Origin of the sequence: Methylopila sp. Yamaguchi, assembly GCF_002897035.1 — a bacterium.
Classification (GTDB): Bacteria; Pseudomonadota; Alphaproteobacteria; order Rhizobiales; family Methylopilaceae; genus Methylopila.
Window position 1 is genome coordinate 1 of sequence record NZ_BAUX01000001.1, and the last position, 57,671, is coordinate 57,671.

At 68.7% G+C, this 57,671-nt stretch carries 51 protein-coding genes and 2 pseudogenes (1 of these 53 running past the window's edge); 33 read left to right on the forward strand and 20 right to left on the reverse strand.

From position 1 onward, the window contains the following. The 3 genes from METY_RS00005 to METY_RS00010 form a co-directional block, all read right to left on the reverse strand. On the reverse strand, positions 1-2,892 hold a 2,892-nt coding region (locus tag METY_RS00005), incomplete at its 3' end, for a M10 family metallopeptidase C-terminal domain-containing protein (RefSeq protein ID WP_103119363.1). Positions 2,893-3,545: 653 nt separating this feature from the next. Then, positions 3,546-3,899: a TetR/AcrR family transcriptional regulator C-terminal domain-containing protein gene (locus METY_RS21705; RefSeq protein WP_160147293.1), complete on the reverse strand. Its 354-nt coding sequence runs from the start codon at positions 3,897-3,899 to the stop codon at positions 3,546-3,548. Continuing rightward, complete coding sequence (locus METY_RS00010; protein ID WP_160147271.1) at positions 3,836-4,135, reverse strand: helix-turn-helix domain-containing protein; 300 nt, start codon at positions 4,133-4,135, stop codon at positions 3,836-3,838. The genes METY_RS21705 and METY_RS00010 overlap by 64 nt, the downstream gene beginning before the upstream one ends. On the opposite strand from METY_RS00010, the gene METY_RS00015 reads away from it, so the two are divergent. Beyond that, positions 4,104-5,042 carry an efflux transporter outer membrane subunit gene (locus tag METY_RS00015; RefSeq protein ID WP_103119364.1) on the forward strand — a complete coding sequence of 313 codons (939 nt, stop codon included), beginning with the start codon at positions 4,104-4,106 and terminating at the stop codon, positions 5,040-5,042. The genes METY_RS00010 and METY_RS00015 overlap by 32 nt on opposite strands. Before the next feature lie 263 nt (positions 5,043-5,305). On the opposite strand, the gene METY_RS00020 is transcribed toward METY_RS00015, so the two are convergent. Continuing rightward, a complete protein-coding gene (locus METY_RS00020; RefSeq protein ID WP_103119365.1) occupies positions 5,306-6,214 on the reverse strand; it encodes a LysR family transcriptional regulator in 909 nt (302 codons plus the stop codon). Positions 6,215-6,371: 157 nt separating this feature from the next. Between METY_RS00020 and METY_RS00025 the strand changes: the two genes are divergently transcribed. From METY_RS00025 to METY_RS00060, 8 genes and pseudogenes are all read left to right on the forward strand, one after another. After that, positions 6,372-7,034: a hydrolase gene (locus METY_RS00025; RefSeq protein ID WP_103119732.1), complete on the forward strand. Its 663-nt coding sequence runs from the start codon at positions 6,372-6,374 to the stop codon at positions 7,032-7,034. A 320-nt stretch (positions 7,035-7,354) separates the two neighbouring features. Beyond that, on the forward strand, positions 7,355-8,221 hold the full coding sequence (locus tag METY_RS00030; RefSeq protein WP_160147272.1) for an SDR family NAD(P)-dependent oxidoreductase: 867 nt from the start codon (positions 7,355-7,357) through the stop codon (positions 8,219-8,221). Positions 8,222-8,506: 285 nt separating this feature from the next. Beyond that, positions 8,507-9,247, forward strand: coding sequence for an SDR family NAD(P)-dependent oxidoreductase (locus METY_RS00035; RefSeq protein WP_103119367.1), 741 nt, complete (start codon positions 8,507-8,509; stop codon positions 9,245-9,247). A 183-nt stretch (positions 9,248-9,430) separates the two neighbouring features. Further along, positions 9,431-9,829 (forward strand): RidA family protein, encoded by a 399-nt coding sequence (locus METY_RS00040; protein ID WP_103119368.1) that lies wholly within the window; start codon positions 9,431-9,433, stop codon positions 9,827-9,829. A gap of 17 nt (positions 9,830-9,846) precedes the next feature. Beyond that, a pseudogene (locus METY_RS21325) lies at positions 9,847-10,061 on the forward strand (ISL3 family transposase); the annotation flags it as partial. A gap of 230 nt (positions 10,062-10,291) precedes the next feature. Further along, positions 10,292-11,227 (forward strand): pirin family protein, encoded by a 936-nt coding sequence (locus METY_RS00050; RefSeq protein ID WP_103119369.1) that lies wholly within the window; start codon positions 10,292-10,294, stop codon positions 11,225-11,227. Between the two features lie 90 nt (positions 11,228-11,317). Next, entirely contained in the window at positions 11,318-11,944 is a 627-nt protein-coding gene (locus METY_RS00055; protein WP_103119733.1) for a LysE family translocator, read from the forward strand. A gap of 192 nt (positions 11,945-12,136) precedes the next feature. Continuing rightward, positions 12,137-12,904, forward strand: coding sequence for an alpha/beta fold hydrolase (locus METY_RS00060; protein ID WP_103119370.1), 768 nt, complete (start codon positions 12,137-12,139; stop codon positions 12,902-12,904). Between the two features lie 669 nt (positions 12,905-13,573). Here METY_RS00060 and METY_RS00065 read toward each other — a convergent pair. Then, positions 13,574-14,155, reverse strand: coding sequence for a nuclear transport factor 2 family protein (locus METY_RS00065; protein WP_244593458.1), 582 nt, complete (start codon positions 14,153-14,155; stop codon positions 13,574-13,576). 251 nt (positions 14,156-14,406) lie between these two features. On the opposite strand from METY_RS00065, the pseudogene METY_RS21330 reads away from it, so the two are divergent. Continuing rightward, positions 14,407-14,592, forward strand: a pseudogene (locus METY_RS21330) (IS6 family transposase); the annotation flags it as partial. A gap of 292 nt (positions 14,593-14,884) precedes the next feature. Here METY_RS21330 and METY_RS00075 read toward each other — a convergent pair. Next, positions 14,885-15,751 (reverse strand): nitroreductase family protein, encoded by an 867-nt coding sequence (locus tag METY_RS00075; protein WP_103119371.1) that lies wholly within the window; start codon positions 15,749-15,751, stop codon positions 14,885-14,887. Positions 15,752-16,158: 407 nt separating this feature from the next. Here METY_RS00075 and METY_RS00080 point away from each other — a divergent pair, with 407 nt between their 5' ends. The 11 genes from METY_RS00080 (at position 16,159) to gcvA (ending at position 29,369) form a co-directional block, all read left to right on the forward strand. After that, positions 16,159-16,896 (forward strand): SDR family NAD(P)-dependent oxidoreductase, encoded by a 738-nt coding sequence (locus METY_RS00080; protein ID WP_103119372.1) that lies wholly within the window; start codon positions 16,159-16,161, stop codon positions 16,894-16,896. Between the two features lie 168 nt (positions 16,897-17,064). Continuing rightward, entirely contained in the window at positions 17,065-18,423 is a 1,359-nt protein-coding gene (locus METY_RS00085; protein ID WP_103119373.1) for an LLM class flavin-dependent oxidoreductase, read from the forward strand. Further along, the gene (locus METY_RS00090; RefSeq protein WP_103119374.1) at positions 18,420-19,640 is read left to right on the forward strand and encodes an acyl-CoA dehydrogenase family protein; all 1,221 of its coding nucleotides are present in this window, start codon (positions 18,420-18,422) and stop codon (positions 19,638-19,640) included. The genes METY_RS00085 and METY_RS00090 overlap by 4 nt, the downstream gene beginning before the upstream one ends. Before the next feature lie 28 nt (positions 19,641-19,668). Then, positions 19,669-21,300: a rhodanese-like domain-containing protein gene (locus METY_RS00095; RefSeq protein WP_103119375.1), complete on the forward strand. Its 1,632-nt coding sequence runs from the start codon at positions 19,669-19,671 to the stop codon at positions 21,298-21,300. A 23-nt stretch (positions 21,301-21,323) separates the two neighbouring features. Next, a complete protein-coding gene (locus METY_RS00100) occupies positions 21,324-22,184 on the forward strand; it encodes an ABC transporter permease (RefSeq protein ID WP_103119376.1) in 861 nt (286 codons plus the stop codon). After that, a complete protein-coding gene (locus METY_RS00105; RefSeq protein ID WP_103119377.1) occupies positions 22,171-22,971 on the forward strand; it encodes an ABC transporter ATP-binding protein in 801 nt (266 codons plus the stop codon). Before METY_RS00100 ends, METY_RS00105 begins: the two co-directional genes overlap by 14 nt. Before the next feature lie 38 nt (positions 22,972-23,009). Further along, positions 23,010-24,029 (forward strand): PhnD/SsuA/transferrin family substrate-binding protein, encoded by a 1,020-nt coding sequence (locus METY_RS00110; protein ID WP_103119378.1) that lies wholly within the window; start codon positions 23,010-23,012, stop codon positions 24,027-24,029. Positions 24,030-24,054: 25 nt separating this feature from the next. Continuing rightward, a complete protein-coding gene (locus METY_RS00115; protein ID WP_103119379.1) occupies positions 24,055-25,470 on the forward strand; it encodes an LLM class flavin-dependent oxidoreductase in 1,416 nt (471 codons plus the stop codon). 45 nt (positions 25,471-25,515) lie between these two features. Continuing rightward, on the forward strand, positions 25,516-26,871 hold the full coding sequence (locus METY_RS00120) for an LLM class flavin-dependent oxidoreductase (protein ID WP_103119735.1): 1,356 nt from the start codon (positions 25,516-25,518) through the stop codon (positions 26,869-26,871). Positions 26,872-26,908: 37 nt separating this feature from the next. Beyond that, on the forward strand, positions 26,909-28,162 hold the full coding sequence (locus tag METY_RS00125) for an acyl-CoA dehydrogenase family protein (RefSeq protein WP_103119380.1): 1,254 nt from the start codon (positions 26,909-26,911) through the stop codon (positions 28,160-28,162). 214 nt (positions 28,163-28,376) lie between these two features. Beyond that, positions 28,377-29,369, forward strand: coding sequence for a transcriptional regulator GcvA (gene gcvA / locus METY_RS00130; protein WP_103119381.1), 993 nt, complete (start codon positions 28,377-28,379; stop codon positions 29,367-29,369). 214 nt (positions 29,370-29,583) lie between these two features. On the opposite strand, the gene METY_RS00135 is transcribed toward gcvA, so the two are convergent. Further along, entirely contained in the window at positions 29,584-30,762 is a 1,179-nt protein-coding gene (locus METY_RS00135; protein ID WP_103119382.1) for an LLM class flavin-dependent oxidoreductase, read from the reverse strand. A 122-nt stretch (positions 30,763-30,884) separates the two neighbouring features. Between METY_RS00135 and METY_RS00140 the strand changes: the two genes are divergently transcribed. The 11 genes from METY_RS00140 to METY_RS00190 all read left to right on the forward strand — a co-directional run bounded on the left by METY_RS00140 (position 30,885) and on the right by METY_RS00190 (position 42,327). After that, the gene (locus METY_RS00140) at positions 30,885-31,874 is read left to right on the forward strand and encodes an ABC transporter permease (RefSeq protein WP_103119383.1); all 990 of its coding nucleotides are present in this window, start codon (positions 30,885-30,887) and stop codon (positions 31,872-31,874) included. Between the two features lie 56 nt (positions 31,875-31,930). After that, positions 31,931-32,869: an ABC transporter permease gene (locus METY_RS00145; RefSeq protein ID WP_244593479.1), complete on the forward strand. Its 939-nt coding sequence runs from the start codon at positions 31,931-31,933 to the stop codon at positions 32,867-32,869. Position 32,870: 1 nt separating this feature from the next. Beyond that, positions 32,871-33,920, forward strand: a complete 1,050-nt coding sequence (locus METY_RS00150) for an ABC transporter ATP-binding protein (protein ID WP_103119385.1) — start codon at positions 32,871-32,873, stop codon at positions 33,918-33,920. Then, positions 33,917-34,903 (forward strand): ABC transporter ATP-binding protein, encoded by a 987-nt coding sequence (locus tag METY_RS00155; RefSeq protein WP_103119386.1) that lies wholly within the window; start codon positions 33,917-33,919, stop codon positions 34,901-34,903. Before METY_RS00150 ends, METY_RS00155 begins: the two co-directional genes overlap by 4 nt. A gap of 38 nt (positions 34,904-34,941) precedes the next feature. Then, complete coding sequence (locus tag METY_RS00160) at positions 34,942-35,997, forward strand: aldo/keto reductase (RefSeq protein ID WP_103119736.1); 1,056 nt, start codon at positions 34,942-34,944, stop codon at positions 35,995-35,997. Positions 35,998-36,161: 164 nt separating this feature from the next. Then, entirely contained in the window at positions 36,162-37,769 is a 1,608-nt protein-coding gene (locus tag METY_RS00165; RefSeq protein ID WP_200819560.1) for an ABC transporter substrate-binding protein, read from the forward strand. 129 nt (positions 37,770-37,898) lie between these two features. Next, positions 37,899-38,471, forward strand: coding sequence for a carboxymuconolactone decarboxylase family protein (locus tag METY_RS00170; RefSeq protein WP_103119387.1), 573 nt, complete (start codon positions 37,899-37,901; stop codon positions 38,469-38,471). A gap of 19 nt (positions 38,472-38,490) precedes the next feature. Beyond that, positions 38,491-39,564, forward strand: coding sequence for an acyl-CoA dehydrogenase family protein (locus tag METY_RS00175; protein WP_103119388.1), 1,074 nt, complete (start codon positions 38,491-38,493; stop codon positions 39,562-39,564). Continuing rightward, complete coding sequence (locus METY_RS00180; protein WP_103119389.1) at positions 39,561-40,325, forward strand: ABC transporter ATP-binding protein; 765 nt, start codon at positions 39,561-39,563, stop codon at positions 40,323-40,325. Before METY_RS00175 ends, METY_RS00180 begins: the two co-directional genes overlap by 4 nt. A 14-nt stretch (positions 40,326-40,339) precedes the next feature. Further along, positions 40,340-41,533, forward strand: coding sequence for an ABC transporter substrate-binding protein (locus METY_RS00185; RefSeq protein ID WP_103119390.1), 1,194 nt, complete (start codon positions 40,340-40,342; stop codon positions 41,531-41,533). Further along, positions 41,530-42,327, forward strand: coding sequence for an ABC transporter permease (locus METY_RS00190; RefSeq protein ID WP_244593459.1), 798 nt, complete (start codon positions 41,530-41,532; stop codon positions 42,325-42,327). Before METY_RS00185 ends, METY_RS00190 begins: the two co-directional genes overlap by 4 nt. A gap of 22 nt (positions 42,328-42,349) precedes the next feature. Here METY_RS00190 and METY_RS00195 read toward each other — a convergent pair whose 3' ends face one another. The 11 genes from METY_RS00195 to METY_RS00245 all read right to left on the reverse strand — a co-directional run bounded on the left by METY_RS00195 (position 42,350) and on the right by METY_RS00245 (position 54,309). Continuing rightward, positions 42,350-42,898, reverse strand: a complete 549-nt coding sequence (locus tag METY_RS00195) for a carboxymuconolactone decarboxylase family protein (RefSeq protein ID WP_103119391.1) — start codon at positions 42,896-42,898, stop codon at positions 42,350-42,352. A gap of 12 nt (positions 42,899-42,910) precedes the next feature. Next, on the reverse strand, positions 42,911-43,867 hold the full coding sequence (locus METY_RS00200) for an ABC transporter ATP-binding protein (RefSeq protein ID WP_103119392.1): 957 nt from the start codon (positions 43,865-43,867) through the stop codon (positions 42,911-42,913). After that, entirely contained in the window at positions 43,860-44,876 is a 1,017-nt protein-coding gene (locus METY_RS00205; RefSeq protein WP_103119393.1) for an ABC transporter ATP-binding protein, read from the reverse strand. Before METY_RS00205 ends, METY_RS00200 begins: the two co-directional genes overlap by 8 nt. After that, positions 44,873-45,760, reverse strand: a complete 888-nt coding sequence (locus METY_RS00210; protein ID WP_103119394.1) for an ABC transporter permease — start codon at positions 45,758-45,760, stop codon at positions 44,873-44,875. Before METY_RS00210 ends, METY_RS00205 begins: the two co-directional genes overlap by 4 nt. Further along, on the reverse strand, positions 45,760-46,740 hold the full coding sequence (locus METY_RS00215; protein ID WP_255400774.1) for an ABC transporter permease: 981 nt from the start codon (positions 46,738-46,740) through the stop codon (positions 45,760-45,762). The genes METY_RS00210 and METY_RS00215 overlap by 1 nt, the downstream gene beginning before the upstream one ends. 61 nt (positions 46,741-46,801) lie before the next feature. Beyond that, positions 46,802-48,511 carry an ABC transporter substrate-binding protein gene (locus tag METY_RS00220; RefSeq protein WP_103119396.1) on the reverse strand — a complete coding sequence of 570 codons (1,710 nt, stop codon included), beginning with the start codon at positions 48,509-48,511 and terminating at the stop codon, positions 46,802-46,804. 160 nt (positions 48,512-48,671) lie between these two features. Then, positions 48,672-50,114, reverse strand: a complete 1,443-nt coding sequence (locus tag METY_RS00225; RefSeq protein WP_103119397.1) for a SidA/IucD/PvdA family monooxygenase — start codon at positions 50,112-50,114, stop codon at positions 48,672-48,674. Between the two features lie 22 nt (positions 50,115-50,136). Continuing rightward, on the reverse strand, positions 50,137-51,360 hold the full coding sequence (locus METY_RS00230; RefSeq protein ID WP_103119739.1) for an acyl-CoA dehydrogenase: 1,224 nt from the start codon (positions 51,358-51,360) through the stop codon (positions 50,137-50,139). A gap of 61 nt (positions 51,361-51,421) precedes the next feature. Beyond that, positions 51,422-52,204, reverse strand: coding sequence for an ABC transporter ATP-binding protein (locus METY_RS00235; RefSeq protein ID WP_103119398.1), 783 nt, complete (start codon positions 52,202-52,204; stop codon positions 51,422-51,424). After that, positions 52,198-53,205, reverse strand: coding sequence for an ABC transporter permease (locus METY_RS00240; RefSeq protein ID WP_103119399.1), 1,008 nt, complete (start codon positions 53,203-53,205; stop codon positions 52,198-52,200). The genes METY_RS00235 and METY_RS00240 overlap by 7 nt, the downstream gene beginning before the upstream one ends. Before the next feature lie 12 nt (positions 53,206-53,217). Continuing rightward, a complete protein-coding gene (locus METY_RS00245; RefSeq protein WP_103119400.1) occupies positions 53,218-54,309 on the reverse strand; it encodes an ABC transporter substrate-binding protein in 1,092 nt (363 codons plus the stop codon). Positions 54,310-54,797: 488 nt separating this feature from the next. Between METY_RS00245 and cysE the strand changes: the two genes are divergently transcribed. Beyond that, complete coding sequence (gene cysE, locus METY_RS00255) at positions 54,798-55,631, forward strand: serine O-acetyltransferase (protein ID WP_103119402.1); 834 nt, start codon at positions 54,798-54,800, stop codon at positions 55,629-55,631. 117 nt (positions 55,632-55,748) lie between these two features. On the opposite strand, the gene METY_RS00260 is transcribed toward cysE, so the two are convergent. Both METY_RS00260 and METY_RS00265 read right to left on the reverse strand, forming a co-directional pair. Then, positions 55,749-56,945, reverse strand: coding sequence for a YeeE/YedE family protein (locus tag METY_RS00260; RefSeq protein WP_103119740.1), 1,197 nt, complete (start codon positions 56,943-56,945; stop codon positions 55,749-55,751). A gap of 78 nt (positions 56,946-57,023) precedes the next feature. After that, positions 57,024-57,671, reverse strand: the 3' portion of a protein-coding gene (locus METY_RS00265) for a sulfurtransferase (RefSeq protein WP_244593460.1). Its footprint extends 273 nt past the window's final position; the window shows 648 of its 921 coding nt (coding positions 274-921); its start codon lies off the right edge, out of view; it ends in the stop codon at positions 57,024-57,026.

The following is a 57,671-nucleotide window of genomic DNA, read 5'->3' on the forward strand; positions in this document are numbered from 1 at the left end:
ATCGAGCGTCGACCAGTTCAGAACCAGCGTGTCGAGACCCGCTCCAAAGGACAGAGCGTCGTTCCCCGTCCCGCCGTTCAGCAGGTCGCTTCCGGCTGCGCCGAACAGGCTGTCATCACCCCTGCCGCCCGTCAGTTCAAAGCGTTCGACGTTGACGAAGGACGCCGTAAAGAACAGCTGGATCGAGCTGTGGTTTTCCGTGGTCGCGGTGTACCAGAACGACTTGTAGCTGCCGTCGTTGTCTCGGAAGATGTTGTTGACGGCCGCCGACCAGTCCATGATCAGCAGGTCGCCGCTGCCCGCGCCGCCGTCGAAATGTGCGCCGGGAGTCGCGAAGGTCCCGCCGCCGCCCGACGTGGCGAGGTCGACCGCCAGCGTGTCGTTTCCGCCGAGCCCCGAGAACTCCGTGTAGGCCGTCGGATAGGCCGGATCGTTCGGCGCTCGATTGTCCGGATTGGCGACCGTGCCCCGCACGTCGAGGAAGTCTGCACCATCGCCCGCCTCGAGGTCGATCGCCTCGATGGAGGTGAGCTTGGTGCCGTCCGACAGCGTAACAGTTCCGCCGTTCTGCAGGTTCTTGAGGACGATTGTATTCGCGCCGTTGCCGGACAGCTTGACCACCGCCCGGTCGAAGCCGCCGCCGCCGTTGATGTCGTCGCCGCCGCCTCCACCGTACAGCGTGTCGTTCCCGCCGTTGCCCACGAGCTTATCGGCGAGCGCGCCTCCGTTCAGCCGATCGCCGCCTTCGCCGCCGGTCAGCTCGAAGCGCTCGACTTCCTTGAAAAACAGACGCTTGCCGCCGGCGATGTAGCTTTCAGCGACCCCAATGCTCGCGGAGTTCGTGGTGTAGAGGCCGCTGTAGGAGATGCCCGTGGTCGCGCCCGACCAGTTCATGACCAGCGTGTCGACCCCCGCGCCGCCGTCGAAGTGGTCGTCGCCCGGGCCGACCTCCTCGAAGATCGCGCGGTCATTTCCGCCGTGGCCGTACACGGTGTCGGCGCCGGCTCCCGGCTCGAAGACGTCGTCGCCGTCCCGCAGGGGATCGTTGGTGTTTGCCGGCAGGCCGTTGCCCGGATCGCGGTAGAGGCGGACATTGTCGAGCAGCGTTCCGTGCGCGTCGCCGCCGCCGATTTCGGTGAAGGTCAGCCGGTCCTTGTCCCCGGCCTCGCCGGCGCCGCCCGTGACGTGGACCCAGTAGGTGTACCATTCCGTGCCAGGTTCGGCGAAAGCCGCGTCCCCCGGGAAGCTCAGCTTTTCGCCCCCCCAGTAGACCTCGAGCTTGGCGTTCGCGGCGGCGCTGACCTTGCGGACGTCGAAGCCGAGCCAATAGCCGGCGCCCTCCTCCAGGCCTTGGACGGCCTGCGTGATCGATGCGTTGGTGTTCGCCTGGTTGCTCTCGAGGTCGACGCCGTACGCGCCGGACGAGCTCGACCCCGCGGCTCCTCCACTGACGAAGAGCTCGATGCCGCCCGGCCTGAAGTTGCCCCAGCCTTCGATCGGGCTGTGGACGGCGTAGCCGTTGGCGTCGGGGACCACGCCGGAAACCACCTCAAAACCGCCGTTGCGGATGAAGTTGGAATCCTGTCCGTGCAGGACGTCGTCGCCGCCGTTGCCGACGAGCCGGTCAGCGCCCGCTCCCCCACGCAGGACGTCGCGGTCCTCGCCGCCGAACAGCGTGTCGTCGCCGTCGAGCCCGTCCAGACGGGAGCCGCCGACTCCAGTCAGGCCCACGAGACGGTCATTGTGGTTGCTCCCGATCAGGTTCTCGATCGAGATCAGGGTGTCGCCCTGCGCGTCTCCGCCGGACGGCGGCCGCGTGCCCTGCCGGCCCAGATCCACGTCGACCCCGAACTGAGAAGACCGGTAGCTCGCCGTGTCCGACCCGGCCCCGCCGTCGATGACGTCGGCCTGCGCCCCGCCCTCGAGCACGTTGTCGGCCGCGTTGCCGGTCAGCTTGTCCGCGCCGGCGCCGCCGATCGCGTTCTCGATCACGGCCTTGTTGGCGATGGTGAAGCCGCCCAGAATGCCCGTCACGTAGGAGACGAGCCCGCCGGCATTCGCGCCCGTCAGTGGCGCGGCGGTGAGATCGATCGTGCAGGATGCTGCGACGCCGGCGCTGCTGATCGTGTCGATCCCGCCGCCATCCCAGATGCAGGTCCAGCCGACGCCGTCGCCGTTGGCGCTCGCGAGCGTGTAGAGGTCATCGCCGGACCGTGTTGACCAGTTGATCCCGTAAAGCGTCTGGATCGCGGCGATGTCGAACGCCATGAGGCCGGTGGCGTGGCCCATCCGGTCGGTCAATGCAGGCGTGGTCGCGGCGTCTGGACGCGTCGTCCAACCGCGATTGTAGGACATGACCGAGAAGATCGCCTGGTTCAGGTTGTTGTCGCCGAGATCGCCGAAGGCGGCGCCGCGGCTGACACCGGGGAACAGTTCCGCGCCGTCGTGCGGGTGATCGAGCCCCATCGCGTGCCCGAGTTCGTGCACGATGGTGGAGAAGCCCATGCCCCCGGGGGTGAGATAGCTCCACGAGGAATGGGTCGTGTTGTACCGCCCGACCGTGACGTCGTCGCCAGGACCTTGGCCGACTGGGTTGTGATCGGCGAGCGTCGTGCGGCCGGGAGGGTCGTTCCAGGTCGCCCCGGTGGTCTCGAACTCGTTGATGTTGACGACGGTGTTGGTCGTGTCCTCGGCGAAGGTCAGGCCGGACACGTCCGAAAACTGCTTGAAGGCCGCGACGAAAGCGTCGTGCTCGGCGTCGGACCAGGTTTGTCCAGAGCTTGACTGCAAGCTCCAGTTGACCGTTCCGACCCACTTGTTCCCGATGATCAAGGAGTCGAGATACGCATTGCCGTAGCCGCTCTCGGCCGGCGAAGTGTCGTCAGTGGCCATGCGATATTCCCTGCGTATTGACCAGTCCAGGCGCGGCCATTCACGCCGCCCTGCACCGACGTACCTGCAAATTATGGAAAGCGCTTCTTCTGCTGACGAAGCGTTAGGACGCATTAATCAGGCGGAATGAATCTTCCGCCAAGACGAATCTGCAGATTAACCAGCGTGAGAATTAGTCAATTCTTAGCTGACTAATCTGCACAATTATCTCAGAACCAGTCACAAATGGCGCGCCGCCAACGCAAAGCTTGCGGCGCTCGAATTGGAACAGTTTTAATGAGACTAGATACGATTTCTCAATCCTGCAAGTTGCTTAACATGCATAATACCACCTACGTAAAAGTACTGATCAAATGCTAAGAAGGGGCGCCCTATTAAGTTCCGTCGCTGCCGAAACCCTCTTCGGCGCCACTAGCTTTGATGCGCGCCGCCAAAGAGCACGCCCGAAGTATCAATGTCTTATCTAGATAAAATGAAGTCCCTGCGCGTTCTGCGAAGCTCAGCTGAGAAACCTCTCCGTGCTGTTAATCGCGCGCGCTTGAGAAGCGGCGGGTTATCTGAGCGCTGTCGAACAGTTCGGCCTCACCTGGAGCGGCGCCACCACCAAAATCGGGTTGTTCCGTTCGGGCCTATAGCTGTCGTCGGCGTGCGGATTACGAGATTTCGAGCCCCCGAAGCACGATCCGGATGCACCACCTCACGTGATCCCTCCGCATGTCCTGGCTGGGCCAGTCTTCGGTGGATCCGGGTTGAAACCGCGACGATGCGAACACGAGGTCCATGAGCAGGCGCGCGAGACGCTCGGGATCCTCGTCGACGATCCGGCCGGCGTCGATCTGGCGTCTGAGCCACCGGGTCAGCCTGCGACGCGCCGGGTCGATGCCGTTCTCGACGATCGCCGCGCGCGATTGCGGAAAACGGCTCTGGTCCTGTATCGCGGCGTTCAGGAAGGCAAAACGGTAGCGATCGCTCTCCTCGTTGATGTCGAGATTGCAGATGAAAGCGATGGCGTCTCGAGCGGCATCGCGTCATCGTCCGGCGGCTCGCGGAGCATCTCCATCGAATGCTCGGCGACAACCGCGGCGAACAAAGCGTCGATGCTTTCGAAGGCTTCATAGAGGGAGCGTTTCGACGCCTTCGCGCGGGCGGCCACGGCGTTCGTGGTCAGCGCCGCATATCCGCCTTCGACGAACAGGGCTCGCGCGGCCGCGATGAATGCCGCGCAACGATCGTCCTCGCTCACCCGCGGGCGGCCGGGCGATCGCCTCGCGTCGTCAACGCTGACCAAGCAGAAGCTCGACGCAGGCTCCGCCTCCTCGGTCGACGCTTCGAACGCCGCCGGCCTTGCGGCTTCGACGGCCGCCGAAATCCCTTCGCTCGAATCCTCGCTCGCCCAGTCGATCCACCGTCTTAGCGTGCTGACGGGACGCCCCCCGGCGGCGCTTTCGGCGCGCATGGCGGCTGCGAAGCCGATCCCAAACCCGCGGCGCCTGCCCTCCGCTGGCGTCCCGGCGGACGTGCTGCGCAACCGCCCGGACGTGCGCCTCGCCGAGCGCCGGCTCGCCCAGTACACGGCGAAGATCGGGCAAGCGGAGGCCGCGCTCCATCCCAGCGTCAGCCTGACGGGGTCGACTTCGACCACGAGCTCCAGGATCGGCGACCTCGCCAAGCGGTCGACGATCGGGTGGTCCTACGGGCCGTCCGTCAACCTGCCGCTGTTCCAGGGCGGCTCGCTGCGCGCCGCGGTCGACGTCGCACGGGCCCAGCGCGATCAGTACTTCGTGGCGTTCATGTCTTCGGTGCTGACCGCGCTCGAAGACGTCGAGAACGCGCTGGTGTCGCTCGTCAAGGAGCGCCAGCGGAGCGGTCAGCTTGCGACGGCCGCCTCGAGCTATCGCGAGGCCGCGCGGCTCTCCCGGGGACTTTACCGTGCAGGCGCGGCCGACTTCCTCGACGTCCTCGACGCCGAACGCTCGGCGTTCGAGGCGGAGGATGCGTTGCTTCAGAGTAGAGCCTCGGCCGCAACCGACTACGTCGCGCTCAACAAAGCGCTCGGCGGCGGCTGGGAGAAGCCGGTCGCCGCCTTGAAGCCTGAAGTGGTTGACGTCGCGACAGGCCCAAGGTGGCGGCGCGGCGATGACTTGCGCTGACCGCGACGTGGCCTTAGATCCGGCGTCGAGAGTGACGGCCAAGGTCCGATTTAGGCTGCGCCGTTAAGTACGGCTATTGGCGCCGAACCGCCGTTGAACGCCAGCCGGAGGTGACCCGTTTCGCGCGGCTTCTCGATCTGACCTCCCCGCATGCATCTCTAGGTGCGATGCGACGGTGCCTTGTCCGGCTATGGACCCGATAGTGCTATTTGCTGCCGATTTATGTTGCAGTTTGTGCAACATCAAACCGGTGTTTCTGGTTGCTAACTCGCCCGTTGGGCGTCGCGCAGCATGATACCCCTGCACAGGCCCTCGCAGCATTCGACCATCATTTCAGTCAACACACGCACCTTTCTAGCGGGATGATTGCCGGGTGGCCGCACAACGTAGATGCCCAAGGTCGGCGGCGGATATTGCTTCATCACCGGCACCAGCGCGCCGGTATCGAGATGCTCGATGATCAGTTCCTTGGGAATACCCGCAAGCCCGATGCCTGCAAGGGCGCCGGCGACGAGCGCGACGGCGTTGTCCGCTTTGAAGCGCCCCCTCGGCTTAAGCGTGATCAACTTGTCGCCGTCGAGTGCCAGCCAGCTTTCCGTCCCTTGCATGACGACGTCATGAGTTTGGAATTCGTCCGGTGTTTCCGGAGCGCCATGACGTTCAATGTATTCAGGCGTGGCCACGTATACGGCGGGCGTGTATCCGACTTTTCTGGCGAGCAGGTTTGAGTCAGTGAGATGACCGATCCTGATGGCGCAATCGAACCCTTCAGCGATCAGGTCAACGAACCTGTCCGTATAACAAGCGCGAACCTGCAGCTCAGGATTAAGCCGCGCCAGTTCCGCGATCACAGGCGCAAAGTGTGTTGGACCGAACGTCAGCGGGGCGGCAATCCGCAAGGTCCCGCGTAGTGCGCCCGCTGGCAGTATTGTTTCGCGGGCGATGTCGATCTCTGCGCAGATCTTTCCGGCATGTTCCCGGAACGTTATCCCAGCTTCTGTGAGGCCGGCGCCGCGAGTCGTCCGGGCAAGCAACTGGATACCTAGGTCGTCCTCCAGCCTGGCGAGACGCCGGCTGACAATCGACTTCGAAACGCCAAGACGAAGCGCAGCTGCCGTGACGCTTCCTGCATCGGCGACCTCCACAAACGTACGCAGTTCCTCGATATCCACGCTTGTTCCCCGATCTGCAACACAGCACGGCACGATCTGAAGCTACCCGCACGAGAAGTGCAATGGCATTGGAACATGCGCTGGGCTAACCGCCGGGCGCCCCACCGCCGCTGTGCCTCGCCCGTCACGAGCGCTTGTGCAGGAAAGGAAAATGACCATGAGCTTCCGCCAAGGTGTCGACTCCCTCCTTCGACCGGAGGACTCGGTGTTGGTCCTGATCGACCATCAGCCCTACCAGCTCGCCAACCTGAACAGTCATGATCCGCAGGCAGTGGTGAACAATACGACTGCTCTGGCCAAAACCGCCAAGGCCTTCGGCGTTCCGACGATCTTGACGAGCGTCATCGCGGCGCGGGGCGGCTTGATCTTCAGGCATGTCACCGACGTTTTTCCCGATCAGGAGGTGATCGATCGCACCTTCATCAATACTTGGGAGGACAAGGCAGTCGTCGACGCCGTGAAAGCGACCGGACGCAAGCAACTGATCATCGCCGGTCTCTGGACAGAGGTCTGCGTCGCGATGCCGGCGATCCAGGCCGCAGGCGAAGGTTGGGACGTGACCGTGATTACGGACGCATCCGGGGGCACATCGGTTGAGGCCCACGCGGTCGCCATTCAGCGCATGATCGGGGCCGGCATCAACATGATGACCTGGCTGGCCCTCGCGGCCGAATGGCAGCGCGATTGGGCCCGCGTCGAAACGGCCGGTCCGCTGACGCAGGTCATGATCGATCATGTCGGCGGCAGCGGCGTCGCCTACATGTGGGAGCAGCAATTGCTCAACACGCCGGTTCCGAAGGAACAGTCGGTAGGCGCCTGATCGGAATGGAGGGCGGGAAACGGGATGCGCACCTGGTGCAACCTGTACCCGGTCCTCCCCAGATCACCGACAGTCTAAGGCGCAGCTCGCTGGAGAGAAGTGTGAAGCTATCGACTGATGGTTTCTCCGGGGGCAAGTGGATGGACGTCATCCATCCCGAGTTTCGGAGAAACCTCAGGGTCTAACCAGGACCCTGTCGATCGAGATCAATTAAGGTTTTTTCGCCCCGGCGAGGGTTGAGAGGGAAGCTTTCCTGGCAAGAAGTCGCCTCGGTCGCCAGGACCGTTATGAAGCTGACGCTAAAATCCAGGAGAGTCGCTATGGCGCTTCGCTCTCGACGCCGCTGGTGTTCAGTTGTGATTACCGGAGCCGGTGCCGGACTTGGTCGCGAGCTCGCCCTGGGCTATGCGGCGCAAGGCTGTATCGTCTTCGGAACTGCAGCGTCCTCTGCTGAAGTGCAGGAACTCAGAACCGCCTCGGGCGGGCGCGTCAGCCTCGCGGTGAGCGACGTCACCAAATTTACCAAGGGAAGAATTTGGGCGGAGGGCGTGTCGGAGGCGCTCGACGGGGCCGGTCTCGACCTTCTGATCAACAGGTCTCATGTCATCCCGCCGAGCCCGCTCGAAGCGGTCCCCATCGACACCGCACGATATGTCTTTGAGCAGAATGTCCTCGGCGCGATGAGCATCATCAATGCCTTCTTGCCGGCGCTTCGCCGATCACGGGGCCGAATCCTCCAGATCGTCGACGCGATGGCCAGCACACCAGTCCCCTTCAGCGGCCTCGCGGGAGCGACGAATGCGGCGCTCGACGCGCTCCTATCCGCTTACCGGGCCGACCTTAAGCCGCATAGCGTGCACATCACGACGGCCTTGATGGGTCGAGTCCAAGGCAGTGACGCATCGAAGACTTCTGCCCTGATCAGCGCCGCCGAGGACATGACGCCTGAGCAGCGAGAGCTGTATGGCAGGCAGCTTGCGACGTACGCTAAGCGTATAGGCGTACCGGCTGCCGACCTTCTGGACGCTCGGGGCGCCGCTGCCCTCCTGATCGAGATACTCGAGCGAGATCCTGCTCCAAGCCGGGTCGCCGTCGGCGCCGATGCGGAAGCGGTACTTAAAGCAATTCAGCATCTCTCCGACGACGAACTGGATGACATGCGTCTGGAGCCCACTGCCACGAGCTAACGAGGATTCGCGAGATCGCGGTCACGGAAACTCGAACCCGCCCTGCATGCCGACGTCCGCAATGCGCTGCCGCAATTAGACCGGAAGCGTCGAAAACGGCAGGCGCCGCGTCGGCGAAAATCCTCCGCCTCCGCGTTCCGATCCCTGCAACACTGCTCGGCAGCTTCCGACACTAAGCACGCCGAGATGCAAACGCCATTATACCGCCGGTGCAATGTTGGGATGCCATTGCGGTGCACATCTGCTTTGGAGTGCTTGATTTCCTGTAATAAGGAGCACTATGGAATGATCGATCTAACTGGAAAGCGCGCGCTCGTCTCCGGCGGATCGCGCGGCATCGGCGCCGCAATCGCGCTGGTGCTGGCGGAAAACGGCGCGGATGTCGCATTCACTTATCTGAGCTCGGCCGAGAAGGGCCAAGCGGTGACGAATTCGATCGAATCGACGGGACGACGCGCTGTTGCCATTCAGGCCGACAGCGGCGATCCCGAGGCGATCGCCCGGGCCGTCAGCGAGGCCGTGGCAGCGCTTGGCGGCCTCGATATCCTCATCAATAGTGCTGCGGTCGGTTACTACGGTCCTATCGCCGAGCTGGACCTTGACCGATATCAGAAGCTGATGGACGTGAACGTGCGAGCGCCCATGCTGTTCGCAAAGGCGGCCATCCCGCACCTCCCCTCGGGCGGGCGCATCGTCACCATCGGTTCGGGGTTGGGCGAGCGCGTTCCGTTCCCGGGCGTGACGGCATATGCCGTCTCGAAGGCAGCACTGACGTCGTTCACCCGCGGCTTGTCGCGTGAGCTCGGTCCGAACGGCATCACCGTCAACCTGGTGCAGCCTGGGTCGACCGATACCGATGCAAACCCCGCGAACGGCGATGCCGCCGACTTCCAGCGGGGCATGACGTCCCTTGGGCGCTACGCCGAGCCACGCGAGATCGCCAACGCAGTGGTGTTCCTGGCGAGTCCTGCCGCCAGCGTGATCACCGGCGCCGTCCTCAACGCTGACGCGGGCGCGCTCGCGTAACACAAGCGGCACGTCGGCGGGTTCAACACGCAACCCGGCGGCGCGGTTAACTGGCTGAGAAGCGGATCACATGACTTTGCGCTGGAAACACATCACTGCGAGATCGCCAGGCTTATTCGAGACTTTCTCGCACGTTCCTTGAGCAATGAAAGAAATAGCCGACCGCAGACCTTGGAGGTACCGATGACAGGACGTGAAGCGATCTTCCCCGCCGATCGGCATGCCCTTTATGCCGAGCATCGCTATTCAGCCGCGATCAAATCCGGCGATCTGCTATTTGTCTCCGGACAAGTGGGGAGCAGAGAAGACGGCTCGCCCGAACCGATATTTGAGGAGCAGGTTCGGCGTGCCTTCGCCAATCTGAAGTCTGTTTTGGCAGCGGCCGGTTGCACGTTTGATGACGTGGTCGATGTGACCACCTTCCACACCGATCCCGAGGCGCAGTTCGACACGATCATGAAGGTCCGATCTGCGGAGATTGGGGATCCGCCTTTCCCGAACTGGACGGCGGTCGGCGTGACGTGGCTGGCCGGCTTCGATTTCGAAATCAAGGCGATCGCCCGTATTCCAGTTCAGCCTTGAGCGGCCATCGACGGTTCCGACGTCCTGCCGCCCTGCTGCCGGATGGTGAGATCGCAACCGGGGCTGGATGGCTCAGCCGAGATCCGGGCATTGCCGTCGTCGCCCGCGATCGTGGCGGAGGCTACGGGAGGCGGCAAACGCGCGTTTTGCCTCACGCGTTCAGGTCGCGGATCGCTGGCATCTAATGGAGAATGCGGGCGCCGCCTTCCGCGACGCCGTTCGCGGCGCCATGTAGCCAATCCGCGATGCGTTCGGCGAGACCCGGATCGATCCAAAGCTTCCGCTCGTGTTCCACTTTTCAGGACACAGTTTGTCGAATCACGGACCTAGCCGCGGACGCGCTCGCACGTCAGACAGTGTTCTGAACCACCGAGGGTCCCCACCTGCGCGATGCAGACGGATCCCTTCAAATCTGTATTTCGGATGGCGAGCTCCGCCGTTAGCCCGAGTAGGACGACGCGCATGAGTTGGAACCCCGCCATAGAGCCGGGCTGTCCCGACGAGGTGGGAATCGAAGCGATCGAAACCCTCATCGTTCCCCGAGCCCGAGACCTGGGTGGCTTCGAGGTTCGGCGCGCGCTGCCGGCTCCGAAGCGGCAGATGGTCGGCCCCTTCATCTTCTTCGACCAAGCCGGTCCGGCCGAGTTCCTCACCGGCCAGGGCGTCGATGTACGGCCGCACCCGCATATAGGAATTGGCACCGTCACCTACCTGTATCGCGGCGACTTCCATCATCGAGACAGCATCGGCTCCGACCGGATCATCCGTCCCGGCGCGCTGAACTGGATGGTCGCCGGGCGTGGCGTCTCCCATTCGGAACGCACCTCGGCAGAAAGCCGCAAGGGGCCCAACAGCCTGTTCGGCATTCAGACCTGGGTCGCCCTGCCCGAAAGCCATGAGGACATGGCGCCCGTTTTCGAGCATCACGGCAAGGAGATGCTGCCGGTGATCGAGGACCAGGGTGTTTCGGTTCGACTCATCCTGGGAAGCGCTTATGGCAAAATGGCCCCGGCCACGATGTTCTCCGAGACGTTCTACGCGGATGTCAGCCTCGAGGCAGGTCGCCGACTGCCGATGCCCGACGATCACGAGGACCGGGGCATTTACATCGTCGAAGGATCGATCTCGATCGCCGGCCAGGATTACGAGGCCCCCCAGATGATGGTCTTTCGCCCTGGCGACAGGATCACGGTCGCGGCTGGCGCGCGAGGCGCGCGGCTGATGATCCTGGGTGGCGCGACGCTCGCAGGACCACGTTACATCTGGTGGAACTTCGTCGCCTCGTCATTGGAGCGCATCGAGGAGGCCAAAGCCGAATGGCGCGCGCAAGACTGGGGCAAGGGACGCTTTGATCTTCCGGCCGATGACCGGGACGAGCACATCCCCCTCCCCGACTAACCTGCGGACAGAAATCGCCGAAATCCCACCTGTTATCGCGCACGCCGTGAGCGATACGCGTTAATCCATTTGATGCCCGGGGTGAGGCAGATGATCTTCGCGACCTTCGTAGCCTTCGTACTGATCAGTGCGGCCCAAGTCGCCACGCCCGGTCCCTCGACGGTGTTCTTGCTCAACAATGCCATAATGTACGGCCCGCGGCGCGCCATCCTGGCGCTCAGTGGCGATCTGGCGGCCATCGTCATCCTCGCATCGCTGTCGGCCGTTGGGGTCGGCGCGTTGCTGGCGACCAACGCCGCGCTGTTCACCGCCCTTCGCCTCGGCGGTGCGCTGTATCTCTTCTGGCTTGGCGCTCAATACTTTCGTGCACCGACGGTCGCGGCGGACCGCGACGATATTCGGCCGTCGCCCGAGGGCGGTGGTCTAGGCCTCTGGCTGCAGTCCTTCGGGATCGGGATCAGCAACCCGAAGGCCGTACTGTTCTTCGCCGCGCTGTTCCCGCAGTTTATCCCAGCGGATGGTGGGTACGGCCTGCTGGTTGCGCTTGTAGTGGCATTCGTAGCGACGAAGCTCGTCGTGCTCTCTTGCTACGCGCTCGCCGCCCGGCAGCTCCGCGGTCTGTTTTCCGGCAAGGCAAACGTCGAACTTGGACGCCGACTGACCGGAACCGTTTTCGTCCTGTTTGGCTGCCTGATGGTGTGGCCCATCCTGACCTGATTACCGGATGTTCTCGCGCCAATCGCAAGCTGCGTCACGGGCCGGGATCTCAGCAAACCAATCTTAAAGTCTGCAAAAGCGCGCGGCCCAGCCCCTTAAGACCTACAGATCCAAACCAGACGACATGCCACCACCTGGATGACTCCGCTCGATATTCCGACATCGTGAAAGAGGCAGAGAAAGAAGATAACAATGTCCAAGCTTGCAGCTACGGTCGCTGTCACGACCGCCCTTCTCTCCGGCTCGGCCGATGCCGAGCCGGCCAGGCCGACCATCGTCCTCGTCCACGGCGCCTTCGCCGATTCGTCGAGTTGGAATGGCGTCATTACCAATCTCCAGAAGCTCAGCTACAAGGTCGTGGCCGTCGCAAACCCTCTGCGCAGCGTCTCGAACGACGCGCGATACGTTTCCGAAGTTGTTGGAAGCATCGCAGGCCCGGTAGTCCTCGTCGGCCATTCCTATGGCGGCCAGGTCATCGCAAACGCGGCCAAGGGACAGGGCCACGTCAAGTCGCTGGTCTTCGTTGCCGCCTTCGCGCCCGACGCTGGCGAGGCCGCTGCCGAGCTGGCAGGCAAATTCCCCGGCGGTACGCTTGGCTCGGCACTAGCGCCGCCGGTCAAGCTCGCGGGCGGCGGCGTCGACCTTTATATCGACCAAGCGAAGTTTCGCGAGCAGTTCGCCCATGACCTCCCCGCCGAGGCCACCGCGTTGATGGCGGCCGGCCAGCGACCCATCACCGAGGCGGCCCTGACGGAGAAGTCGGGCGAACCGGCCTGGAAGTCCCTGCCCTCGTATTTCATCTACGGCGACGGCGACAAGAACATCCCGGCTAAGGCGCTGGGATACATGGCGGAGCGGGCAGGCTCGAAGCGGACGATCGTGGTCCCAGGCGGATCGCACGTCGTCATGGTCTCGCAGCCGCAGGTCGTGGCGGACCTTATCGTGGAAGCTGCTCGTTAGGCGCCATTGGCGGAATCGCGCCACGACGGTCGGCGTCGTGGCCGTCGGCGCCCTGGCTTTGCTTGCCTTCCGCCACTCAAGTCCGTCGGCCTCTCACCGGCAAGCGGGATCGAACGGGAGGCCGCACGACTTTGCAGCCACTGTCTCGAACGTGGCGATGAAATCGGGGATTGTGAGTGTTGTTGCGGCAACGCGGCCTCAACGGAGTTGTCATGCACGCCGGAGCGCCATTGCCTCACCGAACGGCGAGTTCGACCATTGCGGCCCTTCCAGGGAGCGGAAAATGCGCAGGCGAAAGACCGCGAGTTTTGAAAGGCGCGGCCAACGAGATGTTGACGCGCACCGGCGGTGGTGATCGCCATCGGAGCTGTCGTCTTACTGCCATTGATCGGCCGAATGATACGCTTGATCGTGCGCTGATAGCAGGCCGATCGCCTCAGGGAACGCCCTTCAAAAAAACCGGCCGACGATCCAGCCCGCTCATCAGGCTACGTTTGCTCGGCAAGACCCGACTTGCCGCACGATACTAGCTCGTGCTTGTCTTATCGCCGTACCGAGACGCCCACCGCTTGCGTCAAGGACCACGACAGCCACGAGGGCTGTCCGGCACCTAGTCTAGTCCCTCGACGCGAACGATCCTGCGTTAGTTCGGCGGACCAAATATTGTCTTCAGACCCTGGTTTCCCACCCGTCCGGCCTTGCCTTGATGAGATACTCACCACTTTCTCTAAAACTGCGGACGGTTGCAAAAGTATCTTCCATAAACTGCACGTAGGACAGCTTGCCGTGTTCCCCGCGCGCCAGAACCGCGAATGGTGATGTCACCGTTTTACCCAAAAGACTTGACGTGTAGGTAAACGAGCCAAAAATCGCTGCGCCATCCTTGTTTTCAAAAGTGTCATGAATCTCGAAGTTGTCCACTTTCCAATAACGGCTGACGTCGATAAATGTCTTCACGAGTGCTTCTGTACCATCGTTCGTTCCGGCCCAAGGCATGATCTTCTTTAGTTCCGCGTTTTGAAAGTTGAGCGATACGTATGTGAATTTATCAGTCGTAAATTGTTTGACGAAATCGATATCGGTCGGGTTGGACAAGATCGACTTCAATACAGCCAAAGGTGATGCCATCGATGCAGGTTCGGCTGTGGAAGACTGCTGCGCAAGAGCGTGTGCACTAATGGACACGATGAAATCATCCTCTGCGGTAATCCCGGAAACGGGGTGCCCAATAGTCAGACCTTCATCAGTCACCAGCAAGCGGTGTGAGGAGGCCGGGACACCATTGGCTTATCCCGTTAACCGCTTTGGAGCACAATTGCTCCTTAGGACACGATAGCGCTCAGAACCGGCCACTGTTAGTCTCACGCGGTGTCAAGCTGTGTTGCGCTAGCTGGAACGTTGCACCTAGGCGTGCGCGTTTGACATCCACACCAAGTAGAGCATTTCAGATGGCGCGCGCTCGGCATTGTCACGTTAGGGGCTGCCCGGCGCATGGTGGCGGAATGACCTCGACCTCCTACGCTCGTCACCGTTTCGCGCCGGCCATCATCAAACATGCCGTGTGGCTCTATCTCCGCTTTACGCTAAGCTTCAGAGACGTCGAGGACCTGCTCGCAGATCGAGGCGTCGACGTCTCCTACGAGACGGTCAGACGATGGGTGACGAAATTCGGCCCGGCCTTCGCAAAGTCCTATGTGAAGACGCAGCAGCTGCGCGAGAGCGAGGCCCTGTTCGCGGCGAAGAGCGGCGCCCTTACGCTGATCCCGGTCAACGAGGGCGGCGAAGGCTTCAAGGCGGAGCTCGTCGTGACCGAGAAGCTGTCCAAGATCGGGTTCTACCCGCGCCCCGTCGATTTCCGGACGGTGATCGACGACCGCTACACCGCCCAGATCGAGGCCGGCGACGCTTGGCGCGAGGCGGCCAAGGCCAACTGAACATGTGGGCTGAACCGGCCGCCGGAGCGATCCGGCGGCCGGTTCGTCACGTGTTGCGGAAGCCGAGCGCCTCGAGCGCCTGCCGCAGCACATGACGGCCCTTGAGCGCGGCGACGGTGCGGAGGCGGTCCACCGCCAGCACCGTCCACGGCGTCGGATCGAGCCGCTGTTCGGCGCGGAAGTCGAGGCTGTGGGCGTCGTGGCGGCCGATCGCCGGATGCTGGGCGTCCAGCGCATACCGGTTCCGATGCAGCACCGCTGCCTGCGGCAGTCGGGGCTTCACGGCTGCAGGCGTCTCCGGATCCTCGTAGCCGACCGTGAGGCCGAACACGACGGCCGCCCGGGGAGGCAGGCCCACTTCGCGGGCGACCTCGACGGGATGGTTGCGGAGCGCGCCGATGTAGCACGTTCCGAGTCCGAGCGACTCCGCCGCGACCAGCGCGTTCTGGGCCGCAAGCGCCGCATCGAACGCCGCGATCAGGAAGCCTTCCAGATAATCGCCGCCCTCGAGGCCGGTGCCCTGCTCGTCGGCGAGCGCGGCGGCCCGGGCGAGATCCGCGACCCAGACCAGGAGCAGCGGCGCCTCGCGGATGTGCTTCTGGTCGCCCGCGAGCCGGGACAGCCGCGCCTTCTGCTCGGGGTCGTCGACCGCCACGACGCTCCAGGCCTGCGCGTTCGACGACGTAGGGGCGGATTGCGCCGCGGCTACGAGGATCTCGACGACGCCGTCGGGAAGCGGCGTCGGGCGATAGCTCCGCACGCTGCGATGGCCGAGCAGCACGCCGAGGGTCTCGTTCCAGTGCGCGCTCGCCCCCGCCACGAGCTCGCGGTAGCGCGCGTGAAGCGCCGCCTCCGCATCGGCGCGTGCGTCGGCGAAGGCCGGTTCGGCCGGCAGATCGGCGGTCAACGTCATGAGTATCTCCAACTGAAAGGGCCCTGGCGCGGCGTCCGGAACGATGGGCCGCAGAGTTCGCCGACCGAACCGGCGTTCCAGTCCGCCAACGTCCGGCGCGACCGAGGATCGTTCGCATCCTGCGCGACAAATCACCTTCTGAACGAAGGACGACCAACGGACGACGTCAAGTGCGTGGAATCAACCGATCATCCCGAAACATCGCTGGCGAAGGCGATTATTTTCTTCTCGTCCCGAAAACGTATCGTTGCTTTGCGACTTGCGCGGATCACCTATGATCCCGGCGCACGGGGCGGTTCGTCGTCCGTTGCCTCGGCTCAGCCCGGCCCCTCCGCCCTGTCCCCGCCAGTCCCTGTCGCCAAGCGCCGCCCTCACCCCTTTTGCCGCTTTCTGGAGACGCCACCGCCATGCCGCTTCCGTTCGACGACAAGGTCTTCTGGGTCACCGGCGCGTCGGGCGCGCTCGGGCGCGCCACCGCCCTCCTGCTCGCCGAGCGCGGCGCGACCGTGGTCGCCTCGGGCCGCTCGGTCGCGGAGACCGACTTCGGCGACGCTCCGCGCATCGACCGCCTTCCTGTCGACGTGACCGACGACGCCAGCGTCCGCGCGGGCTTCGCCGCCCTGCTGGAGCGCCATGGCCGCATCGACGGTCTTGTCGCCAGCACCAACGTCGGCGCCTTCGCGGACTTTCTCGAGCTGACCGACGACGACTGGCTGCGTGTGATCCAAGCCAAGCTGCTCGGGAGCGTCCGTCCCGTCCGCGCGGCGCTCCCGACGCTGATCGATCAGGCCAAGGGCGCCATCGTGCTGATCTCGGGCCGCGGCGGCATCGATCCGCCCCCGCAGCACTTCCCGGGCGCGAGCGTCAACGCCGCGCTCGATCTGCTGGCGCAGAGCCTCGGCCGGCGCTACGGGCCGGACGGCGTGCGCGTCAACGCGGTCGCGCCGGGTCCCATCCAGTCGCCACGCTCGGCCCGGCTTGCCGGCGCCACCGAGGAGCGGAAGCGCTTCAGCCGCACCGCGACGCCAGGGCCGGGCCTCCCCGCAGACGTTGCGGAGGCCGTCGCGTTCCTGCTGTCCGACGCCGCGAAGTTCGTGAACGGGTCGCGGCTTTACGTGGACGGCGGCGGGCAGCCCTACGCGTGAGCACACCCCGCGCGACGAGGGCCTCCCTATCGCCCGGCCGCTCAACGCTTTCGTCGGCGCACGCCCGCCGACGAAAGAAATTCTTTCTCTCGGAAAAACAAATGATAATTTCTATCGAAATTGTGAATTGAGTTAGCCCTGTCCCTCCTGACACGGGACACCGCAGACGTGGCCGCAACGCGAGAGCTCCACCTCAACCTGAACTTCCTCCACGCCGGCACCTTCGCCTCCGCGTGGCGTTGGCCGGCGTCGCAGCCGGGCGACTTCGCCGACGTGGAGTTCTACGTCCGCATCGCGCAGCTCGCGGAGAAGGCGACCTTCGACGCGATCTTCCTCGCGGACGTGCCCTCGCTGTCGGACCAGCCGGGCCACCGCACCTTCAACGCGCTCGAGCCCACGATCACGCTCGCCACCATCGCGGCGCGCACCACGCGCATCGGCCTGATCGCCACCGCCTCGTCGAGCTTCAACGAGCCCTACAACATCGCCCGCCGCTTCGCCTCCCTCGACCATGCGAGCGGCGGCCGCGCCGGCCTCAACGTGGTCACAACGGCCGATCCGTCGACGGCCGCGAACTTCAGCGCGACCCAGCTGTCCCATGGCGCCCGCTACGACCGCGCGGCCGAGTTCGCGGAGGTGGTGAAGACGCTCTGGGACAGCTGGGAGGACGGCGCGCTGGTGGGCCACAAGGCCTCCGGTAGGCTCGTCGACACCGCGAAAGTGCATCCCGCCCGGCATGAGGGCGCGCATTTCTCCGTCGCCGGCGCCCTCAACGTGCCGCGCCCTCCCCAGGGCCGGCCGATCGTGGTGCAGGCCGGAGGCTCCGACGACGGCAAGCGGCTGGCCGCGGAGCACGCCGACGCGGTCTTCACCGTCGCCTACACGCTCGACGACGCAGAGCTTTACGCGAACGATCTCCGCGCCCGGCTGGTCCAAGCGGGCCGGTCCCCGTCCGACGTCCTGATCTTCCCGGGCCTCGTCACCGTGATTGGCGGCACCGAGACTGAGGCGAAGCGGCGCGAACAGGAGCTCTGGGAGCTGACGCCGATCGAGTACGGGATCGGCCGGCTCGCGAGCATCCTCCAGGTCGATCCCGCCCGCCTGAAGCTCGACGAGCCCCTGCCCTCTGACCTGACGCTGCCGGCGAACGGCATGCAGACCTTCTTCCGCGGGGCGGTCGCGCTCGCCGCGCGCGGCGGCTTCACCGTGCGCCAGCTCATCCGCGCCCAGGGCGGCGGCACCGGGCACCGCATCATCGTCGGGACGCCCGAGCAGATCGCCGACGACATCGAGCGCTGGTTCCGCGCCGGCGCCGTCGACGGCTTCAACGTGATGCCGGATGTGATCGCCGACGGCTTCCCCGCCTTCGCGGAGCAGGTCGTCCCGCTGCTGCGCGCGAAAGGCCTGTTCCGCGCCGCCTATGAGGGCCGGACCCTGCGCGACCACTTCGGGCTTGCCCGCCCTCCCCGGCGCGCGGCTGCGCAACCCGTCGAGGCCGGCCGCCTGCTTCAGGAGAGCTACGCATGAACGCTCCGAACCCGTCCCCCCGCCCCGTCGATGCGCCGGTCGCCTCCGGTTCGCCGGAGCTCGCCGGGCTGATCGCCGTCATCGCGGCCGGGGCCGAGGCGCGGGATCGGGGCGAGGCCGACGCGCGCGAGGCGATCGGCCTGGTCAAGGGCGCACGCCTCGGCGTCCTGCGGCTGCCGAGGGACGCCGGCGGCGCCGGCGCCCGCCTGACCGAGCTGTTCGAGGTCGTGCTGGCGCTTGGCGAGGCCGACTCCAACATTCCCCATATTCTGCGCAACCACTTCGCCTTCGTGGAGCGCGCTTTACGGGTCCCCGGCAGCGCCAAGCATCGCCGCTGGCTCGACGAGGCGCGCGCCGGCCGCATCTTCGGCCTCGGCGCGAGCGAACTCGGCACCCAGAACATCGGCGACGGCTCGAGCGAGACCTCGCTGACGCCCGACGGCGACGGCCACCGGCTGAACGGCGCCAAGTACTACAGCACCGGCAACTACTACGCCGACATCCTCTACGTGCACGCGCGGACGCCGGAGGGCGAGCGGGTGGCGGCCGTGATCCCGGCCGACCGCGACGGGATCGACCGCACCGACGACTGGGACGGCATCGGCCAGCGCCTGACGGCGAGCGGCGCGACGACCTTCGCCAACGTCCGCGTCGAGCCGGACGAGGTCGTGCGGATCGCGGCGGAAGAGCTGAAGGTGCCGCACGACGCCACCTTCGCGCAGCTCTACCTCACGGCGATCGTCGCCGGGATCCTGAAGGCGGTCGTGCGCGACGCGCGGGCGCTGCTGACGTCGCGGGGGCGGAACTACTACCACGCCGTCGCGGCCAAGCCGGCGGACGATCCCCTGCTGCAGGAGACGCTCGGCCGGCTGGCGAGCGCGGCCTATGTCGCGGAGGCGGCGGTGCTGCGGGCGGCCGCCGCGCTCGAGCGCGCCTACGACACCGCGCTTGCCGGCGCGCCCGACGCGGAGCTGTTCGAGGAGGCCTCGCTCCAGGCCGCCCAGTCCAAGATCGTCATCGACGAACTGGCGCTGACGGCCGCCACGCGGCTGTTCGACGTTGGCGGCGCCTCCGCGGCCAAGCAGAGCGCGCGGCTCGACCGACACTGGCGGAACATCCGAACGATCTCGTCGCACAACCCGGTCGCCTACAAGGCGCGCGCCGTCGGCCTTCACACGCTCGACGGGACGCCGCTCCCGACCGCCGCCTTCTTCTGACGTCTCGCGCCCCGAAGGGAACGCCTCGATGACCCTCGCCGTCTCTCCCGAGAAGACTGTCGCCGCGCAGATCCCGCTGATCGACGTCGAGACGCTCGCGGACCTCCTCGCCGACCCCTCCGAGAGCGCCGTCGTCGACGTCCGCGACGAGGGCGTCTACGGCCGCGACGGCCACATCCTGCTCTCCGTGCCGCTGCCGCTCAGCCTGCTGGAGCTCAGGGCCGCCCTGCTGCTGCCGCGCAAGGGCGTGCGGGTGATCGTGACCGACGCCGGCGACGGCGTCCTCGCCGCGCGCGCGGCGCAGAAGCTCAAGGCCTTCGGGTATTCCGACGTCAGTCTGCTCGACGGCGGCGTCGCCGCCTGGCGGGCCTCGGGCCGCGAGGTCTACACCGGCTCCGGGGCCTATTCGAAGGCTTTCGGCGAGTTCGTCGAGCACGCCTACGGCACGCCCCATCTCTCCGCCGCGGAGCTCAAGCGCAAGCTCGACGCCGGCGAGGACGTGGTCGTGGTCGACGGCCGCACCATCAAGGAGTTCGAGAACTTCTCCATCCCCGGCGCCTACGCCGTGCCGAACGCCGAGCTGCCCTACCGGGTCCACGACCTGCTGCCCTCCGACGACACGCTCGTGGTCGTCAACTGCGCCGGCCGCACCCGTTCGATCATCGGCGCCCAGGCGCTGATCAACGCCGGCCTCCCGAACCGCGTCGTCGCGCTCGAGAACGGCACCATGGACTGGCTGAAGGAGGGCTACAGGCTCGAAAGCGGCGTCGTCCGCCACGCGCCGAGCCCGAGCGACGCCGCGCTCGCCAAGGCCCGCGCCTCCGTCGATCGACTGACCGAGCGCTTCGGGATCCGCTGGCTCGACGACGAGGCGCTCGACGCGCTGCGGGCCGAGAGCGAGGCCCGCACGCTCTATCTCTACGACGTCCGCACCCGAGGCGAGTTCGAGGCCGGCCATCTCGCCGGCTCCCACTGGGCGGAAGGCGGCCAGCTGGTGCAGGCGCTCGACAAGTTCGCGGCCGTGCGCAACGGGCGCATCGTCGTGATCGACGACGCCGACGGGGTGCGGGCCGCGATCACCGCCTCCTGGCTGATCCAGCTCGGCTGGGGCGAGGTCTTCGCCCATCGCCTCATCGCGGCGGGCCTCGAGACGGGCCCGGACCGGATCCCGCTCGCAAGCCCCGTCCCGGCAGCGGAGACCGTGACGGCGGAGCGCCTCAAGGCCTTGCTCGCAAGCGGCGAGACCAGCGTGATCGACCTCGCCGACAGCCTGACCTACGAGGCCGGGCACATCCCCGGCGCTGTTTTCGCGGTGCGGTCGCGCCTCGGCGACGACGCGGACCGCCTCCCCTCCAAGGCGCTCGTGCTGACCTCGCCCGACGGCGCGCTCGCGGGCTTCGCCGCGCCCGAACTCGCAGCCCTGCTCGGCCGGCAGGTCCGGGTTCTCACCGGCGGAACCGCCGCCTGGCGCGCCGCCGGCCACGACCTCGAGACCGGCGCGACCGCCCTCCACCACGCCGCCGAAGACGTCTGGCGCTCCCCCTACCAGGTGGCAGGCGAGCGGCAGCAAGCCTTCAAGGCCTACCTCGACTGGGAGGTCGACCTGCTCAACCAGATCCAGCGCGACGGCGCCGTCGAGCGCTTTGCCGTCTTCAAGTGACGGTCCTCGGAGCGTCAAGCGCCATGACCTACGCCCCCTCCCCCGCACCGGCGAACGGGCCGCTGGCGCTGGTCGACCTCCCGACGCGGCCCAAGGTGCGGAGCGCGGCCGACGCCTTCGTCCGCGGGCGCCGCTTCGCCTCCCGGGCGCTCGCTCCGGTTCTCATCCTCGTCGTCTGGCAGCTCTCGTCCGCGACCGGCTGGGTCGACCCCTTGGTGCTGCCGTCGCCGACCGACATCCTCGCAGCCTATGGCGAGCTGACGGCCGACGGTGAACTTTACGACGCGTTGCAGGCGTCGCTCGCCCGCTCGCTCACCGGCCTCGCCCTCGGCGGCTTCACCGGCCTGCTGCTCGGTCTGTTCGCCGGGCTCTGGCGGGTGGGCGAAGAGCTGTTCGACGCGCCGCTGCAGATGCTGCGGACGGTGCCGTTCATCGCCATGATCCCGCTGTTCATCATCTGGTTCGGCATCGGCGAGAACGCCAAGATCGCGCTGATCTACGCCGCCACCATCTTCCCCGTGTATCTGAACACCTACGCCGGCGTGCGGGGCGTCGACTCCAAGCTGATCGAGGCCGGCCGGGTGTTCGACCTCGGCCCGACGCGGATCGCGCTGCGGGTGATCCTGCCCACCGCGCTGCCGTCGATCCTCGTCGGCTTCCGCTACTCGGCGGGCGTCGCCCTGCTCGCGCTGGTCGCCGCCGAGCAGATCAACGCCCGCTCGGGCATCGGCTACATCCTGATCAACGCCAACGTGAACCAGCGCACCGACGTCATCGTCGCCGGCATCATCCTCTACGCGGTTCTGGGCATCGTCATCGACATCGTCATGCGCGTGATCGAGCGGATCGCGTTGCCGTGGAGGGGAAAGCTTGTCCTCGCTTAGTCTCGCCCGCCTGCCGGACCCTGCGCCCCCGGAAGGCCCGTCCCGAGCCCCGCGCCGGTTCGACGACGAGCCGCTTGCGGTGCGCCTCCAGGGCGTCCGGCGGACCTTCGGCGCCCGCGCGGTCATCAACGGCGTCGATCTCGAGGTCCGACGCGGCGAATTCGTCTCGCTTCTTGGGCGCTCCGGCACGGGCAAGACGACGCTGCTGCGCATCCTCGCAGGCCTCGACCAGGCCGACGGCGGCGAGGCGCGCGTACCCCAGGCGCGGTCCGTCGTGTTCCAGGAGCCGCGGCTGGTGCCGGCGAAGCGCGTCTGGCGGAACGTGACGCTCGGCCATCGGCGCGGGCGCGAGACCCGCAGGATCGCCGAAGCGGCGCTCGAGGAAGTGGGCCTCGGCGGCCACGCCGACGCCTGGCCGCGGACGCTCTCCGGCGGCGAAGCGCAGCGCGTCGCGCTCGCCCGCGCGCTCGCCAAGGAGCCGAGCCTGCTCCTGTTGGACGAACCTTTCGCAGCCCTCGACGCGCTCACCCGCATCCGCATGCACGATCTGGTGGAGCAGCTCTGCCGACGGCACCGGCCGGCCGTCGTTCTCGTCACCCATGACGTGGACGAGGCGATCCTGCTGTCGGACCGGGTGCTCGTGCTCGCCGACGGCGGCATCCGCTTCGACGCGCAGGTGGAGCTTGCGCGCCCGCGCGGCCAGACCGAGCCGGGCTTCGCGGCGCTGCGCGCCCGCCTCCTGGCCGAACTCGGCGTCGCCGGCCCCGCCGATCCGCATCACGCCTGATCCCCTCTTTGCCTTTTTCCGTTCCCGGAGACCGCACCGTGACCTTCAAGTTCATCTCGCCGACGCGCCGCGCGGCGCTCGCCGCCGCGGCCCTCCTGTTCGCTGCGGGTCCCGGCTGGGCCGACGCCCCGAAGACCAAGCTGCTCGTCGGCTTCCAGGACTGGACCCTGCCCGAAACGGTCGGGGCCTCCGGCGTGCTCGAGGGCGCACCTTATGAGATCCAGTGGGTGGTGCTGCCGGGTCCCGCGTCGCAGCTCTCGGCGCTCTACTCCAAGGCCATCGACGTCGGCCACATGGGCGACACCTCGCTCATCATCGAGCAGGGCAAGTCCAAGACGCCGTGGGTCGCCGGCGAGCAGCCGCTGCAGATCGTCGCCGGCTGGCGGGCGACCGACGCCAAGTACCCGCCCATCATCACGGTCGGCCGGGCGGAGGCCGGGGTAAACACGCTGGAGGATCTGCGCGGCAAGACCTGGGCGTTCAACTTCGGCGGCTTCAACTACGTGCAGTACCTGCTGTCGTCGCTGAAGTCCGGCCTAGGCAAGAAGGACTTCGAGCCGGTCCAGCTCGCCGACCAGAACGCGACCTCGGCCGCCTTCCTGTCCGGCAAGGTCGACGCCTTCTCCGGCAGCACCACCGTCGTCGCCGAGGCGATCGAGAAGGGCTACGCCAAGGTCCTGCAGACCAGCGACGAGCTGGGCATTCCCGCGCTGAACGTGCTGACCGCGCGCGGCGATGTGCTGCGCGACCCGGCGAAGAAGGCCGCGCTCGCCGACTTCCTCGACCGCGTGCGCAAGCACTGGGCCTGGTACGCCGCCAACACCGACCGGGTGGAAAAGCTCCTCATCGAGAAGATCAAGCAGAGCCCGGCGCGCGCGAAGATTTCGACCGAGTACTCGAAGGCAACGTTCCAGCCGCTCGACACCGACCTGATCAAGCGCGAACAGCGGATAGCCGACGTGCTGTTCGAGGCTAAGGCGATCCCGAACAAGATCGACGTCAGCCTCGAATTCGCGAGCGAGTTCAACGCCTCGACCGTGCCGACGGTGCAGAACTGACCGCGCTGACCTGGAGACGCCGCCCATGACCGCACGCCGCGAAATCCGGCTGAACGCCTTCCACATGAACGCGCCCGGCCATTCCTGGGCCGGACTGTGGCGGCACCCGCGCGACCGGTCGGTCGACTACAACACGCCGGAGTACTGGGCCGATCTCGCCCGCATCGCGGAGCGCGGCAAGTTCGACGGCGTGTTCCTGGCGGACGTGTTCGGGACCTACGACGTCTACGGCGGCTCGGCTGACGCCGCACTCGCCGGAGCGGCGCAGGCGCCGAACGCCGATCCGACGCTGGTCGTGCCGATCATGGCGCAGGTCACCGAGCACCTGGGCTTCGGCGTCACTGCGAACCTAACCTACGAGCACCCCTACCAGTTCGCCCGCCGCTTCGCGACGCTCGACCACCTGACCCGCGGCCGCGTCGGCTGGAACGTCGTCACCGGTTATCTCGAGAGCGGCGCAAAGGGCATGGGGCTCGCCGAGGCCCGGGCCCATGACGACCGCTACGCCGCCGGCGAAGACTTCCTGGAGGCCGTCTACAAGCTCTGGGAAGGCAGCTGGGAGGACGACGCCGCGGGCCGCGACCGGGCGCGGGCGGTGTTCACCGATCCGCGCAAGGTCCACCGCGTCCGACATGACGGTCCCTACTACAAGGTCGACGGCCTGGCGCTCAGCGAGCCGTCCCCGCAGCGCACGCCGGTGCTCTATCAGGCGGGGACCTCGTCACGCGGAAAGCGCTTCGCCTCCAGACACGCGGAGGCGATCTTCCTCAACGGGCAGACCAAGAAGATGGTCGCGGACAGCGTGCGGGCCATCCGCGAGGGCGCGCGCGAATTCGGCCGCGACCCGCGCGACATCCAGTTCTTTCTCGGCACGACCGTCATCGTCGCGCCGACCCGCGCGGAAGCCGTTGAGAAGCAGCGCGAGATCGCGCGCTACCTCGACGTCGCGGGGCAGCTCGCCCTGCTCTCCGGCTGGACCGGCATCGACTTCGCGCGGTTCTCGCCGGACGAGGCCGTCCGCTACGTCGAGAGCAACGCCCTGCGCTCGCTGGTCGAGAACCTGACCGTCAACAGCGACCGCCCGTTCACCTATGGCGAACTCGCGGGCTTCAATCCCGTCGGCGCCCGCGCTGGCTTCGTCGTCGGCTCGCCTTCGGAGGTCGCGGACGAACTGATCTCCTGGGTCGAGGACACCGACATCGACGGCTTCAACCTCGTGCGGGTCATCGCCCACGAGACGCTCGAGGATTTCGTCGATCTGGTGGTGCCCGAGCTTCAGTCCCGCGGCGTGTTCAAGACCGAGTACCGCACCGGCACGCTGCGCGAGAAGCTGTTCCCGGGCGAAGGCCCCCGCCTGCCGACGCGCCACCCCGCCGCGGCCCACCGCCGGAAGGCGGTGGCGGCGCAATCGATCGTCGAGCCCGCGCAAGCCGAGGCCTGACGCCGCACGGCCTCCCGCCACAACGTCAACGCTAGGATGTTGGACATGACGAAGCGCAAGGGTCAGCTGAAGCTCGGGGCGTTCTACCACGAGGGCGGCCACCACATCGCCGCCTGGCGGCACCCAGAAGCGGAGCTGGGGGACCGGTTGGAGAATTACGTCTCCTTCGCGCGCAAGGCGGAGGCGGCGAAGTTCGACGCGGTGTTCCTGGCGGACGCGCCCACCGTGCGCCTGCGCGACGGTGAGGCGTCGGCCTCCCACGCCCACAGCGGCGTGCGCACCTTCGAGCCGTTGACGCTGCTCTCGGCGCTCGCCGGCGTCACCAGCCGCATCGGCTTCGTGGCGACGGCCTCCACCAGCTTCAACGAGCCCTACAACATCGCCCGGCAGTTCAATTCGCTGGACCACCTGAGCGGCGGCCGCGCCGGCTGGAACCTCGTCACCACCGGCGACCAAGACGCGGCCTTCAACTACGGCCACGCCGCGCATATCCCGCATCATCTGCGCTACGAGCGCGCCGGGGAGTTCGCCGACGTCGTCACCGGGCTGTGGGACAGCTGGGCCGACGACGCCTTCCCGCGCGACCGCGCCGCCGGACGCTATTTCGACACGGACAAGCTGCACGTCCTCAATCACGAGGGCTCGCATTTCCGCGTGCGCGGACCGCTCAACACGCCACGCTCGCCGCAGGGGCGGCCCGTGCTGGTGCAGGCCGGCTCGTCGGAGCCGGGCAAAGAGCTCGCCGCCCGCACCGCGGAGGTGATCTTCACCGCGCAGCAGACGCTGGGCGAGGCCGTCGCCTTCTATGCCGACGTCAAGGGCCGGCTAACCCGCTACGGACGCTCGCCGGACGACCTCAAGATCCTGCCCGGCGTGTCGCCGGTGGTGGCGCGCACCGAGTCGGAGGCCCGAGAGAAGTTCGAGTATCTTCAGAGCCTGATCACCCCGAAGGTCGGCGTCGATCTGCTCAGCCAGCACATCGGCGGCTTCGACCTCAGCGGCTATCCCGTCGATGGTCCGTTGCCTGACCTGCCGGAGACTAATGGCCCGAAGAGCCGACAGGCCTTGGTGACCGAGCTCGCCCGCCGCGAAAACCTGTCGATCCGGGAGCTTTATCTGCGCATCTCGGGCGCCCGCGGCCATTGGCAGGTGGTGGGCTCCGCCGAGCAGGTCGTGGACCTGCTGGAGGAGCGCTTCGTCAACCACGGCGCCGACGGCTTCAACATCATGGCGCCGCTCCTCCCTGGGGGGCTCGACGACTTCATCGAGCTGGTCGTCCCGGAGCTGCGCCGCCGCGGCCTGTTCCGCGACGACTACGAGGGGACCACGCTGCGCGAGCACCTCGGCCTCCAGCGGCCCGCGGACGCCTTCGCCCGAGGGGCGCGCGCGGCGGCCGAGTGAGGACGTCCGCCACGGCGGACAAGCGAAGGCGATATCCATGACGCAGATCGAACAGGGCTGGGGCGCGGGGCCTACCGCCCGCTACGAGACTCTGGCCGCGCCGTTTCGCGCCGTCTTCGCCCGCATCCGCGCCTCCGCCGCGGAGCGGGACCTGAAGCGCCGGCTGCCGCACGACGAGCTCCTCTGGCTCAAGGAGGCGGGCTTCACCACGTTGCGGCTGCCCGCGGACCGGGGCGGACTGGGCGTGACCCTGCCCGAGCTGTTCGCGCTGCTGATCGAGCTGTCGGAGGCGGACACCAACGTCACCAACGCGCTCCGCGCGCACCTCGGTTTCACCGAGGACGTGCTGACCTCGCCCTTCGACGGCTGGCGCGAGCGCTGGATCCCGGTGATCGCCGCGCGGGAGACCGTCGGCAGCGGGTTCTCCGAGACCGGGGAGGCTAAGGTCGGCGCCTTCGAGACGACGCTCGAACCGGACGGCGAGGGCTTCCGCCTGAACGGCCGCAAGTTCTACACCACCGGCTCGCTGTTCGCGGATTGGATCAACTTCAGCGCCCACAGCGAGGGTTCGCTGCTGCAGGCGGTCGTCTCGACGACCGCAGAGGGCGTCACGATCGACGATGATTGGGACGGCTTCGGGCAGGCGCTGACGGCGAGCGGCACGGTACGGTTCGCGGAGGTGCGGGTGGCCGCGGAGCTGGTGAACCCTTCTCCGAAGCGCTTCCGGCACGCGGTCGCCTTCTTCCAGCTGGTCCATCTCGCCTCGCTCGCGGGCATCGGACGCGCCGCCGCGAAGGACGTCGCCCGGCTGGTGCGCGAGCGCCGCCGCGTCTACAGCCACGGCGCCGCGCCGCGGGCGAGCGCCGATCCGCAGATCCTGCAAGTGGTCGGCGGCGCGCACGGCGCGGCCTATGCGGCGGGTGCGATCGTGCTCAAGGCGGCGGAGGCGATCCAGCGCGTCTATGACGCCAACCGGGCCGGCGACACCGAGGCCGAGGAGACCGAAGCCGCGCTTGCGGACGTCGAGGTCAATCAGGCGGTGACGGTCGTCACCAACCTGATCCTCGACGCGACGACCACCCTGTTCGACGCGCTCGGCGCGTCCGCCACCAGCCGCACGCTGGGCCTTGATCGCTACTGGCGAAACGCCCGCACCATCGCGTCCCACAACCCCCGCATCTACCGTGAGCGGACCGTAGGCGATTTCGCGGTGAACGGCGCGGCGCCGCCGTCAATCTACCGCGTCGGCGTCGCGTCGGCGGCCGAAGAGGCAAGGATTGCGGCGGAGTAGGCTTCTACGACGGGAGGGAGGCCACGCCGCGCGCGCGGCAAAATATTATTCCTATTGAATGTATATGATGTCTCTTCTAGGACTCGGGCGTCGGCTTGACCGCGCCGCGCGAGGGACACGCGCCTTCGCTCTTCCGTTCGCCCTTCAGGCGAGATGTTCGAACGGCGGTTGCGGTCCCGCGGTCAAGCGACGGCTGTGAGGATCTACGCCGCCCATGAACCGGCCCTTTCGCGAACCTCGGACCAACCTCGCGCAGCTGCCGCCCATGACGGCCCTGCGCGCGTTCGTCGCCGTGGCCCAGCACGGCAGCTTCATCCGCGCCGGCGAGGCGCTGCACGTCACGCCGGCGGCCATCGGCCAGCAGATCCGGCAGCTCGAGGCGCACATCGGAACGCAGCTGTTTCGGCGCGACCGCGGTCAAGCGCTTGAGCCGACCGAGGTCGCCCAGAAGCTGCTGCCGGGCCTCGTCGAAGGCTTCGCGTCGATCCTCGCCGCGGTCGACCGGTTGTCGGAATCGGAAGAGGCGCTCCCGCTCCGAATTTCGGTCGCGCCGTCGTTCGCGCTGAAATGGCTGCTGCCACGCCTCGACCGGTTGCGGGCGCGTCATCCCGAGTTCGACGTCCGCATCGCCACCACGACCGATCTCGTGGACTTCTCGCGCGACGAGGCCGATTGCGCCATCCGCTTCGGCGCGGGCTCCTACTCCGGCCTGCACTCCGAAATCCTCCTGTCGGACTATGTGGTCCCGGTCTGCAGCCCCGCCCTGCTGCGCGGCCCCTTCCCGCTCGACGACATCTCGCGCCTGCCGGCGCACGTCCTGCTCCACGACGACGGCGCCGCGATCGACGCGAGCGCGCCGGACTGGCGGACCTGGCTGAAAACGGAACACGTCGAAGGCATCGACCTGACCCGCGGCCCGCGCTTCGACCAGGCGCTGATGGCGATCGAGGCGGCCATCGCCGGCCAGGGCATCGCGCTCGCCCGAAGCACCCTGGTCAGCGACGACCTCGCGAACGGACGCCTGATCCACCCCTTCGGCGAGCCGCGGAAGGTGCTGCATTCCTACCATTTCGTCTGCCGGCCCCACCGCCTGCACACGCCGCGGATCCAGCTCTTTCTCAACTGGCTGCGCGAGGAAGCCGCGGCGAGCGCCGCGGCGCCGGGGACGGCGCACGCGCCCGATCCTAGGGCGCAACTCTCAGCCTGAGCGACCGGACCTCTGCGTAGACGCCGGGCTCGCGGCGCTTGGAGCGGTTTCGGGTCTCGATGACCTAGTGACACCACGTCAGTCCGGGCGAAGTCCCGGAATCCATGATCACGCCGGCGGAGGCTGATCTCGACCGGGCTCATGGGCCCCGGGACAGCTCCGGGGCGACGGCGGAACGTGAGGCGCCGCCGCGGCCCGCGGACCTGAAACCGCTCTAGGCCCTCAAGCCAGCCTGCGTCATCAGCGGGAGGATACGCTCGCCGAAGAACGTCAGGTCGGGTGCGAAGTCGTAGAACGAGAGCTGGAAGCCGTCGACGCCGGCGCGTTTGAGCGCGACCAGTTGCTCGACGATCTGCTCGGGCGTTCCGACCAGCTCCATGTTGCCGCCGATCGCGCTGCGGGCGAGCGTGCCACGGTCGACCTGCCCCTTCCAGGCCTGCGCGTCGCTGTCGAACCGCGTGAACCGGCCGATGGGATCAGCGTGCGCGACGATGGCGTCGTAATAGGCGCGCGTGTCGGATTCGGTCTCGCGCGAGACGATGAGGGGATTCAGCAGCGTCCGCACCGAGCGGCCGACCTCCGCCGCCGCGCGCTTGGCCTTGGCGGTGTGCGCGGGCAGGCTCTCGAGCGCGGTTCCGATGGTTCCGCCGCCGGGGCTCGTCACGAACACGATGTCGGAGTAGCGGCCGGCGAAGGCGAGGCCCGCGTCCGAGCCGGTGGCGTTGACCAGAGTCGGCCGGCCATAGCGCGGCTTCGGGGTGACGAAGGCGTCCTTCAGCTTCCACGACGAAATCCCGTCGAAGGAAAAGTTGTCTTCCGCCGCCCAAAGGCTCTGCAGCACCTCCACGAACTCCGCGGCGAGCTCGTAGCGGCGATCATGGTCGATCCGGCTCCAGCCGAAGGCCTCGTGCTCGATCGCCCGGTGGCCGGTGACGACGTTAACGCCCCAGCGGCCGCCGGAGATGTGGTCGAGCGTCGCGCCGAACTTTGCGAGGTGCAGCGGGTGCCATGGGCCGTAGAGCACGTGGATGGTCGAGATCAGCAGCACGCGCGAGGTGACCGCCGCGAGCGAGGCGGTGGCGACGAAGCTGTCCAGCGCCTGCCCGTCGAACACGCCGCCGTAGCCGCCCTTGGGAAGCCATTGCGACAGCGCGAACACGAGGTCGAAGCCGAGCTCCTCCGCCTGCAGCGTCAGCGCCTTGTTGTAGTCAAAGCTCCAGTCGGTGGTCCGCGGATAGGTCGAGGCGCTCCATCCCCCGGCCTGGATCGGCAGGAACAGCCCAAGCAGCGTCGGTTGCGCGAAGGCCGTGGCGAGCGGGCTGCCGGGGAAGTCCGCCGGACCCGGCGGCAGCGGCCGGCCCACGAGCGCGCCGGGACGGTGGGCGATGGTCATGGCGTCTCTCCTGCCGGTCCTGTCGCCTGGTCAGGCGCCGAACACCAATCAATTGACTCATTCACTAAACTTAGTCAATTTCAGTCCTCGCCGGTGCTCGGCCGCGCCAACCGAAGAGCCTGATGTCCGCGATCTCCCGACTTGCCAAGGCCCTGCGCCGCGCGCTGCTGAGCGCCGTCCCGACCGCGCTTGGCGTGGTGGTGCTGAGCTTTCTGCTGCTGCAGCTCGCCCCCGGCGACGCCGCCGACGTGATGGCGGCGGAGGCGGGATCGGCGACCGAGGAGACCATGGCGGCGCTGCGCGCAAGCTTCGGGCTCGACCTGCCGATGCTGGAGCGGCTCCTGGCCTACCTCTGGGGGCTCGCGCACTTCAGCCTCGGCTTCTCGCCGCGCTTCAACATGCCGGTGGCGGAGCTGATCGCGCAGCGGCTGCCGGGGACGCTCGCGCTGATGGGCGTGTCGCTCGCCCTGGCGCTCGTCATCGGGCTCGCGCTCGGGGCCGTGATGTCGGCCTTCGCGGGGCGCTGGCCGGACCGGGCGCTCTCGGTGGTGGCCTTGCTGTTCTATTCCATCCCCGGCTTCTGGATCGGGCTGATGCTGATCGTGCTGTTCGCGGTGAAGCTCGGCTGGCTGCCGAGCGGCGGCGGCGGCGCGATCGGCTCAGCTGCAACCGGGCTCGACGGCGTGCTCGACCGCGCCCGCTACATGATCCTGCCCGGCGTTTCGCTCGCGCTGTTCTACGTCGCGATCTACGCCCGCCTCGCCCGCGCGGCGATGCTGGAGGTGAAGGCGCAGGACTTCGTCCGCACCGCCGCCGCCAAGGGCCTGTCGCCGGCCGCCGTGACGCTCGGCCACGTGCTGCCGAACGCGTTGTCGCCGATCGTCACCATGGCGGGCCTCCACTTCGGCGGGCTGATGGGCGGCGCCGTGGTGGTGGAGACGGTCTACTCCTGGCCCGGCCTCGGCCGGCTGTCCTACGAGGCGGTGATGAGCCGCGACTTCTCGGTGCTGCTCGGCGTGCTGCTGCTGTCCTCGCTGCTCGTGATGGCGGCGAACGTGACCGCGGACCTCGTGCAGGCCTGGCTTGACCCGCGGCTGGAGCGAGCCTCGTGAGCCTGTCGGAGACCGCCGACGCCCGCTCTGCGGCGACCGTCGCCCGCGCCCGTGCGCTGACGCCCCAGGCGCCCGCCGACGTTCCGCCGGAGTGGTCCAACGTCCACGCGCCGGACGCGCGCAAGGCCGCGACCCGATCGGTCGTTCGGCCGCCGGACCGCCGCCGCGCGCTCCGCGCCTTTCTGCGCAATCCGAACGCGCTCGTCGGCGTCCTGCTGCTCGCGGGCGTCGCCCTCGCGGCGTTGCTCGCCCCCGCGCTGTTCCCCGGCGACCCGCTCGCCATGGTCGGCCGGCCTGTGCTGTGGCCCGCCCAGAACCCTCGCTTTCCCCTCGGCACCGACCGGCTCGGCCGCGACGTGCTGGCGGGACTGATGCACGGCGCCCGCGTCTCGCTGGCCATCGGCTTCGCCGCCACCGCCTTCGCGCTCACCACCGGCGTCGCTGTCGGCGCCGTCGCCGGCTATTGCGGCGGGCGGATCGACGCGGCGCTCGTGAAGCTCGTCGAGATCTTCCAGGCCGTCCCCGGCTTCATCCTGCTGATCGTGCTGGTCGCGATCGCCCAGCCCTCGACCCTCACGCTGGTCTGGGCGATCGCGCTGGTGAGCTGGCCGCAGGTGGCGCGGCTCACCCGCGCCGAGGTGCGCGCAGTGCGGGCGAAGGAGTTCGTGGAGGCCGCCCGTAGCCTCGGCTACGGCCACGGCCGCATCATCGTCCGCGAGATCCTGCCCAACGCCCTGCCCCCGATCATCGTCACTGCATCGGTCATGGTAGCGACCGCGATCCTGATGGAGAGCGCCCTCGCCTTCATGGGCCTGTCCGACCCCAACGTGGTGAGCTGGGGCTCGATGATCGGCTCGGGACGCGAGCTGCTGCGCACCGCCTGGCCGCTGACCGCGATCCCCGGGCTTGCGATCGTCGTCACGGTGCTCGCGCTGAACTTGCTCGGCGACGGTCTGAACGACGCCCTCAACCCGCGCCTCTCGGCGGAGCGCTGACATGGCAGCGCTACTCGAGGTCGACCGGCTCTCCGTCGCTTTCCCAACCGCGACGCCGGTGCGCGAGCTGTCGTTCGCGGTCGAGCGCGGAGAGACCCTCGCGATCGTAGGCGAGTCCGGCTCGGGCAAATCGCTCACCGCGCTCGCGCTGATGCGGCTGCTGCCGCCCGCGGGCCGGATCGCCTCGGGGAGCGTCCGTTTCGGCGGCGAAGATCTCGCGCGCCTCGACGAGCGCGCCATGCGGCGGGTGCGCGGCGCGGAGATCGCGATGGTGTTCCAGGAGCCGATGACGTCGCTCAACCCGCTGAAGACGCTGGGCGCCCAGATCGGCGAGGCGCTGCGCCTGCATGAGGGCCTGTCGCGCCGCGCCGCGCGGGCGCGCGCGATCGAACTGCTCGACCTCGTGCGCATCCCGGAGCCGCACCGGCGGGTCGACGACTACCCGCACCGGCTGTCGGGCGGCATGCGCCAGCGCGCCATGATCGCCATCGCCGTCGCCTGCGGTCCCAGGCTGCTGATCGCCGACGAGCCCACCACCGCGCTCGACGTCACCATCCAGGCGCAGGTTCTGGCCCTGCTCGACCGGCTACGGGCGGAGCTGTCGATGGCGCTGCTGCTCATCACCCACGACCTCGGCGTGGTGGCGCAATGGGCCGACCGGGTGATCGTGATGTACGCCGGCGCCAAGGTGGAGGAGGCGTCGCCGCATGTGCTGTTCGAGCGGCCGCTGCACCCCTACGCCAAGGGCCTGCTCGCCGCCTCGCCGCGGCTCGAGACCACGCGCCACTACCGCGACGGCCCGCTGACGGAGATCCCCGGCTCGATCGGGTCCGCCGCCCGCGAACGCGGCTGCGCCTTCGCGCCGCGCTGCCCTGAGGCGGTCTCCGCGTGCAGGGCCCAGGTCCCCGCCCTCACCTTCGCGGGCGAAGACCGCCTCGTCGCCTGTCCGGTGGCCCTCCACACGGAAAGCCGAGAAGCCCCCTCACCCTCCATCGCTGACGCGATCTCGACCTCTTCCCGCCGGGGAGAGGTGAGAAGGCCAGTCCTATGAGCATTGCGGAAGCTGAAGCGGTCGCGGGCGGCGGAGCGAGCGAACGCGCCCCCCTCCTCGCCGTGCGCGACCTGAAAACTCATTACGAGACGGCGGACGGGACGCTGCGCGCGGTCGATGGCGTGTCGTTCGAGCTGCGCCGTGGCGAGACGCTCGGCCTCGTGGGCGAAAGCGGCTGCGGCAAGTCCACGCTCGGCAAGACGCTGCTGCGGCTGATCCGGCCCACCGCGGGCGAGGTGCGCTTCGCGGGCGAGGACCTCGCGACCCTCGACGACGGCCGGCTGCGCAAGCTCCGCCCCCGCCTGCAGATGGTGTTCCAGGACCCGTTCGGCTCGCTCAACCCGCGGCACACCATCGGCGAGATCCTGAACGGTCCGCTCATCGTGCATGGGCGCGGAACGAAGACCGAGCGGCGGGCGCGGATCGCCTGGATGCTCGACAAGGTCGGGCTGCCGCCCGACGCCGGCGGCCGCTACCCCCACGAGTTCTCCGGCGGCCAGCGCCAGCGCATCGGCGTCGCCCGCGCGCTGATCCTGAACCCCGACCTCGTGGTCTGCGACGAGCCGGTGTCGGCTCTCGATCTCTCCATCCAGGCGCAGATCCTGAACCTGCTGGCGGCCCTGAAGCGGGAGCTCGACCTCTCCTACCTCTTCATCTCCCACGACCTGTCGGTGGTGCGCTACTTCGCCGACCGGGTGCTCGTGATGTACCTCGGGCGGATCGTCGAGAGCGGCCCGCACGACGTGCTCTGGGCGAAGCCCCGCCACCCCTACACCCAGGCCCTGATCGCCGCCGCGCCCGATCCGTCGCGCCGGCGCCAGGCCGCCCCGATCGCGGGCGACCTTCCCAGCGCGCGGGCCGTTCCAACCGGTTGCCGCTTTCATCCGCGTTGTCCGAAGGCGACCGATCTCTGCGCCCGCGAGGAGCCGCCGCTGCGCGCCCTCGGCGGCGCGGAGGTCGCCTGCCACCACGCCGACGCCTGACGCTCCAAGGAGACGATCCCATGAGCCAAGATCACGCCATCCACGACTACCGCTATCTCGGCCGCAGCGCCCTCAAGGTCTCGCCGCTGTCGCTCGGGACCATGATGTTCGGCGGCCCCACCGACGAGGCCACCTCCCACCGCATCATCGCCAAGGCCCGCAGCCACGGCTTCAACTTCCTCGACACCGCCGACGTCTACAACAAGGGCGCGTCCGAGGAGGTCGTGGGCCGCGCGATCAAGAGCGAACGCCACTGGTGGGTGCTCGCGACCAAGTTCGCGAACCCCGGCGGCGAGGGGCCGAACCAGCGCGGCGTCTCGCGCAAGTGGATTATCGAGGCGGTCGAGGCCAGCCTCAGGCGGCTGAACACCGACTACATCGACATCCTCTACTTCCACCGCGCCGTGTTCGACGCGCCCTTAGACGAAGGCGTGCGGGCGATCGGCGACCTGATCGCGCAGGGCAAGCTGCGCTACTTTGGCGTCTCGAACTTCCGGGCGTTCCGCATCGCGGAAGTCGCGCACATCGCCGACCAGCTCGGGATCGACCGGCCGGTCGCGAGCCAGCCGCTCTACAACATCGTCGACCGCAAGGCCGAAACGGAACAGCTTCCGGCTGCGGACCACTACGGCCTCGGCGTGGTGTCCTACTCGCCGCTCGCGCGCGGCGTGCTGACCGGCAAGTACGCGCCGGACGAAAAGCCCGCCGCCGACACCCGCGCGGGCCGCGCCGACAGGCGCATCCTCGAAACCGAATGGCGGCCGGAGTCGCTCGCCATCGCCCAGGAGATCAAGCGCCATGCGGAGGCGCGGGGAATCTCGGCCGCCGACTTCGCGCTCGCCTGGGTGCTGAACAACCGGCTCGTCACCTCGGCGATCACCGGCCCTCGCACTGAGGCGCATTGGGACGCCTATGTGAAGGCGCTCGACTACCGCTTCACGCCCGAGGACGAGGCGCTGGTCGACCGTCTGGTCGCGCCGGGCCACGCCTCGACGCTCGGCTTCAACGACCCCGGCCACCCCGTCGAGGGCCGCGTCTCGCGCGTCGGCGCCGGCGGGGCGCGCCAGCCCATCCCGCTCCGCAAGGCGGGCTGAGGGCCGAAGCCGCCCCGCGTCATCCCGGCCGAGCGTGAGCCAAGAGCCGGGATCGTGCGCCGCAGATGGCGCTCCTCCCCCGACGATCCCGGATGGGCGCGGCTTCGCCGCTTGTCCGGGATGACGAGATCAAACCACTAACCCTCAAACCATCGGAGTCCACAATGATCGGGGGATCCTCCACCTCGCGCCGCAGCGTCCTGAAGCTGATGCTCGGGACGACCGCGGCCTTCGCGGGGCCCGGCCTCGCCTTGCCCGCGCTCGCCGCCGAGCCGCCCCGCGGCGGCACGGTCAACTTCATCCTAGAGGCTGAGCCCCCGACGCTCGTCACCATCGCCCACACCGCGGGCGGCTCGCAGCGCATCTCGCCGAAGATCACCGAGGGGCTGCTCACCTACGACTTCGACCTCAAGCCGCGGCCGGTGCTGGCGACGGCCTGGGACGTCGCCCCCGACGGCCTGACTTACACGTTCAAGCTGCGCCAGGGCGTCAAATGGCACGACGGCCGCGACTTCACCTCGGCGGACGTGGCCTACTCCTTCGGCCTGCTGAAGCAGTCGCACCCGCGCGGCCGCGGCACCTTCGCCAACGTCACGGAGGTGACGACCCCGGACGCCTTCACCATCGTCCTGAAGCTCTCGAAGCCGACGCCGTTCCTGCTGTCGGCGCTGGACGCGACGGAGTCTCCCATTGTCCCGAAGCACGTCTATGAGGGCACGGATCCGCTCACGAACAAGAACGGCTCCGCGCCCATCGGCACCGGCCCCTTCATGTTCAAGGAGTGGGTGAAGGGCAGCCACGTGCTGCTGGAGCGGAACCCGAACTACTGGGACGCCGGCAAGCCGCACCTCGACCGCGTGGTGGTGCGCTTCATCGCCGACGAGGCCGCCCGCGCGGCGGGCTTCGAAACCGGCGAGCTCGACATCGGCGCCGGGCCGCCGGTCGCCCGCGCCGACCTCGACCGGCTCAAGGAGCTGCCGCAGCTCGCCTTCGAGGACCGCGGCGGCGAGTACAACGCGTCGCTGACGCAGCTGTTCTTCAACTACGAAAACCCAATCTTCAAGGACATCCGCGTGCGGCAGGCGATCGCCCACGCGATCGACACCACGCTGCTGCTGGAGACCGTCTGGTACGGCTACGGCAAGGTCTCGCCGACCGTGGTCAGCCCCTACCTGACGAAGTTCCACGACCCGAGCGTGCCGCCCTACGCCTTCGACGCCGCAAAGGCCGAGAAGCTTCTGGACGAGGCCGGCTTCCCGCGGAAGAGCGGCGGAACGCGCTTCCCGCTCCGGCTCTACAACAACCCCTATTACGGCCGCGGAGCCGGCGAGTTCATCCGGCAGGCGCTGACCGCCATCGGCATCGCGGTCGACCTGCAGAACTTCGACTTCTCGACCTACATCGTGAAGACTTACACCGAGCGGAAGTTCGATCTGACCGTCGAGGCGCTCTCGAACATCTTCGACCCCAACATCGGGGTGCAGCGGGCCTACTGGTCGAAAAACTTCAAGATCGGCCTGCCGTTCTCCAACGCCTCGCATTACGAGAACCCGGAGATCGACCGCCTGCTGGAGGCCTCAGCCACCGAGGCCGACGAGGAGCAGCGCGTGCAGCTATGGCGCGACATCCAGCGCAAGCTCTACGACGACGTGGCCTCCGTGACGCTGATCGCGCCTCAGCCCGTGACGATCTTCAACAAGCGGGTGAAGAACCACACGCTGGGCGCCGCCGGCGTGAACGCGAGCTTCGCCGACGTCTACGTCGAGTCCTGAGGCGGAACCGACCGCCCGGCCCCCGGGGCGCGGCCGGTCGGTCCGTTCGTCCACTCAATCTAGCGATTGTGTTGCGAGCGGCGCATGGACCGCCTAGATCGAGGGCGACACGCGCATCAGGGAGTTCCCATGTCCCGTCTTCCGCTTCGCACCCACGACGACGCGCCCGACGCCGCCAAGCCCGCGCTGGCCGCAGCCGAGAAGGCCAACGGCTTTCTGCCGAACCTTCTGCGGGTGCTGGCGAACGCGCCCGTGGCGCTCGAGACCTATCTGACCGTCGGGCAGATCAATGCCCGGTCCTCGCTCCGTCTGGCGGAGCGCGAGGTGGTGCAGATCACCGCCGCGGCCACCCACGGCTGCGGCTTCTGCGTCGCCGGGCACACGGCGGTCGCCTTCAAGAAGGCCGGCCTCGACGAGCCCAAGGTCGAGGCGCTGCGGGCCCTGCGGCCGACTGGCGATCCGCGCTTCGACGCGGTCCAGGCCTTCACGTCAGCCGTCATCGCGACCCGCGGCCGGGTCTCCGACGCCGACCTCGAGGCCTTCAAGGACGCCGGCTTCGACGACCAGGCGGCGCTCGAGGTGGTGCTCGGCGTCAGCCTCGCGACGCTGTGCAACTTCGCGAACAACCTCGGACAGCCGCCTCTCAACCCGCAGCTCGAAGCCTATCGCTGGGACGGGTTAACCGCCGAAGCCGCCGAGTAACCCGGACGTTAACCCCGCGATGACCATCGGCTCACCTCTTGTCGTCTGGCTCAATGCCGAGGCCCACGGCCTCGACGTCGGCGCGACGTCGCCCTCCGTCCTGCTGCCGCGGCTGGCGGAGGCCGGCGTGTTCCGCGCCGGCGTGGCCGAAACCCTCGGCGGCGCAGGCGGTTCTCTCGGCGACGCCGTAGAGACGGTCGCCGCGATCTCCGAGCGGTCGCTGGCGGCGGGCTTCGTGTTCTGGGGCCACCGGACCTACGTCGAATATCTGCTGCAGAGCCCCACCGCGCCGCTGCGGGAGCGCCTGCTTCCCGACCTTCTGGAGGGCCGCGTCGCCGGCGCGACAGGCCTTTCCAACGCCATGAAGTTCCTGGCGGGACTGGAGGAATTGCAGGTCGCCGCCCGCGTCGACGGTGGCGCGATCCGGCTCGACGGCAAGCTCCCCTGGGTGACCAACCTGCGCGCCGAGGGCTTCCATGTGGCGGCCGCTGTCAGTCGCCCGGACGGGAGCGCCTTCGTCGCCTCGATCGCCCACGACCGCCCGGGCGTCGCCCGCTCCGACGACCTCGAACTGATGGCCATGCGCTCGGCCAGCACCGCCGCGATCAAGCTGGACGACGTCGCGATCGACGCCGACGAGGTGATCGCGCCGGACGCTAAGAACTGGCTGCCGGCGGTGCGCCCGGCGTTCCTCGGGCTGCAGATCGGCATGTCGATCGGCCTCGCCCGGCGGTCCCTTGCGGAAGCCCGGGAAGCCGCAGGCGCCGGCCGCCACGTGCTGGGCCCCGACCTCGACGATGTCGCGGAACGACTCGACGGCCAAACGCGCGCGCTGCTCAAGGGCCTGAGTGACAACGTGTTTCTGGGCCGGCCGGCGGATCTGTTCCGCATCCGCATCGCGCTCGCCGAGATCGCGCAGGAGGCGGTCGGGCTCGAACTCCAGGCGAGCGGCGGCAAGTGTTACCTGACGACCCCCGGCGAGGGCTTCGCGCGGCGGTGGCGCGAGGCGGCGTTCCTCCCGGTGATCACGCCGAGCCTCGTCCAGCTCAAAGCCGCGCTTGCGGCTCAGGCCCAGGCCGGCCGCGCGGCATGAGCGCGGCGCTCCAAGCCGACGGGGTCGCAGTGCGCTATCCCGGCGCTGCGGCGCCTGTGCTCGCGGACTTCGACCTCGCGGTGGCGCCCGGCGAGATCGTGGCTTTGCTGGGCCCGAGCGGCGTCGGAAAATCGAGCCTTCTCAGGGTTCTGGGAGGTTTGCAGGCACCGAGCGCCGGCGCCGTGACGGCTGGCGGCGTCGCCGTCCATGCCCCCCAACCCCGTATCGCCGTGGCGTTCCAGGACCCCGGCCTGCTGCCCTGGCTGACGCTCGAGGCCAACGTCGCCTTCGGGCTCGACTTCAAGCGCCAGCCGGCGCGTTCGAAGGCCGAGCGGCAGGCGCTTGTCGACGCGGCAATCGCTGAGGTCGGCCTCGACGCCGCGCGAAAGCTCCACCCGGCGGCGCTCTCCGGCGGCATGGCCCAGCGGACCGCGCTCGCCCGCTGCCTCGCCCGCCGCCCCGAGGTGTTGCTGCTCGACGAGCCCTTCGGCGCGCTGGATGAGGTGACCCGCGCCGACATGCAACGCCTGCTTCTCAAGGTCGTCGCCGACCACGGCGCCGCCGCCCTGATCATCACCCACGACATTGACGAGGCGCTGGCCCTCGCGGACCGCGTCGTCCTGCTCGGCGGCGCGCCGGCGCGGGCGATCGGCGAGTGGCCGATCGCCCTGCCCCACCCCCGCGACGACGCCATCGCCGAAACAGGCGCGCTGCGCGTCGAGATCCTCACGGCGCTGCGCGCCGCCATCCGTCCCCACTGACCGGACACCCGCCCATGCCGACCGACGATTTCGTCTTCTCCCGCCGCGACGCCGTCAAGCTCGCGAGCCTGTTCACGGCGGCCGGCGCCGCGCCGCTGCTGCGCGCGGCCGAAGCCCGCGCGCAGGCCGCCGACGAGCCGGTCAAGATCGGCTACCTGCCGATCACCGACGCGACCCCGCTGCTTGTCGCCCACGGCAAGGGCTTCTTCGACAAGGAAGGCCTCAAGGCCGAAAAGCCGGTCCTCTTCCGCAGCTGGGCGCAGATCGTCGAGGCCTTCATCGCGGGCCAGGTCAACGTCGTGCACCTGCTGTCGCCGATCACCGTCTGGGCCCGCTACGGCTCCAAGGCGCCGGCGAAGGTCGTGGCCTGGAACCACACCGGCGGCTCCGGCCTCACCGTCGGCCTCGACGTCACCGACGCGAAGCAGCTCGGCGGCAAGACCATCGCGGTGCCGTTCTGGTACTCGATCCACAATGTGGTGCTGCAGGCGCTGCTCAAGGAGAACGGGCTGACGCCGGTGACGAAGAAGGCCGGCCAGCCCGCGGCCAACGAGGTCCAGCTGGTGGTGATGGCGCCCTCGGACATGGTGCCCGCGCTCGCATCCAAGCAGATCGCCGGCTACATCGTGGCCGAGCCGTTCAACGCGGCGGCCGAGACGCTCGGCGTCGGCAAGGTGCTGCGCTTCACCGGCGACGTGTGGAAGGACCACGCCTGCTGCGTCGTGTTCATGCAGGAGCGTGACCTCAGAGAGCGCCCCGAATGGAGCCAGAAGGTCGTCGACGCCATGGTCAGGGCGCAGCTCTGGACGCGCGACAACCGCGCCGAGACTGCGGCGTTGCTCTCCAAGGACGGCGAGAACCGCTACACGCCCCACGCCAAGGCCGTGCTGGAGAAGGTGCTGGCGCCCGCGGAGAGCGACGCCGCCGGCTATGTCGCGTCCGGCGCGATCAAGAACCCCGACTGGCGCGAGCGGCGCATCGACTTCCAGCCCTATCCCTTCCCGAGCTACACCGAGGAGCTGGTACGCCGCCTGAAGGACACCGCGATCGAAGGCGACAACCGCTTCCTCGCGGAGCTCGACCCCGCCTTCGCGGCGCGCGATCTGGTGGACGACAGCTTCGTGAAGAAAGCGGTGCTCAAGACCGGCGGCTTGCAGGCCTTCGGCCTGCCCGAGGGCTTCACGCGGACCGAGACGATCTCGGCGTGAGCACGCCTTCCGCGGCGGCCCCGCGCCGCCGCCGAGCCGCCGGCGGGCTCGGCTATGCGCTGTTGGGCGCGGCCGGGCTCGGGGCGGTGCTCGCGCTGTGGTGGATCGCGACCGAGGCGCTGCCGCGGGACGGCTCCTTTGCGCGCATGTTCGCGCCGGGGCCCACCTTCGCGGCGCTTGGCGAGCTGGTCGGCGGGCGCGACCTGCCGCTGCACGTCATGGTCAGCCTGAAGCGGATCGCCGTCGGCCTCGCGCTCGCGCTCGCGATCGGCGTGCCGCTCGGGCTCGCCGTCGGCGCCAGCGCGCGGCTGGAGGCGGCGACCACGCCGGCGTTCCAGCTGCTCCGTATGATCTCGCCGCTGTCCTGGATGCCCATCGCGGTGATGACGTTCGGCGTCGGCGACGCGCCGATCTACTTCCTGCTGACGTTTGCGGCCGTCTGGCCGATCGTGCTCAACACCGCCGCCGGAGTGCGGCAGCTCGACCGGCGCTGGCTGTTGCTGGCGGAAAGCCTCGCGGCCACGAAGGCGGAGACGCTGGGGCGGATCGTGCTGCCCGGCGTCATGGCGCACGTGCTCACCGGCCTCCGCCTCGCGATCGGGATCTCGTGGATCGTGCTGGTGCCCTGCGAGATGCTGGGCGTCTCGGCCGGGCTCGGCTACTTCATCCTCGACACCCGCGACCGGCTCGCCTACCCGGAGCTGATGGCGACCGTGCTCGTCATCGGCGTGCTCGGCTTCCTGCTCGACGGCGCCGCCCGCTGGGCGCACCGGCGCTGGGCGCCGGCGGTCTGAGCGACGTGCGCAAGGTGCCGTCTCAGGCCACCTCTGGCAACGCGACGCCCTCTTCGACCTCGATCCGCAGTCCTTCGTTGAAGCGGTTGAAGAAGGCGCAGAGGGCGGCGCGAAGTGTGATCTCGACGATCTGCTCCTCGGTGAAGACGGCTTTGAGCCGGACGAAGAACGCGTCGGACACGCGCTTGGGGTCACGGGTGAGCTGGACGGCGTAGTCCCGAACCAGCAGGTCTACGTCGTCGAAGCCGGGAGGCGCGTCGTCAAGCACGCGGTCGGCCGCCTCCTGCGGCAGGCCCTGCTCGACGAGGCGCGGCGCGTGGTGCGCGACGCAGTACTCGCAGGCGGCCGCGGCCGACGCCGACAGCAGCACGATCTCCAGATGCCGCTTCGAGATCACCGCGTCGCGCTTGGAGGCGAGCAGCAGCCCGAAGATGTGCTCGAGCGCCGGGGGGCGGTGCGCGAACACGGAGAGCATATTGCCGAACGGGCCGTACTCCCGCTCGATCCGCTCATAAACGGTCCGGGCCTCGCCGGTCAGGTCGCTCGGGGTGAGGTCGCGCACGCGCGCCATGGATGTCTCCTGTCAGATCTCGCCGGCGCGATGGCAGGCGACGTGTTGTCCGGCGCCGAGATCACTCAACTTGGGCGTCTCGACGGCGCAGCGCTCCACCGCGTGGGGACAGCGGGTGCGGAAGCGGCAGCCGGAGGGCGGGTCGTAGGGGCTCGGCAGCTCGTTCGAGGCGGGGGCCGGGGTCCGCCGCGGCGCGTTTGCGTCGAGGCTCGGCGCCGCGTCGAGCAACAGACGGGAATAGGGGTGCGCCGGACGGCGGAACAGCGCCTCCCGCGGCGCGCTCTCGACGATGCGGCCGAGATACATCACCGCGACGCGGTCGCAGAGGTGCTCGACCACCCCGAGGTCGTGGCTGATGAACAGGAAGGCGACGCCGAGCCGCTCCTGCAGGTCGACCAGCAGGTTGAGGATCTGCGCCTGCACCGAGACGTCGAGCGCGGAGACGGGCTCGTCCAGCACCACCACCTTGGGATCGAGCGCGAGCGCGCGGGCGATGCCGATGCGCTGGCGCTGGCCGCCGGAGAAGGCGTGGGGCCGGCGCTCGGCCGCCTCTGGCGGCAGGCCGACCTGGCGCAGCAGGTCCCGCACCTTCGCCTTCCGCTCCGCCCGCGTGCCGACGCCGTGAATGTGCAGCGGCTCGGCGATAAGGTCGCCCACCGTCCAGCGCGGATCGAGCGAAGCGGCGGGATCCTGGAACACCATCTGCAGACCGCGGCGGGCCGACCGGAGCGCAGCGCGCGAGCGGCCGGCGAGGTCGTCGCCGTCGAAACGGATCGCGCCGGCCTTCGGCTCGACGAGCCGGAGGATCGCGCGGCCGAGCGTGGACTTGCCGCAGCCGCTTTCGCCCACGAGCCCGAGCGTCTCGCCGCGCGCCACATGCAGCGAGACGCCGTCGACGGCCGAGACCGTCCCGCGCGGCGTGTCGAAGCGCACGACGAGGTCGTCGACCGCGAGCAGGGGCTCAGACATGGACGGCGACCTTCGCCCTCGGCGCCGGGGCGCGTTCCACACTGCGGGCCTTGAGGCAGGCGACCAAGCCGTGGGCGCCGGCGGCCTCCAGCGGCGGCGGGGCCGCGCGGCAAGCGTCGTCGGCGAGGTCGCAGCGCGGCGCGAAGGCGCAGCCGGCTGGCATCTCGTCCAGCGCCGGCACCCTTCCCGGGATCTCGGTCAGCCGCCGCCGCGCGCTGAGGCGCCCGCCGGGGCGGGCCGCGATCAGGCCGCGGGTGTAGGGGTGGCGCGGATCGGCGAACAGCTCCGCGGTCGGCCGCTCCTCCACCTTAGCGCCGGCGTACATCACCAGCGTGCGCTCGGCGTGGCGCGCCACGACGCCCAGGTCGTGGGTGATGAGCGCCACCGCCATGCCGCGCTCCCGCCGCAGGTCGTCGATGAGGTCGAGGATCTGCGCCTGGATGGTGACGTCGAGAGCGGTGGTCGGCTCGTCCGCCACCAGCACGGCCGGGTCGCAGGCGAGCGCCATGGCGATCATCACGCGCTGGCGCATGCCGCCGGAGAGGCGGTGCGGGAACTCGTCGAGCCTCCGCCCCGCGTCCGGAATGCGGACCCGCTCCAGCAGAGCCACCGCCCGCTCGCGGGCCTCGGCGCGGGACACGGCGCGGTGGGCGCGGACGGCCTCGACGATCTGCTTCCCGACCGTCAGCACGGGGTTCAGCGCGGTCATCGGCTCCTGGAAGATCATGGCGATCCGGTCGCCCCGCAGCCGCCGCAACGCCTCGCCGGTGCGCCCGACGATCTCCTCGCCCTCGACGCGGATCGAGCCGCCGAGCACGCGCCCGGGCTTCGGCAGCAGGCCGAGCAGCGACAGCGCCGTCAGCGACTTGCCGCAGCCGCTTTCGCCGACGATCGCCAGCGCCTCGCCGGGCGCGATGGCGAAGGACAGGTTGCGGACGGCGACGAGCGTCCGCCGACGCTCGACGAAACCGATGGTGAGGTCGTCGACCTGGAGAGCGGCCCCGGTCATCGGCGGCCGCTCCGGGGATCGAGGGCGTCGTTCAGCCCGTCGCCCAGCAGGTTGAGCGCCAGCACCGCGATCACGATCGCGACGCCTGGCAGGGTCGCGACATACCAGTCGGTCCGCAGCACCTCGCGGCCCGCGCCCACCATGCCGCCCCAGCTCACGACGTTCGGATCGCCCAGTCCCAGGAAGGCGAGGCTCGACTCGGTCAGGATCGCCGTCGCGACCAGAATGGAGGCGGAGACCAGGATCGGCCCGGCGGCGTTCGGCAGGATGTGGCGGAGGATGATGCGGGCGTCGCCGGCGCCGAGCGCGATCGAAGCCTCGACCATCTCGGAGGTTCGGAGCTTCAGCACCTCGGCCCGCACCAGCCGGGCGAGGCTCGGCCACGAGGTCACGCCGATCGCGCCGACGATGGTCGGGATCGACGGCTGCAGCACCGCGACGATGGCGAGCGCGAACAGGAACGGCGGGATGGTCTGGAACAGCTCGGTGACGCGCATCAGCGCGCGGTCGAGGGCGCCGCGGTAGTAGCCCGCGAGCGCGCCTATGCCGACGCCGATGACGAGCGAGACCAGCGTCGCCACCACGCCGATCAGCAGCGACACACGCGCGCCGTGGAACACGCCGGCCGCGATGTCGCGGCCGAGCATGTCGGTCCCGAGCGGGAACGCCGGGTCTTCGCCCGGCGGCAGCAGCGGCAGCGCGACCATGGCGAGCGGGTCTTCGGGGAAGAACCTGTCGGCCCCGGCCGCCGCGACCAGCACGATCGCCAGCAGCGCGAGGCCCACGACGGCGGAAGGCCGCGCCAGCAGCCGGACGAGCAGGCCGTCGGCCGCCGCCCGAGGGCGGCGTCGGGCGACGGCGGCGCCGAAATCGAGCAGCGCCATCAGGCGACCTCAATGCGCGGGTCGAGGGCGGCGTAGGCGAGGTCGACCACGAGGTTGACCACGACCACGACGACCGAGCTGCACAGCAGCACACCGAGCAACAGGTTGAGGTCGCGCTGGAACAGCGCCTCGAAGGCGAGCCGCCCGAGGCCCGGCCAGGAGAACACCGTCTCGACCAGCACCGCCCCGCCGAGCACGGAGCCGATCTGGACGCCGAGCATGGTGACAACGGGCAGCAGCGCGTTGCGGAGCACGTGGCGGCGGAGGATGCGGTGGGACCGCAGGCCCTTGGCGACGGCGGTGCGCACGTAATCCCGGCCCTGCACGTCGATCACCGAGGCGCGCATAAGCCGCGCATAGACCGCGACGTAGAACAGCCCGAGCGTCGCCGCCGGCAGCACGAGGTGATGCGCGACGTCGAGCGCGTAGGCCGCGCCGCTGAAGCCCGCCCCGATCGTCGTCATGCCACCGACCGGCAGCCAGTCGAGCCAGACCGAGAAGATGACGGTGAGCACCAGCCCGACCCAGAAGGTGGGCGTGGCGTAGAACAGCAGCGCGACCGTGGACACTGCGGTGTCTGCGAGACTTCCGGCGCGGCGGCCCGCCAGGGCGCCGAGCGCGGAGCCCGCGAGCGCCGCGAACCCGACGCTTGCCCCCATCAGCAGGAGGGTCGCCGGCAGGCGGTCAAGAATGAGCCGGCCGACGGACATGCCATGCCGGAACGACCAGCCGAGGTCGAAGGTGAGCACATTGCCGAGGTAGCTCAGGAACTGGCTCCACAGCGGCCGGTCGAGCCCGAACTGCGCGCGCAGTGTCGCGATGTACTCGGGCGTCGCCGAGCCCGCCTCCCCCGCCAGCACCTGGGCCGCGTCGCCCGGCGCGAGATGCAGCAGGAAGAAGTTGATCGTGGCGATGCCGAGCACCACCACGATCATGTCGAGGGTCCGCCGCGACCAGCGGCGGAGGCCCGCTCCGGTCACGCGGGTCACCGCGAGCCCGCGCCGAGGCCAGAAAGAACGAAGCGGGTCACGGGTCGCGCCTTCAGTTCTGCGCCGGCGCGGTTTCGAACCATGCGTTCTTCAGCGAGCCGTAGACCTGGTCGCCCGTCGTCACGGCGTCCTTCAGCCCGGCTGCGTGGACCGTGAAGAACTTGAGCTCGACCAGCGGGATCGTCGGCAGATCGGTCAGCACGATCTGCTGCAGTTTGCGGAAATCCGCCACGCGTTTCTCGGGATCGGCCTCTCCCTGCACCGAGGAGATCAAGGCGTCGACCTCCGGGTTGCGGTAGCCCGAGCCGTTGGTCCAGGGGATGTTCTTGCCGATCGAGGCGGAATTGTAGACACGCGTCACCCCGACCTGCGGGTCCGAGAACGCCGCGAACCAGGTGAGGGCCACGTCGCTGTCGCGGTCGCCGTAGACGCGCTTAGTATAGGTCGGCACGTCCTGGGTGCGGACGTTGACCTCGACGCCGACGCGCTTCAGCGCCTGCTTGATGAACTCAGCCGAGCGTTTGTAGTCGTCGCCGTAGGGAATGTAGTCGTGGTTGAGCGTGAAGCGTACGCCGCCGGCGCCGCGCGGGAAGCCCGCTTCGTCCAGCAGAGCCTCGGCCTGCTTCGTGTCGAAGGCGTAGGCCGGCGCCGCGGGGTCGTGGAACGCCTTCAGCGTGGACGGGACCGGGCTCGACGCCGGTTCGCCGAATCCGAACCAAACGATCCGGGCGAGCGCGGCCTTGTCGATCGCGTGCGCGATCGCGCGGCGGACGCGGACGTCCTTGAGCTGCGGATTGTCCACGTTCAGATCGATGAACAGGAACGGCGAGAGCCACTCGTAGCCCTTGGTCTCGACCTTCAGGGTCGGCAGTTCGGCGAGGCGCTTGGCGTCCTTCAGCGGAACGGGGCTGAGCACGCCGTACTGGACCTCGCCCTTCTCGAAGGCGGCGGCGCGGGCGGCGGCGTCCGGAATCACGCGGAAGATCAAGCGGTCAAGGTAGGGCTTCGGCTTGTCCCAGTAGTTGGGGTTGCGCTCGAGCGCGATGTACTCGCCCTTCTTCCATTCCTTGAACACGAAGGGACCGGTGCCGACCGGCTTGTTGTTGTACGGGTTGTTGAGGACGTCGGTGCCCTCGTAAAGGTGCTTCGGAAGCACCTGCGCGCCGTTGGAGTTGACCGAGCTCAGGATCGCGACCGACGGCTGGGAGAGCTTCAGGACGACTGTCAGGTCGTCCGGCGTCTCGACCTCCGTCACCTTGGCGAAGGTGAGCTGGTTGCGAGGATGGATCTTCTTCCAGACATTCTCCAGCGTCCACTTCACGTCCGCTGAGGTGAAGGGCGTGCCGTCGTGCCAGGTTACGCCCGGGCGCAGATGAAAGGTGATGGCCTTGCCGTCGGCCGAGGTCTCCCAGCTGGTCGCGAGCGCGGGCCGCGGCTTGAGGTCGAAGTCATAGTCGACGAGGCCGTCGAAGATGTTGCCTGAGACGGTGCCGGTGGGCGCGGCGGAATTCAGCGCCGAGGTCAGGACGACAGGCTCCGGCTGGATGATCGCGGTCACCGTTCCGCCGGCCTTGGGCTCGGCGGCCGAGACGCGCGTCGCAATCAACAGCAAGGCGGCGATCACGGCTGCGCCCGCGGCGAAACGCAGGAACGACCATGCGTAAAGCGCTACGCTCGCGAACCTGAGCGTCTGCGCGATCGCAGAGCCCCCGTGTCCGTCGCCCCGCGCGAGACGCGAGCCAACCCCGAAATGCCTGGCCATTGTGACCCCCTGAGACGCCCAGTGACGGGCGGAGAAAACGATGGTCGCGCCGCCTCCGGCGAAACGAAGAAACTATGTCTATAAAAACAATCTAATGTGTCAACTTAGAAATCTCAGTATGGCTGGCGCGCCGCCGGGGCGCGGAGGCGCGCCAGCCGTCTCACTCCGCGGCAAGCGCCTTTGCGTCGCCGTGAAGAAGAGATGCGTAGAGCTCGTGCGGAAAATCCGCCGGGACGTCGCCCGCGAAGCGCTCAGCGTGGTGCGCGAGGTCGGCGAAGAAGAGGTCGCGGCTGATCTGCGCGACAACCGCCGGCACGTCGCGCTTGAGGCTGGGCACGTCGCCGACGGGCAGGCCGAAGCTGACGAAGGCGCTCGGATTGAAAACGTGGATGTCCTTCAGGAACGGCGCGGCGCCTGGCTGACGCTCCTGATAAACATGCCCGGCGCCGAGGTAGGGATGGGCGCCGAGGCTTTCGTCCTCGTCGCCGGCCGGCGGCGCGTAGACGTCGCGCCAGCGCAGGATGTCGCCGGCGAAATCGGCGAGCTCGGGCCGAAGCGCGGGATCTGCAGCGTAGCCCGCCGCCGAGATCACGACGTCCGCGACATGGCGTTCCATCCCGAAGTCGAGGGTCAGGACGTCCGCCCCCTCCGTCGCCGAGAGCAGCGTCACGCCGAGATGCAGGCGGGCGTTCGAGAATGCCGCGACGCGCTCGACGGCGTCGACGGTCGCGGTCGAACCGGACCGGCGAAACCGCAGCGCCGAGCGCCACTTCAGGGCGTCGGGAAGCGCGGGATAGTTGTCGTAGGCTCCGGGATAGGCGCGGGCGCGTGAGACCGGCAGGTTGGCGAGCGCCGGCCGCCGCACGAACAGCCGCGCCTCCGCGGCGCCGGCCTCCAGCGCGGTTCCCGCAACGTCGAACGCCGCCGCCGCGCCGCCGATCACCGCGACGCGCCTTCCCTTGAGACGCTCGAAGTCGATGTCCTCGGAGGTGTGCGCAAGCCGCTCCGCTGAAAGTCCCCGCAGCACCTCGGGCGTAAACGGCGCGCCGGCGCCCAGGAATCCGTTCGCGAGGATCACCTTGCGCGCGGTCTCGACGGTGGGGCCGGCGGCGCTCTGCAGATGCAGGCGGAAGCCTGTCTCCGCCGGCTCGATGCGGACCAGCCGCACGCCGTAACGCGGCGCGAACTCGGTGACGCGCGCGTACCAGGCGAGATAGTCGGACCAGTCCGTGCGCGCGATCCGGTCGATCGCCGCGTAGGCCTCGCGGCCGTGGCGCGCTTCGTACCAGGCCTGGAAGCTCAACTGCGGCAGGCCAAGTTCGGGGCCGACAAGGTTCTTCGGCGTCCGAAGCTTTCCCATGCGCGCGGACCGACGCCAGATCCCGGCGCGGGCGGGGTCCGCTTCGGCCTCGATGACGGTCACGGCGCCCACGCCCGCCCGCTTCAGAGCGAAGGCGAAGGCGGCGCCGGTCTGGCCGCCGCCGACCACCGCCACGTTGTGGTCGACGCCGGCCGGCAGAGGCGCCCAGTTCTCCGGCGTGGGGCCGATCAGCCGCAGCGCCTCGCGCGCCGCGGCGTCGGCCGCGGAGGTGGTCTCGGTCATCGGGTGTCTCCGGTTCGCGGCCTCAGAAGAAGCCCTTGCTCGGCAGCGGCGCGCCCGTGAGGACGTTCGCGCCGAGCGCCGCCGCCTTCAGCGATCCGGAATTGTGCGACGCAAGCGTGCGGGCGTTTCGCCAATGCCGGTCGAGGTTCTTGACGCGCTTTGTGGCGGAGGCGCCGCCGACGTCGAACAGGCGGCTCGCGTTCTTGAGCGTCAATTCGTCCACGATCAGCTTGGCCTTGGCGGAGGCGGCCGCAGCGTCCTGCGCGAGCGTCTCCGCCGGCCGGCCGGCGTCACGAGCCGCAGTCAGCTCGTCGAGCGCGTCGGCCGCCGCCAGCACCACCGTCTCGGCGGCGAAGGCCGCGGCGGAGATCTCGCCGACAATCCCCTGCAACAGGGGGTCATCCGCCGCGCGGGGAACGGCCGCATAGTAGAAATGCCGGTCCTTGCGGGAGCCCAGCAGCGCCACGGCGTCGTCCAGCACGTTCCGGAGGATGCCGGCGACGATGCCCGTCACCAGCAGCTGGGCGAGCGTGTTGGCGTAAGGCAATCCGTAGCCGACGGCGGGCGTGTCGAGCACGACCTCGTCAGGCTCCACGCGCACGTTCCGGAGGACAGTCGTGCCCGACCCGGTGAGCCGCTGCCCCGCGCCATCCCAATCGTCCACGAGCTCGACGCCCTCCCGGGTCACCGGGATGATCGCGGAAGCCGCAAGGTCGCCGGGCGCGGCGGCGCGGACGATGACATGGTCGGCGTAGAGCGTGCCGGTGCTGTAGTACTTCGTGCCGTCCAGGCGGTATCCGTCGCCGTCCGGCGTCAGCCGCGTCTCGTAGGGAGCTCCGCCGATGGTGGCGCTCGACAGTTCGGTGTTTCCAAGCCCGAAGATCGCGCCGCTGGCGACCAGGGTGACCCACTTCTCGCGGTTCGGCGCGCGGGGGGACCGTGCGAAGCGATCCACGAAGGCGAAGTGGTTGCGCAGCGCATGCGCGACATTGGGATCGGCCGCCGCGAGGCGGATGACGGTTCCCAGCAGCTGGCGCAGGCTGATGCCGTAGCCGCCCTCCGCCGGCGACAGCCGCAGCGCGCCGATCCGGTTTTGCCGGATCAGGTCGATGATGGCGTAGGGGTGAATGCGCTCGCGGTCGCGCTCAGCGGCGCCCTCCGCAATGCTTGCGAACAGCTCGGAGAAATCGGGCGCCTGGACGCTGGAGGTTTCGGCGAAGCGCTGCGCGGGGATCGGGACGTTCATCGTCGTCGCGCCTTTCGTGTCTTTGAAGCGGGGATGGCCGGCGGAGCCGCCGGCCGGGACGTCAGGCCAGCAGGCCGAGAATGTCGCGGCGAAGCGCGACCAGCGCGGCGCCGTCACGGGCGCGCGGACGGGCCTCCGTCACCTCGATCTCGGCGAGGATGCGCGCTGGGCGGCCGCTCAGCACGACCACCCGGTCGGCCAGAATGAGCGCCTCCTCGACGTCGTGCGTGACGAGCAAAGCGCTGAACCCGGCTTCGGCCCATAGCCGCGCCAGTTCGCTCTGCATGGCGAGACGCGTCAGGGAGTCGAGCTTGCCGAGCGGCTCGTCGAGGATGAGCAACCGCGGCTCGTTGACGAGCGCGCGGGCGAGCGCGGCGCGCTGCGCCATGCCGCCGGAGAGCTGATGCGGATAGGCCGAGGCGAACTCGGCGAGCCCCACCAGCTTCAGCGCCTCCGCGATGCGGTGGCGATGCGTCTTCAGCAGGCCTTGCGCCTCCAGGCCCAGTGCGACGTTCGCCTCCACCGTCCGCCAGGGGAAAAGCGTCGGATCCTGGAACACCACGACCCGCGAGGGATCGGGGCCCGCGATGGTCGCGCCGTCGAAGACGAGGCTCCCGGAGCTCGGCGGCTCGAGGCCTGCGACCAGGCGGAGCAGTGTCGACTTCCCGCAGCCCGAGGGCCCGAGCAGCGCGACGAACTCGCCCGGCGCGACGTCGAGCGTGATGCGGTCGAGTACCGGGAGCGGTTTGCCTTCCAATTCGAAGCGATGGGTGACCTCGCGCACCGCGAGCGCGCCGCCGGCCGCGAAGGGTTCGGGCTTGAGGGTCCGTGCGGCGCTCACCATCGGACGACGCCCTTCTGCCAGCCGAGCTGCCGGTCGCGCAGCTTGAACAGCGCCGTGATCAGGCTGGAGCAGCCGAGCGCCAGCACGATCAGCGCGGCGTACATATTGGCGTAGGACGCCCAGCCCTGGGCCCATTGCAGGTACCAGCCGAGCCCGGCCTTCACGCCGAGCATCTCGGCGACCACGAGCACGGCGAAGGACGAGCCGAGCCCCATGAACAGGCCGACGAAGACGTGAGGCAGCGCCGCGGGGATCGCGACCTTCAGCACCAGAAAGGCCCGGTTCGCGCCGAGGGTCCGCGCGACGTCATAGTAGCCGGAGTGGACGCTGGCCACCCCTGACCAGGTGAGGACCGTCACGGGGAAGCCGGTCGCGAGCGCGATTAGGAAGGTGCTCGCGCTCCAGCTCGACGGGAACAGGAAGAAGGCGAGCGGCAGCCAGGCGGTCGCCGGCAACGGGCCTACGAAGCGCAGGATCGGATGCGTCCAGTAGGCGACCACCTGCGACCAGCCGACCGCGACGCCGAGCAGGAAGCCGGCGCTGGCTCCAAAGAGATAGCCCACGGCCAGAAGCTTGGCGGACGCCACGAGGCTTTCGAGCAGACGAGGATAGTCGTCGAGATAGACCTCAAGGATTGCCTGCGGCGGCGGGAAAAACGGCATCGGCAGAAGTTCGAGCTTCGCCGTCACGAGCTCCCAGCCGGCGGAGCCGACGGCGATCAGGATCAGCCACGGCGCCCAGTGCCGCAGCCGGCGGCCTAACGCCGGCGCGGCCCGCCCGACAAGCGCCGCGATGAGGATCGCGCCTCCGACGCCAGCCAAGAGAAATGCGAACTCCTGCGTGTAGCCGAAGTCTCCGGCCTCCTCGATCAGAGCCGTGATAGCTCCTGCCCCGATCCAGGCGGCCGCGGCCGCTATCTCGAGCGCCGGCCAGGGCCTGCGAGGCGAGGCCGTCCGCTCGGTCGCGGCCTCGCCCGATGCGACGTCGTAGGCGGCGCTCATCACGTCTCCCCCTCAGCTCGCGGTCAGTACGTCGGCGTAGACGCGGTCGGCAAATTTTTGCAGGTCGGTCCGCGGCTTGAACACGTTGACGAGCTTCAGCTCCTCGCCATAGGCCACAAGCTGCCGCTTGAGGTCGTCTCCGATGGGACGGTGTCCGTGGTCGTGGGTCGTGAGGATCTTGGCCAGATCCTCGATCGATCCCTTGCCGCCGTACTTCGCGAAGGCCTCGGCGGCGTAGCGCGGATCGGTCGCGACCCGGTGGCCGGCCTCGAGCAGCGCCTTCGTAAGCGCCGTCGCGATCGGGCGCTCGTCGCGCACCAGCGACCCGCGCACCGCGAGCAGGCAGCAGGTGCGGTCCTTGTATTCGCCGCTGAGATTGGTCGCGACCTCGACGAGGTTCGGATCCTTCAGCCAGATGAAGGTCTTAGGGTCGGCGTCGGCCAGGGCCTGGGCCTCGCCCTTCTGGATCGCAAGCGGCAGCAGCTCGCCGGGATACTGGCGCCATTCGACGTCGGTCTCGGGATTGAGACCCGCCTTAGCGAGGGCGATGGAGAAGAAGTTCTTGCCGGGGCTCGCCTGGTCGCTGACGGCGACGGTCTTGCCCTTCAGGTCGGCGAGGGTGGTGATCCCGGAATCCTTCGCCGCCAGCAGGCGCAGGCACCCGCCGTGGATTCCCGCGGTGACCTTGACGTCGAACCCCTGCTCCAGCGGCTTCAGCCACCGCAGCGCCATGCCGATGCCGGCGTCGGCCTTCCCCGTGGCGATCGCCTCCAGCAGCGCCTCAGTGGAGCCGCCGAAGTTCACGAACTCAACCTCGAGCCCATGGCGCGCGAAGATGCCGGACTCATGCGCGACCGGCGCAGCCGCGGTGCAGATTCCGGACGCGTTCCAGGCGAGCTTGAGCTTGATCGGCGCGCCGTCGGCGGCGACAGGCGCCCCGGTGCGGCAGATTTCGGCAAGCGCGTCGAGCGGCGCGGCGGCCGGACGAAGCGCCGGCAGCGCCGCGGCGGCGCTCAGCGGCAGAACGCCGGCGCCGGCGATCCCGGCGAGCTGAAGAACGGTGCGGCGCGAAACGCGACGTGACGGCGAGGCCGGATCGGTCATGGACGTAGAGCCTTCTGGGAGGATGGCGGCTGGATGTCAGCGGCGCGTGGCGCTGCGCCCCGGCCGAAGCTGGAGGCGGGCGAGCCACTGGCCGATGCGGCGAAACGCGGTCTTCGACGCGGCTGCGGCCGGCGCCGCGGAGCCGCGCGGCTCCGCCCTGTCATCGAATGCGATCCCGCCGAGCGGCGAGAACAGATCGAGAGGCTGGAGGCCGAACGCGGCCTCCCGGCCACGCGCACCAACGTTCGACGATCCGACGCCCATAGCGGTCACCCCAAGAAACAGCCGCCACGGCACTGGCGACGAGTCATTTGATGACTAAATCTATGTAGTGAGTCAAATAAAGATTGACGCTGCATGGCGGCGCTGGTGAGCTCTGGTCTCGATCACACGCGCGGCCGCTAAGCCCCCGCGAACCAATGGAGGCCGAATGCCGGCATTATTGGAAGGTGTGCGGCGCCGGCCCCGATGCCGCAGGAGGCTGCGCCATGGTCGCTGACGTCGTTCAACTCGAAGCCGCCGCGCGGGAGGCCGACGCCGCCGGCCTCTGGGCCGCGCTGAGGAAAGAGGCCGAGGCCGCGATCGTTGAGGAACCGCTTTACGCCGGCGTGGTCCAGGCGACGATCCTCGACCAGCGCGACATTTGGCGGGCGTTCTCGCACCGGCTCGCCCATCGCCTGGGCGACGGCGACCTCTCCCGTCTCGCCGTCCGCGACCTCTGTCTTTCAGCGTTCGCGGCGAATCCGCCGGCTCGGCTGAATGTCGTCCGGGACCTGCGCGCGATCCGCGACCGAGATCCCGCGAGCCGGCGTTTCCTCGACCCATTCCTGTTTTACAAGGGCTTCGCCGCGCTCGAGGCGCATCGCGTCGCGCACTGGCTCTGGCACGAGGGCCGCGCGACGCTCGCGCTGCATCTCCAGAGCCGGATTTCCGAGGTCTTCGGCGCGGACATCCATCCTGCCGCCCAGATTGGCGGCGGCGTCTTCCTTGACCACGCGACCGCGCTCGTCATCGGCGAGACCGCCGTCGTCGCTGACGACGTCTCGATTCTGCAATCGGTGACCCTCGGGGGCAGCGGCAAGCAGAACGGCGACCGGCATCCGAAGATCGAGCGCGGCGTGCTGCTCAGCGTCGGCGCCAAGGTGCTTGGCAACATCCGCGTGGGCGAAGGCGCCCGCGTCGCCGCGGCCGCCGTCGTGCTGCACGACGTGCCGCCCCATACCACGGTCGCCGGCGTTCCGGCCCGCGTCATCGGACGCTCAGGCGGCACGCCCGCCTTCAACCTCGACCAGATGTTCGGCGATCACGGCGACGGCATCTGACGCGGCTGCGTCCTCCGGACACGCCGACACGCGTCACCATCCCGATCATCGCGGGGGTGGCCGACGCTGCGCTGTGGGCTTGCTGCGCGCCCGCGCGTCGTGGAACGCGCGGGCGTTTCAGCCGGGCGCCTGAATCGGCCGCAGGCGTCGTCCGAGGGCGTCGGCCGCGACGACGCCGAGGACGACGAACATGAGGAAGATCCAGCCGGACAGCGCGCCGGCGTGGATGCCCGACAGCAGCACGCCCACCGTGCAGCCGAGCGCGGTCATCGCTCCCCACCCCATCAGCGCGCCGCCGACGAGCCCGCGGACGATCTGGCCGCCCGTGGGCGCCGCCGGCCTGAACCGCCCGGACACGAGCGCCGCGGCGAAGCTCGCGGCGACGAGGCCGAGGACGAACAGGCCGTTCTCCGACAGCAGCGTCTCCTTGACGACCGTCGCGCAGCCGCGCAGGCCGTCCAGGCCGAAAAGGGTGTCCGGCAACCACCCGGCGGCCGACGCCGCGGTGCGGGCGGCGCTGCCGATCTCGGCCGTGACGCCGAGCGGCGCGACCCGAAGATAGCTGAGCGTCGCGATCGCGCCCACAAGCAGACCCGCGATCGCCGGCGGCCAACGCTCCACGAAAACCGCGTGCGCGACGCCGGGATGCGGAACGGACGGCGTCGCCGGCTTGGCCCGCGTCTGCGCCAGCCACGCCAAAGCCCCGAGGACCGCGAGCGTCGCCACGAGCCAGACGGGATAGCCGAGATGCGCCGGCAGCCACACGGAGGGCGTCTCGACAGTCAGTGCGAGGTAGATCGGGTTCCAGGTGAGAAAGCCGAGGACGAAGCCGGCAACGGCCCCGAGCACCGCGAAGGGCGAGGTCGGAGAGCCCTCCCCCAGCCGGTAAAGATGGGCCGACAGGCACGATCCCGACGCCGCCATGCCGACGCCGAAGACGAACGCCGCCAACGCAAGCGCAGGGCCGACCGGGCCGACGTGCGCGGTTGGCGGAAGCCGCCCGCCGAAGGGGTTCGGCAGCCAGGCGCCGAACACCGCCGCATAGCCGATCGTCCCGGCGGCGAGCGCCACGAGGATCGCGAGAACGCCGCGTGCGTCGCCGTCGCGCAGCAGGTCGCGGAGATTGCACAGGAAGCAGAACCGGCCGCGCTGGAGCACGATCCCGAAGGCCGCCCCGGCGAGGAGCGCGAACGACTGCCGCTGGCCGATCGCGCCCGGCGTCTGCCCGAGCCCGTAGGCGGCGACGGCGAGCCCCCCGAACACGAGCAAGGCGATCCCAGCGCGCGCCGGCGAAGTGATGGAAGACGCGGACATGAGCGGACCGACAGGCGCGGGCGCCCGGCGCTTCGGCGGCCGGACGCCCGACATGGCTTAAGGACTGGCTGGGGCTGGCTACTTGCCCTGCCACACCGTGCCGGACAGATTGGCCACCGGTACGCCGACCGAGTTGCCGTACTCGGTCCAGGAGCCGTCGTAGTTCTTCACGTCGTAGCCGAGCACCTTGGAGAGCACGAACCAGGTGTGGCTCGAGCGCTCGCCGATGCGGCAATAGACGATCACCGGCTTGGACCCGTCGACGCCCGCCTCGGCGTAGAGCTTCTTCAGCTCCTCCTTAGGCTTCAGCGTGCCGTCGGCGTTCACCGCCTTCGACCAGGGCACGTTCTTCGCGCCCGGCACGTGGCCGGCGCGGATGGTCAGCTCCTTCGAACCTTCCGGAGCGAAGATCTTGCCGGAGAACTCGTCCGGCGAGCGGATGTCGAGCAGCACCGAGCCCTTATCGCCCTCGGCGACCTTCAGCACGTCGCCGAGACGAGCGCGCACCGCGGCCTTGAGAGGAGTCAGCTCCACCGAACCATTCCCGGCTTCGGGCGTCGCGGTGTCGAGCGGCAGGCCCTTGGCCTCCCAGACCTTCCGGCCGCCGTCGAGCAGCTTCACCCGGTCGCCCAGTCCGTAGGTCTCCAGCACCCAGGCGCCCCAGGCGGCGAACCAGTTGTTGTTGTCGCCGTAGAGGACGATCGTCGTGTCCTTGTCGACGCCCGC

Bases quoted from the DNA above. Each gene is read 5' to 3' on its own strand.
- METY_RS00015 (WP_103119364.1), top strand. From the start codon at position 4,104: ATGAATGCCGCGCAACGATCGTCCTCGCTCACCCGCGGGCGGCCGGGC.
- METY_RS00025 (WP_103119732.1), top strand. From the start codon at position 6,372: ATGAGCTTCCGCCAAGGTGTCGACTCCCTCCTTCGACCGGAGGACTCG.
- METY_RS00030 (WP_160147272.1), top strand. From the start codon at position 7,355: ATGGCGCTTCGCTCTCGACGCCGCTGGTGTTCAGTTGTGATTACCGGA.
- METY_RS00035 (WP_103119367.1), top strand. From the start codon at position 8,507: ATGATCGATCTAACTGGAAAGCGCGCGCTCGTCTCCGGCGGATCGCGC.
- METY_RS00040 (WP_103119368.1), top strand. From the start codon at position 9,431: ATGACAGGACGTGAAGCGATCTTCCCCGCCGATCGGCATGCCCTTTAT.
- METY_RS00050 (WP_103119369.1), top strand. From the start codon at position 10,292: ATGAGTTGGAACCCCGCCATAGAGCCGGGCTGTCCCGACGAGGTGGGA.
- METY_RS00055 (WP_103119733.1), top strand. From the start codon at position 11,318: ATGATCTTCGCGACCTTCGTAGCCTTCGTACTGATCAGTGCGGCCCAA.
- METY_RS00060 (WP_103119370.1), top strand. From the start codon at position 12,137: ATGTCCAAGCTTGCAGCTACGGTCGCTGTCACGACCGCCCTTCTCTCC.
- METY_RS00075 (WP_103119371.1), bottom strand. From the start codon at position 15,751: ATGACGTTGACCGCCGATCTGCCGGCCGAACCGGCCTTCGCCGACGCA.
- METY_RS00080 (WP_103119372.1), top strand. From the start codon at position 16,159: ATGCCGCTTCCGTTCGACGACAAGGTCTTCTGGGTCACCGGCGCGTCG.
- METY_RS00090 (WP_103119374.1), top strand. From the start codon at position 18,420: ATGAACGCTCCGAACCCGTCCCCCCGCCCCGTCGATGCGCCGGTCGCC.
- METY_RS00095 (WP_103119375.1), top strand. From the start codon at position 19,669: ATGACCCTCGCCGTCTCTCCCGAGAAGACTGTCGCCGCGCAGATCCCG.
- METY_RS00100 (WP_103119376.1), top strand. From the start codon at position 21,324: ATGACCTACGCCCCCTCCCCCGCACCGGCGAACGGGCCGCTGGCGCTG.
- METY_RS00115 (WP_103119379.1), top strand. From the start codon at position 24,055: ATGACCGCACGCCGCGAAATCCGGCTGAACGCCTTCCACATGAACGCG.
- METY_RS00120 (WP_103119735.1), top strand. From the start codon at position 25,516: ATGACGAAGCGCAAGGGTCAGCTGAAGCTCGGGGCGTTCTACCACGAG.
- METY_RS00125 (WP_103119380.1), top strand. From the start codon at position 26,909: ATGACGCAGATCGAACAGGGCTGGGGCGCGGGGCCTACCGCCCGCTAC.
- gcvA (WP_103119381.1), top strand. From the start codon at position 28,377: ATGAACCGGCCCTTTCGCGAACCTCGGACCAACCTCGCGCAGCTGCCG.
- METY_RS00135 (WP_103119382.1), bottom strand. From the start codon at position 30,762: ATGACCATCGCCCACCGTCCCGGCGCGCTCGTGGGCCGGCCGCTGCCG.
- METY_RS00140 (WP_103119383.1), top strand. From the start codon at position 30,885: ATGTCCGCGATCTCCCGACTTGCCAAGGCCCTGCGCCGCGCGCTGCTG.
- METY_RS00150 (WP_103119385.1), top strand. From the start codon at position 32,871: ATGGCAGCGCTACTCGAGGTCGACCGGCTCTCCGTCGCTTTCCCAACC.
- METY_RS00155 (WP_103119386.1), top strand. From the start codon at position 33,917: ATGAGCATTGCGGAAGCTGAAGCGGTCGCGGGCGGCGGAGCGAGCGAA.
- METY_RS00165 (WP_200819560.1), top strand. From the start codon at position 36,162: ATGATCGGGGGATCCTCCACCTCGCGCCGCAGCGTCCTGAAGCTGATG.
- METY_RS00170 (WP_103119387.1), top strand. From the start codon at position 37,899: ATGTCCCGTCTTCCGCTTCGCACCCACGACGACGCGCCCGACGCCGCC.
- METY_RS00175 (WP_103119388.1), top strand. From the start codon at position 38,491: ATGACCATCGGCTCACCTCTTGTCGTCTGGCTCAATGCCGAGGCCCAC.
- METY_RS00180 (WP_103119389.1), top strand. From the start codon at position 39,561: ATGAGCGCGGCGCTCCAAGCCGACGGGGTCGCAGTGCGCTATCCCGGC.
- METY_RS00185 (WP_103119390.1), top strand. From the start codon at position 40,340: ATGCCGACCGACGATTTCGTCTTCTCCCGCCGCGACGCCGTCAAGCTC.
- METY_RS00195 (WP_103119391.1), bottom strand. From the start codon at position 42,898: ATGGCGCGCGTGCGCGACCTCACCCCGAGCGACCTGACCGGCGAGGCC.
- METY_RS00200 (WP_103119392.1), bottom strand. From the start codon at position 43,867: ATGTCTGAGCCCCTGCTCGCGGTCGACGACCTCGTCGTGCGCTTCGAC.
- METY_RS00205 (WP_103119393.1), bottom strand. From the start codon at position 44,876: ATGACCGGGGCCGCTCTCCAGGTCGACGACCTCACCATCGGTTTCGTC.
- METY_RS00210 (WP_103119394.1), bottom strand. From the start codon at position 45,760: ATGGCGCTGCTCGATTTCGGCGCCGCCGTCGCCCGACGCCGCCCTCGG.
- METY_RS00220 (WP_103119396.1), bottom strand. From the start codon at position 48,511: ATGGCCAGGCATTTCGGGGTTGGCTCGCGTCTCGCGCGGGGCGACGGA.
- METY_RS00225 (WP_103119397.1), bottom strand. From the start codon at position 50,114: ATGACCGAGACCACCTCCGCGGCCGACGCCGCGGCGCGCGAGGCGCTG.
- METY_RS00230 (WP_103119739.1), bottom strand. From the start codon at position 51,360: ATGAACGTCCCGATCCCCGCGCAGCGCTTCGCCGAAACCTCCAGCGTC.
- METY_RS00235 (WP_103119398.1), bottom strand. From the start codon at position 52,204: ATGGTGAGCGCCGCACGGACCCTCAAGCCCGAACCCTTCGCGGCCGGC.
- METY_RS00240 (WP_103119399.1), bottom strand. From the start codon at position 53,205: ATGAGCGCCGCCTACGACGTCGCATCGGGCGAGGCCGCGACCGAGCGG.
- METY_RS00245 (WP_103119400.1), bottom strand. From the start codon at position 54,309: ATGACCGATCCGGCCTCGCCGTCACGTCGCGTTTCGCGCCGCACCGTT.
- cysE (WP_103119402.1), top strand. From the start codon at position 54,798: ATGGTCGCTGACGTCGTTCAACTCGAAGCCGCCGCGCGGGAGGCCGAC.
- METY_RS00260 (WP_103119740.1), bottom strand. From the start codon at position 56,945: ATGTCCGCGTCTTCCATCACTTCGCCGGCGCGCGCTGGGATCGCCTTG.